The sequence below is a fragment of the Luteimonas campi genome (assembly GCF_051162505.1).
Taxonomy (GTDB): domain Bacteria; phylum Pseudomonadota; class Gammaproteobacteria; order Xanthomonadales; family Xanthomonadaceae; genus Luteimonas.
Genome location: NZ_JBNWEM010000001.1, coordinates 121605 through 176131, shown reverse-complemented (window position 1 = coordinate 176131; position 54527 = coordinate 121605). Strand labels below are relative to the sequence as shown.

Sequence of the window (54527 nt, the reverse complement as noted above, 5' to 3'; positions counted from 1 at the left end):
TTGCTCTTCAAGGCAAGACCGACAGTGGAACCCCGGCCAAGTCGGCATCGTCAATGGCTCGACCACGTGCGATAACGGTTGCCTCGGCGTCATCTTCAACAACAGCGGCTCGCCCGGCTTCACCGTCACGTATGCTGGCGGCTTGCAGTGCACCGCGCCCCCGTTCCCGAACGGCTGCGAAGCCGCGCAGACCTCGCTTGGCTGGCGCAATCATCCCCAAGTGGCTGGAGTCTGTTTGCCTCCGTCTTCGGCGTGTCCTGATGGATCTGCCAAAGACCCTGTGACCGGCGAATGCGGCAACGACACATGCCCGCAGGGCATGGTTTTGAATGCGCAAGGCCAGTGCGAAACGCAGGGCGATAATTGCCCTGCGGGGCAGACCCGCGCGCCGGACGGCAGCTGTCAGGGCGGCAACGACAACTGTCCGGCTGGTCAGGTGAAGGGGCCGGACGGCACCTGCAAGCCCGATGGTGATGGCGACGGTGAACCCGATGAAGGGTCTGCCGACAGCTTCTCGGGCGGTGAGTCCTGCGACGTGCCGCCCACTTGCTCCGGCGACGTGATCATGTGCGGTATGGCGCGCATTCAGTGGCGTATCGACTGCAACACGCGGAATGAGGCAAAGATCAACGGCGGGTCGTGCAACGCGATTCCTGTGTGCACCGGCAAGAACTGCAACGCGCTGGAATACGCACAGCTGATCCAGCAGTGGAAAGCGTCATGTGCGTTGGAGCGGCTCGCCGAGAACGGCATTCAGAACGGCGGCGGTGATGACGGCACGACGGCCAGTTACGATCCCACGGAGGACGCAGTTGCAGTGACCGACAGCACCGCAGGGCAAGGTGATCCAGACGACGCCTTCACCGACGGCAGTGGAAACAACGGCGGCGCGGGCGGCAACCCTGGCGGCGATGGTCAGCTTGACTCATCCGGCCTCGGCTACGGGACCAGCTGCCCGAACTTGCCATCGGTCAACGTGTTCGGTGCAACGGTCGATTTCCAAGCCGCCATCGGCGCTGACATGTGCGATTGGTTCCGCCTGGGTGGGCATATTCTGCTCGTCCTCGCGGCACTGCTTTCACTTCGAATTCTTGCTTCGGGGATGTCCGTCTAATGGCCTGGCCTCTGGTTCTCGTCGGTGGTGCGACGGCTGCTGCAAAGCGCTTGACCGCAAGTGCGGTGGTTGCCGGCGTGGTCAGCGGCATCACCTACATGTTCAAGACCAAGCTCGGCCTGTTCATCATGGGTGCGATGGTCTGGCTCGGGATCAACTTCGCGACCATCAAGATCATCATCGAACCCGCGATTGATCTGCTGCTCGGCTACGCCGAGGGCGGCATGGGCGGCGGCCAGTTCGCCGGTCCAGCCATCGCGTGGATGGGTGTCCTCAACTTCGATAAAGCGATCACGATGGTCATCTCGGCCATCGTGTCCAAGCACGCCGTCATGCAAGGGCGGCTGTTCCTGTTCAAGCGCGGATTCGGAGCGACGCCCTAATGCCCATCGAGTTGCTGACCGGTCTGCCCGGAACCTCGAAGACGACGCGCCTGGTCGCGCGCATGATCGAGGAAAGCCAGAAGAAGAACCCGCGCCCGCTGGTCGCCATGGGCGTCAACGGTCTCAAACCCGGACTCGCTACGATCCTGGACGATCCTCGAAAGTGGTCGGAGGTCATCGACCGCACGCAGGGACCGTGCACGTGCCCGCTGATCGGCGGCGATATCGACCCGGAAACCGGCAAGTACCCGCCGCACACTCACCGGATCCCGGCGGGCGCCCTGGTCTTTATCGATGAGGCATGGAAGTGGTTTGGCCACTTGCAGGATGCGTCCCGGCAGGCCACGCCCAAGCATGTCCTCGACTTGGCCGAGCATCGGCATATGGGTATCGATTTCGTCTGGACCACGCAGGCGCCGCAGCAGATTTACCCTTTCGCGCGCGCGATGGTGAACACGCACACGCACATCGTGCGCAAGTTCGGCACGCAGCTGTGCGATACCTACAGCTGGGGCGAGTTGCAGGAGGACTACAAGTCCGAAGGCCGACGCGCCGCCGCGCTCAAGGGCACCAGCGCGATGCCAAAGCATGCGTGGGAGTGGTTCACCTCCACGCAGGAAAACACGATCAAGGCCAAAATCCCGTTTCGCGTGGTCGCGCTCCCGCTGCTGCTGATCGGCGCTGCTCTCGCCGCCTGGACCGCCTATGTGAACCTTCGCCCGGCCACCGCCACGGAAGCCGCAGCCGTAGGGCCGGATTCCGGCTTGCCGGAACCGGCCCCTCGCGAGGACCGTGCCGCTGCCCGCGAGCGGACCTCCCGACCGGCCACAGCCGCCGAGTACGCCGCCCTCCACCTGCCTCGCTTCGCGACCATGCCGCACACCGCTCCGGTGTTCGATGATCGAGAGCCGCTTTCTGATCCGCTGCTCATGTGCATGTCCGGAGAGGCGGGCATTGACGCTCAGGGCGAGTTCAAGGAAGGGGCCTGCACCTGCCTTTCCGAGCAGGGCACCAGGTACGATATCGGCGAGGGCGAATGTCGCCGTGTGGCGCGCTGGGGCCAGCCGTACAACCCGTACCGCCGTACCGGCGGCCAGCAGCCGCAGGATCGCCGCAGTGAGCCGCAGGAGGCGCGTCCGATGGCGCGCGGACCCGTGGACGGCGTGGCAGGCGAGGGCGGGGCAGGGGGCCGCCCTGCAAGCTATGGCGGCATGAGGGCATCGTCATGGTGACCCGTGCGGAGAATTTCGGCGGGGTCAGTGATGCAGGCCTGCTGTTGGTCAAGCTGGCCGCGTTCGCGGTGATGATCCTCGACCATGTGGACTGGTTTCTCTACGGCGGCGCCCTGGGCATCAATGCCACCATCGGCCGCGCCGTGTTCCCGGCCTTCGCCGCGGTGCTGGGGATCAACCTCGCACGCATGAACGTTCCGGGCATGTATCGCTTGACCTCGCGCTTGCTGCTGGCCGGTGCGGTCGCCTCGGTGCCGTACACGCTGCTTCAGGGCGAACTGCTGCCGCTCAACGTCCTGTGGTCGCTCGCGGCCGCCGTCGTGATGGTGACTTTCCTGCGCCACGGCTCGCGCCTGGGCGCGCTGCTGGTCTGGATTCCTGCCGGTCTGTTCCTCGACTACCAGTGGTGCGGGTTGGCCGCAGTCGTCGGTGCATGGTGGCTCGCGTCCCGTGGCTTCCGCGGTGCGTTCTTGCTCGCCGCGCTGCTGGTGGTGCCGTTCAACGGGTCGTGGTGGTCGCTGGCCGTGCTGCCGCTCGCGCTCGCGGCGGGCACGCTCCCGGCCGGTCCCGCGCCTCGCTGGAAGTGGCTGTTTTACGTCGGCTACCCTGCGCACCTGGTCGTGCTGGCGCTGCTCGAGCATGTTCTTTAGATGGAACGATCACATTCTGACGAACGGTACTTGACAGCCTGTAAGTTGCTGAATTCAAACTGTTTCCAGTTTGTCAATAGGCCATTAGTCACGGCCTGAAATAGAACGATGAGATCTAGCAGCGGCCCGCGCTGGTGTAGCTGCTGCCTTCCACGTGGAACAAGGTTCCGTCGATGCATCGCGTGTTGCGCTGCATGCTCTCGTACTGCCTGCGGCGTGCCTCGGCTTCCGCTTTCAGTCGCCAGTACTCGGCATCGTCTGCCGCCGTCCAGGTGCGGGTTGGCGGAGGAGGGCGCGTCGCTTGCGCGTTGCGTGTCGGCGCTGGCGCTGGCTTGCTGCCGTATCGCGCCGCCCACGCGTCGTGGGTACTGCCCAGCAGGCGCAGCCCGCCGTACATGAGCGCGGCCATGACCGCGCCGATCAGCAGAATGTCAACGAATATCGGCCGATCCCGCTTCGGCCGCGACGAGCCTTGAACGTCCATGGTCACCCCCGGCCGCATCATACCGGGGTGTAGGGGCAGCGCCCCTACGGTGACGCCTTTCAGCCGGCAACCGTCCCGAAGCGTTCCCGGTGCCAATCGCCCTGGTCGATCCGGACCACCGTCACCATCCTGCTGACCCGCTTTTCACGCGCAGCGCGGGCAGCGTCGCGGCGTTCCTCGGCCTGCTGTCGCCACAGCAGCCCGCGCATGCGCTCCGGGCTGATCCGGTCGCCATCGGGCGACACCAGTTCTCGACCGGCCATGCGCCAGCCAGACCACGGCCCGCCCAGGTGCTGGCGGTTGTAGACGGTGCGATCGTGCAGCGCCGCGGCGCATGCGTTCGGGCAGGGTTGGCCGGCTGGCCAACAGGGCGGTCGGCTCATACGGTCCGGGCCTCGATGCTGGGGCCGGCAGGGCGTGCAAAGCGCGTGCCGAGCCAGAGCCACAGCAGCCGGACCCACACCGGCCATTTCGCATAATGCATCTTATGTAATTTGTAAGGCCTGAAAGTTACGTCTGCGGCGTCAAAGCACGGACCGCTCCAGCAAGAGGATGGCGCGTTGGCTATGCCGCGCCGGGGGTCGAGACACGGCATCACAGCGGGTTGGCTCAGCAGCCCTCGTCGCCGAGAGCAACAACCGACCCGCCGACCACCCTCCAACCAGCGCCTGTTTCTACCCAGAAGCGGCAGTACCGGAATGTGCCCGTGAACTCGCTTCCATCGATACTTCCAGCGAGATCCGCTGTCACCAGCGACACAGCCGAATGCCCTTGGTCGGCCAGCTCCGCACATCGCCACTCAGCCTTGGTCAACTCCAGTCGCCCAGACCGGTGAAGCTCCAGGTCGTCCTCCTTGCGCAGCACCTCGCCTTGGGCGCCCACGAAGATCAATCCATCCGCAAGCAGTGTATCCAGCGCGTCGATATCGCTCCTGAGCATCGCGCTGCGCAACGATTCCTCCAGACTCCTGATCGTCGACTCCATGCGAACTCCTGGCGAGTTATCTGCGTCCATGAGGTATCCCGATGGCTCCTTGCCGTGATTCGGCACGGCATTCTCCGAAGTCCCTACTTCAGCGGCTTCGAGATGAACTGCCGCCGGATCCACGCCGCCACTGCGTCGACAGCTGCGTTCTTCTGCCCGGGCCGAGCCAGCAGATAGTATCCGTGCGCGTCCATTCGCGGCCCGAAGCTTTCCACCAGCGAGCCGGATGACAGTTCGGGTTCAACCAGCAGCGTGCTGATCAGGCCGATCCCCTGCCCTGCGGCCACCGCCTGTATCGCATGGGTCTCATCGCTGAAATGCAGGAAACGGGTGTCGGCGGAGATGCGAACCCCAGCCTTCCTGCTCCATCGCTCCCACGTCGGGTTCTGTGGGGATGGCCGCTTCCAGGAGAAGGTGACCAGGGGTGCCTGTTCAAGGCCCGCCATGTCGCGGATACCCAACAACGGATTGCACACGGGCGCGAAGGTGTCACGCCAGAGGAGTTCAACAACGTGACCGGGGTAAGATCCACCGCCGTAGCGAATGGCGATGTCCACTTCACCATGCGCCACGGAAGCCACATCGTTGGAAGCAGCAAGTTGCAAATCGATGGACGGCTCCGCCTCCCGAAAAATGTTCAATCGCGGCACCAGCCATCTGGCCATGAAGGCACTCGTTGCACCAATGGTCACCACCGCCCGGTGCTTCCTCGGGCGCGCCGCCGACCTCAACGCCTCTTCGAACGCGTCGAAGCCCTGGCACAGCACCGGAAGCAGTCTGCTCCCGGCTTCCGTCAGGACGACGCGCCGAACCTGGCGCGTGAACAACGGTGTCTCGATCAATGATTCGAGTCCACGAACCTGATGGCTGATCGCCGTAGGCGTCACGCCCAGTTCTTCTGCGGCCTGTCGAAAGCTGCCAAGCCGGGCTGCGGACTCGAACGCGCGCAGGGCCAACAGCGGAAGCTTCCTGCGTGATCTCAGCATAGGTGATTGAAAATCATCTATCGGAAGAAAAATCGTCGTTTGTCGGCCGCATTGAACGAGGCTGACACTAGATCAATCCCTACGGGTGAGGTTGCCTCATCCACACAGCTGACCTGATGGAGATTAGCATGCGTGCCAAAGTCACCACGAAGCCCGACCCCTACGCTCCGTACCTGCTGTCTCAGGCCATCCGGGTCGACCGGCTGCTTTTCGTCAGCGGCCAGGCCGGCTACGACGCCACCGGCAAAATCGTGCCGGGCAACTTTCTCGCCCAGGGCCGGAAAGCGTTCGAGAATCTGCGGCGTGCTCTTGAAGCCGGGGGTTCTGACCTTGAACAGGTGGTCAAGGTGACGATCTTTGTGACCGACATGGCCGATTTTGGCGACGTCGTAACCCTGAGGCGCGAGTTCTTTTCGGAGCCCTACCCCGCCGACACGATCGCGCAGGTATCGGCGCTCTACGACCCGGCAGTCAAGATCGAGATCGAAGCGATCGCCATTGTCGGTGAGGGCTGACATGGACCGCAACTTCACTGGAAGCTGTGGCCACGCGCCATTGTTCGAACCGACCCGCATCGGGCACCTGGATCTGCGCAATCGCCTGGCCGTCGCGCCGATGACGCGCGTCAGCGCATCGGCAGAAGGCGTAGCCACCCGTCAGATGGGACGCTACTACAGCTCCTTCGCTGAAGGTGGATTCGCCCTGCTGATCTCCGAGGGCATCTATACCGATCGCGCGTTCTCGCAGGGTTACCTGTTCCAGCCCGGACTGACGGACCACGCACAGCAGGCGGCTTGGGCGGGGATCGTCAGCCAGGTCCACGCGCATGGCGCGAAGATCATCGCCCAGCTCATGCACGCCGGCGCGCTCTCGCAGGGTAACCGGTTCCGCGACCACAGCCGCGGCCCGTCGCCCATCAAGCCCAAGGGACAACAGCTTCAGGTTTACCGGGGTCGAGGCGAGTTCGCTAGGCCCCTGCCGCTGGATGATGCAATGATCGACGAGATCGTGGAAGGTTTCGCCGACTCCGCCGCACGGGCCATCGCCGCCGGTTTCGACGGAGTCGAGATCCACGGCGCCAATGGCTACCTGATTGACCAGTTCCTCACCCGCTATACGAACCGACGCGAGGATGCCTACGGCGGCAGCACCGCCAATCGCATCCGGCTGCTGGAGCGGATCGTCGAAACGGCCCGCCGGCGCATCGGCGCCGCACCGGTGCTTGGAGTCCGCATTTCCCAAGGCAAGGTCAACGATTTCGCGCATCGATGGGAAGCAGGCCTGCAGGACGCGCGTGAACTGTTCGACCGCCTGGGCGCGCTTCCGCTCGACTACATCCACACGACGGAATTCGAGGCTTGGCAGCCCGCATTCGGTCAGGGCGCCAGCCTGGCGGCACTCGCAGCCGGGATCACCGGCTCCCCCGTCATCGCAAACGGATCGCTGCATGTCCCCGACCGGGCGCTGGAGATGGTGGCGTCGCAAGGCGCCAGCGTCGTGTCGCTCGGCCGCGGAGCGCTCGCCAATGCCGACTGGCCGCGTCGCGTCGCCGCGGACCGCGCCCTGTCGGAGTTCGATCCCTCGATCCTCTCGCCGATCGCGGACCTGGCCAATGCAGAGACTAGCGCTGCCGCACGAGTTCCGGGCCAAGCGCTATCGAATTCACGCACCCAGTCAGCCCAACGCTAGGGCCGACGCCTCATCCTGGAGCCATGTGCAGAATGCTGCCCTGCGCGGATCAGGTTCCGAGCCGCGCTGGACGAGCCAGAAACCGTAGGCGTTGTCCAAGGTCTGCGTGAACGGCCTGACCAGGCGACCCTGGCGCAGGTCCTCTTCCACCAGCGGTGCGAGGCCCAGCGCGATGCCATGGCCCGCGATGGCGGCTTCCTGGGCAAGATAGTTGCTGGCGAACGTGGGGCCATTCCGCGGTTCCACGCCCTGTGCGCCGACGGCCTGCAGCCACTCAGGCCATGCGGGCACCCCCGTTCGACCCGATGAGCTCTCGTCGTGCAGCAGCGTATGAAACCGGAGATCGTCAGGACACGCCAGAGGGCGTGAGACATCGGTCAGCAGCGACGGTGCGCACACGGGGAACACCGGAACTTCCAGCAACGGCTCCGCCTGCACGCCGACGTAGTCGCCTGGCCCGTAGCGGATGCCGACGTCGAAGCCGCCACGCGCGAAATCGGCATGCGCGTCGCCAGTAACCACGCGCACGCTGATGTCAGGCCAGGCCCGATGGAACCGATGCAGCCGCGGCGCCAGCCATTTCGCGGCAAAAGACTCGATCGTCGTTACACGCAGCTCTTCCGATGTGCGTGACATCGCACGATCCACCGCTTGTTCCAGCTGCGTGAACAACTCGCCCACCGTCGCGGCCAGAGTGCGCCCTGCCGGCGTCAGGGCAACCGAACGGTGGGAACGCTGGAACAGGGCGACACCAAGGTATGCCTCCAGATTCCTGACCTGGTGACTCACCGCTGCAGGCGACACGAAGAGCTCCCTCGCCGCCACATTGAAGCTGAGGTGGCGAGCCGCAGCCTCGAAAGTGCGCAGCGCATTGAGCGGAGCGGGATGGCGCGGCTTCACGGACTTCAGGGCGGCCTGGGTCGCGGCATCGTATCGCATTACTTTTTCTAATGCGACGCCAAGAACAACTCGTTTGTCAGCGCATTTCCGGCTGGAGACGATGCCCTCGATCCGAACCGGGGCGCCCGACGTGCGAGTAGAAGAGCTGAATTCCGATGTGATGATGTTTGTAGGCGAGTCCATTCAATCCGTCGCCACGGCGTTCATCGACCGCGACAACGTACTGCTGGTCGATTCGCTCGGCAGCGCGGGAGACGCAGAGGCTTTGCGCCGCGTGCTCTGCCACCAAATGGGCAAGACGGTACGCATGATCCTGTCGACGCATTTCATGAGCGATCACATCGCGGGATTGTCGCTGTTCCCCGAAGCGCTGGTCGTCGCGCACCGGCACTTCCGCCATGCGTTCCTGTCACAGAACCGGTTATCCCCGGAGTTCTACCGGGAACCGGATCTCATTGTCGACAACATGGCCCTACGCTGGGGGCGACATCAGTTGCGCCTCCTGTACAACCCAGGCAAGACCATGGACCATTTCAGCGTGGATGTGCCGACCGCCGACCTGGTCTGCGTTGGAGACAATATCGTCGGCAACATCGTCTATCTCTCCAAGGCCGATTCCGCGTTGCAGCGCGCTGCCATCGGCCGCATCCGCCAGTTTGGACGGAGCAGGGTTGTCGGCGGACACATGGGAGTCTTCGACGCGTCCGTGCTCGCCAACGCCTTGCACTACCTCGCGCGGATCCAGGACAACGTGGTGCGGATCCGCATGCATGCACCGGCAACGGATGTGGAGGCCCTCATCGCTGCCATCCGCATCGAGGACTGCCTGTCGCCCCAGGTGGTGCCCAGCGCGTTCGAGCGCGAATGGCACCAGAACAACCTCGATGCCGTCATCGCTCAATCCATCTTCGCGCTGGACGCTTCCCTGGCGTCGCTGGGGAGGGCCGCATGAACTGCAGGCATGACGGGCAGCTGCCCAGAGGCGGCCGGCGGCGATTCCTCAGATGTTGCGCTGGCGCTACCGCGGCCGCGCTGATGCCGGCTGCCGCGTCGCTGGCGTCCTCCCGGCCCCCGTCTCTGCGCATCCAGCGGCTGGCTTGGGCGGGCGTCCGCCTGGACTTCAACGGCTCGACCCTCTTCATCGATCCATTGGTGAACCCGGACGCGTGGGGCGCCGCGCTGGACGACGCGCTGGTGCCGGTGGACGACGCCATGGGCGAAACCAGTGTGTTGATCACCCATGCACACCCGGACCACTTCGACACCATGGCCACAGCTGCCGCGCTGCGCCGCGGCGGCGTGCTGGCCCACCCGGTGGGTGTGCCGCCAATGCCGATTCCAGGCGGAGTACGCGCAAGGCCGAGCCCGACATGGGAGCCACAACTGCTGGGAGATTTCACCGCTACACCGGTGCCGGCGGCGGACGGCTACGGCGATGCCCAGGTCTCCTGGGTGGTCTCAGCGGGCCGTCGGCGCATCTTCCATGGCGGCGACACGCTCTGGCATGGACACTGGTGGCGCATAGGTCGTCAATTCGGGCCATTCGACGCTGCCTTCCTGCCCGTCAACGGTGCGCGCTTCGGCTGGAGGAAGCCTGTCAGCGACCAGCCCGGCGTACTCACGCCCGATCAGGCGGTGTCCGCCGCGGCCGTCATCGGAGCGCGGCTGCTCGTACCGATCCACTACGGCGTGTTAGGAATGAAGGAGTACGTCGAGGTCGACGACCCGATTGGCGAACTGCGCCGCGTTGCACGCGAACGATCCATCAAGGTACAGGTGCTGGCACCCGGCGAATGGGTGGATTGGCGGGCATGAGAGGCGAACGCAGGCCAAGCCAGTGTCCCGCATTGAAACTTGCCGTCAGCCCATCCATCACCTCACAGTATGGCCAGAGGCATCGCCACCTTCGGGGCAGCCCTCATTCTCGTCGCATGTAGCCACGGTATGCACCCAGCCCATGGCACAACCGTTGATTCGTTTCGTTTCACCGGACCAGGCGTTGCTTGTGAGCTTGCTGACGGTCGCACGTCGTATCTTCACGGAGACCTTCGCGCATCTGTACGACACAAACGCGTTCGAGGCCTACTGCGACCGGACGTATGCCACCGATGGCCCCATGGCAGAGGACTTCTTCGATCCTCTGGTGCATTGGCGCGTGGCAGTCGCCAACGACGACCCGATCGGCTATGCGAAGCTGACTCCGCTCAGGGCGCCGGCCCTCGATGCTGCGCCGGGAGCCGTCGAGCTGCAGCAGATCTACGTGCTGTCCGAATGGCATGGAACGGGCGTCGCGCAGACATTGATGGACTGGGCAGTCAGGACCGCTGGCGATCTCGGCGCTGACGAACTCTACCTCACGGTCTTCGACCACAACCATCGGGCGAAGCGGTTCTATGCCAGGCACGGTTTCGAAGAGATCGGCCGCTGCACGTTCACGCTAGGTCAGCGTTTGGATGACGATCGGATCTGGCGCCGGCGCCTGCGATAATTTGGTCCCGCATCATCCGCGCGCGGGGACGTCGTGCAGATGCGAGAGCAGGCCTGCCCGCAGGACGCGCGCCGCTGGCCCCAGGGGCTGGTCGCGACGATGCGCGAGATAGGCCTCCAGCGCCACGCTCCCGTGCCGGCCCAGCGCCGAAACGTCGAGCCGGCTGAGTAGCCCCCGCGCCAGGTCGTCCTCCACCGCCCACAGCGGCAATCGACCCCAGCCCAAGCCCTCGCGGATCATGACGTGCTTGATGTCCTGGCCCGCGACGCGCCATGTCCCTGGCGAAAGGACGCCGAAATCCTTGTTCGCTGTCTGCGCCGTCGTGTCCTCCTGCACGATCTGCAGATGCTCGGCCAACTCGGCGGGGTCCACCGGGCCCGGCTGCTCCCTGTGCGACAGCGGGTGGGTCGCGGCAGCGACCGCTACGAAGGGAACCGGCGACAGCGCTTCCAGCTGGATCTGCGGTTCGCGGAATTCTTCGCCAACGGTGATGGCCAGGGTGCACCTGCCTTCCCGCAGCGCGGCCAGCGGTTCCCCCAGGGGCGCAGTGCGCAAGTGGACGGCCACCGAGGGATAGGCATCGCGCAGGCCCCGCAGTGCGTGCGCCAAGGTCGGCAGCGGGAACAGCGTATCCACCACCAGTGAAACTCCGAGTTCGACGCCCTCCCCCAGGCCGCGTGCGCGGGCACGCATGGCATCGACCCTGAGCAGGATCGCCTTCGCATCGGCCAACAGCGCTCGGCCTTCCGGCGTCATTTCCGGGCGGCGTGCGGAGCGGTCGAACAGCGTGACCCCGAGCTGGGCTTCCAGGGTGGCGATGGCGTGACTGACTGCGGACTGGACCCTGCGGATCCGCGTCGCTGCGGAGCGGAAGCTGCCGGTCTCGGCAACCGCGACAAGCACGCGCAGCTGGTCCAGCGTCAGGGCATCCAGCATGATCTATTCCATAGATCGGATTTTGCTAAATATTAGCACTTCCGCAGATCACTCCCGGCTGCGAACGTGTCCGTACCCCTACGGAGACGCCGTCGTGCCCAAGATCCTCGTGCTGTACTACTCCGCCTACGGCCATGTCGAAACGATGGCGCAGGCCGTGGCTGAAGGCGCCCGCCAAGCCGGCGCCGAGGTGGCGATCAAGCGGGTCCCCGAACTGGTCCCGGACAACGTCGCCAGCAAGTCGGGCTACAAGACCAGCCAGGCAGCGCCGATCGCGAGCGTTTCGGAACTGCCCGGGTATGACGCGATCATCCTCGGCACGCCGACGCGCTACGGCAACATGGCGGCGCAGATGAAGAACTTCCTCGACCAGACGGGAGGTCTCTGGTTCCGGGACGCGCTGGTGGGCAAGGTCGGCAGCGCGTTCACGTCCACCGGCAGCCAGCACGGGGGACAGGAAACGACACTGCAATCCACGCACACGGTGCTGCTGCACCTGGGCATGGTGGTTGTCGGGCTCCCCTACTCGTTCAAGGGGCAGCTCCGGATGGACGAAATCACCGGCGGCACGCCGTACGGCGCGTCCACGCTGGCCAGCGGCGACGGCGACAGCGATCGCCAACCGTCCGACAACGAACTCGAAGGTGCCAGGTTCCAGGGTCGCCACGTCGCACGGATCGCGGCGGCGCTGGCGAACCTGGACCGGAGTCCCGGCGAGTCGACGGCATGACCGCCTTCGTTGCCGGCAGTCCCGCGCTTGCCCGTCCCGCCACCGACCGGGCGGCTTTGGCCCTGGTGATCGGCGCAGGCGTCGTGTCGGCCTTCCAGGTAGGCAAAGTGCCCGTTGCGCTGCAGTCACTGCAATCGGATCTGGGCTTGGAACTGGGCGCCACATCGTGGGTGTTGTCCGCGTTTGCGCTGGTGGGAGCACTGCTGAGCCTGCCGATTGGCGCGGTGTCGGATCGCATGCAGGCGCGCCGCACGGTTATCGCGGGCCTGGCGGTGCAGGCAGCAGGATCCATGCTGGGCGCGCTGGCGACGGGCCTGCCTTCATTGCTGGCCACGCGCGCGCTCGAGGGACTCGGGTTCCTGGCTGTCACCGTGGCCGCACCGGCCATGGTGGTGGCCTCCACCCCGCCAGCGTCCAGGAAGCTGGCGTTCGCGGCGTGGGCGACGTTCATGCCAATGGGCATGGCAATGGTCATGCTGGCCGCGCCGCTGCTGGACGAGCTTGGCTGGCGGGGCCTGTGGTGGGCCAATGCAGGCTTGCTTGCCGGCTATGCGGTGCTGCTGGCGTCAGGCACCCGCCGACTGCGCAGCGAAGCCGCTGGCGGAATGCGACGCCACGGATTGATGCGCAGCCTGCGGGACACGCTCGGATCAGGCGACGCATGGTTCCTGGCGGGGCAGTTCGGTGCCTACACGGCTGTGTTCTTCGCGCTGTTCGGGTTCCTGCCCACCCTCCTCAGCGCCCGCCTGGATGTGGGGGAGGCGGCTGCGGGTATGCTGAGCGCCATCGCGGTCGCCGCAGGCGCCGCTGGCTGCGTCATCTGCGGCGCCCTGCTTGAACGCGGCTGGCGCGCATCGCACCTGCTCGTGATCGGCTTCTCGACGATCGCGCTCTGCAGCATCGGAATCCTGGTTGCCCCCCTGCCCGGCACGCTGGCGTACGGGCTGTGCGTGCTGTTCTCATTCACAGGCGCCTTCATTCCGGTGGTGGTTTTCGACGCCGCGCCCCGGCTGGCCGCGCAACCCTCGTTGCTTGGATCGGTGGTGGGTCTGGCCACCCAGGGCAACAACATCGGCATCGTGATTGGCCCAGCGGCCGCAGGCGCCATCGCCGGCACCGCCGGCTGGCCATGGGTGGCAGCGCCCGTCATCGTGTTCGCGCTGGCGGCAGCCTTTGGCGCGCACGTGTACCGTCACCGGCTGGAGGTGGCGCGGTGAGCACCCTCTTACGCAACCTGGCACCCCTGGCCGTCGCGGTCGCCGCGGCGGCGGCGGCAGGCCCGACCTGCGCGGGTGTTGCGCTGCCGCCATTGAACCTGGGCGACAGCACCTTCCAGGACGGCGTCGCGGGGCCGGGTTGGCTGATCCAGCAGACGCTGTCGGCGTACCGTGCAGACACCTTCCGCGACGCCGACGGTCATCGTATCGATGCGGCGCCAGAAGTCGCCTCGATCGCACTGCTGATGCAGGCCAGCTATCTGTCGGAACGTCGCGTACTCGGCGCCTGGTGGGGTGCGGAAGCGATCGTTCCGCTCGTCCATGCGCGGGTGAGGCCGGTGACCGGGCCCGGATTACAGGCGACGGGTGCGGGCGACATTCTCATCAGCCCGGTGATCCTGCAATGGCCGGAAATGTCGCTGGCCGGGCGCCCCTTCTGGCAGAGAGTCAATCTCAACGTGACGCTGCCGACCGGACGCCATGGGCGACCCGAGCGCCTCGACCTGGGAAGCAGCGCGTGGCTGTTCAATCCACACTATGCTTTCACGTGGGAGGCATCGCCCCAGTGGGAGATCAGCGGACGCATCCACTACTTCCGGGCCGGCATGAGTCGAACGCCAGGCTCCCAATCGGAAGCCTCGACAAGCCGACCCGGCGATGCCGTCCACCTGAATACGGCGATCTCCCGCGCTCTGGGCAGGAATCTGCGCCTCGGCGCGTCGATGTATGCCCTCGCCCAGATCACGGAAGACCGTGTCGATGGCCAACGCCTGGCGGGCCGTGAGCGCGTGCTGGGATTCGGCCCTTCGATCTCGTGGAGGCGTGGAAATTCCTCGATCCATGCTACTGCCTATGTGGAGAGGTTGGCGAAGGATCGCGCTGAAGGGAACAGGCTCAGCCTGAGATATGCCGCCACCTTCTAGTCAAGACCGCAGGTGACGATCATCTGCCTGTCGCGACGAAACCACGTACCCCTTACCAAGGATCACACCCATGAGCCAACGCATCGATTTCATGAAGCAGTCCCCTGGGCTTGCCCAGAAACTCATCGAACTCGACCGGCTGTTTCATCAATCCTCGATCGAGGAGCCGATCAGACACCTGGTGATGATCCGCGCATCGCAGATCAACAACTGCGCCTTCTGCATCGACATGCACATCAAACAGGCGACCATGCATGGAGAAAGGCCACTTAGAGTCCATCATCTTCCGGTCTGGCGCGAGTCCACGGTGTTCAGTCAGCGCGAACGCGCCTCACTGGCGTGGACCGAGGTACTCACCCGGCTTCCGGAGCAGGGCGTTCCAGACGAGCTTTACGAACTCGTCCGTACCGAACTGTCGGAACCGGAAATCTCAGATCTTTCCTTCATTGTCGGCGCGATCAACGCGTGGAACCGGATCAATATCGGCTTCAGGTCTGTTCCGGGCAGCCGGGACAAGGCCTTCGGCTCGACCGCGTCAGGTCTTGAATGATGCTCCTGGTGGCGGCGCACTGCCCGGCCAGGTGAATCCTTAGCCGCCCCGGTGCACTCGTTACTGCCGCGCTTCTGAAGCGCTCCGACCTCTGGCTCCGTCGCGGCGCGCTACCGCATCTCCCGCCGCAACGTCAGCTGGAACGGAGCGACCCAGCAGCGAACAGGCCGTCGCTCAACCGTCACCTCCTTGCCCCACCCCACTCCCGTCCCTTGCCTTGACCTCCGTTGCGCCTAACTGCGGGCGCGCCACTATCAACCATAGAGAAAACCGAGATGGATCCACATGCAACCCAGACCCTGCCGACGTTCCTCAACCCACCGGGGATCTACGATCCAGCACCAAACGGCTACTCGCATATCGGAATTCCACCCGCCGGCGCACGCCTGGCCTACATCGCCGGTCAAGGCGGCGAGGACGCAGACGGGACGCTTGCCGATGGCTTCCGGGCACAAGTACGCCGGGCAATCGAAAACCTGCGCATCGCCATTCGCGCCATTGGCGGTGACTTTGACCACGTGGTCAAGCAGACCGTCCTGATCGTCGATCACACCGAGGCGCATCTGCAGATCCTCGGCGAGGAGTTTGGGCGCGCGTATGGCCCTGGCCCGAAGCCCGCTTGCACCTTGATCCCGGTACCGCGGCTTGCGCTCGATGGCATGCTGTTCGAGATCGAGGCCGTCGTTTGCATTCGCAACTGATCCCGCGTCGGGCCTGGCAGGGCTCGAGGACGCGTATCGGCAATGAGTAGCCGCCTCGCATAGGCAGCCGCTACCAAGGCTCGTCCATGAGTGATCAGCGCTGTTTGCTGATGAAGCGACCTCTGCATCACTGATCATGGTGTGCGACATCCACTGCTGATCAGGTCTTCCCGTCGAATCGCGTATCGCAAGCGCTGCTCCCCGAAAAACCAGGCCGCTGAAGCGAGCTTGAGAAGGCGCCGCCCCGACTTGTGGGGGGGAGTGCCAAGCCTCATCCATGTGAAGAAGTTGTGTACACGCCAGCATCTGGCCGATGCGTCAGTGCACAAACATTGGCCGGAAACTCCGAGTCAACCATGCAGGCCACCCACCCCAACGTAAGCTGAAGCCTTCTCGTGACTTGGGCGACGAGGGGGTTATATTCCGGTTCCCCCAAGACGAAGGAGGATGAAGATGTCCCCGATGAAGCAACATCTTTCAAAGGCCCGCATGCTCGGTGTGGCGGTCGTGGCTCTCGGCCTTGCGAGCTGCGCGACCTACGATGACGAGTTTGCAACGATCAATTCGCGACTCGACCGCCTGGATACGCAGGTGCAGAGTGCGGCCCAGAGCGCGGAATCGGCCAATCAGTCGGCGCAGCAGGCCAACCAGCGGCTGGATCAGATGGAGAGCCGCGTCCGTCAGCTGGAATCGGCACCGGCCCGCACCCCCCGCGGTTGATGCCCGTACCCCGCTTGTAAGGATGTCTTGAATGGACCCGGTGGCCTTCACCGGCACCGGCGTCCTTTGCTTCATGCAGGTCTCGGCCTGGAGGATCGTCTCATTCGCATGTGCATGTCTCTCGCGTCCCGGGTAGCTCGTGGTGCCCTCGTATCGATCCTGGCGTTTGCCGGGGCAGGCGCGGTCCACGCGCAGGATGCCACCAGGTCGATGCTCGCGTCGGCGGACCAGCTTCCACGCGACCAGGAAGTGTCCGAAACGGTGGTCGAACTGGCCGGTTGGGTCGTCGCGACCGAGGACAGTCAGGGTTATCCGTTCGCGATCATGGACAAGGCGGCCGCCCAGATTCTTGTATTCGGTGGCGACGGCCGCCTTCGCGGCGCGGCGCCTGGGCTCTTCGGCTCGGCGGTCGGGGATCACACGGCGCCGGGCATCGCTGGCCTGGCACTCCGTGAGATCCCGGGTCGCGACCGCACCACGCCCGCGGGGCGATTCGTCGGCGGTTACGGGCCTTCGATCGATGCCGGGCGCGTGCTGTGGGTGGACTACGATTCCGGGGTTTCCATCCACCCGACTGCAGCGGGTGTTCCTGCGGAGAAGCGCGCCGAACGGCTGGCGTCGCCCACCCCCGACGACAACCGCGTCACGCATGGCTGCATCAATGTCGCCCCCGACTTCTACGAGCGGGTAGTCCGCCCGACGTTCGAGCGAGGCGGGGTGTTCTATATCCTCCCGGATACGCAATCGTTGGCGGAAGCCATTCCCGAGTTCGCGAAAAGCCGCGCGAACGCGAAACGCAGCGATTGAGGACTACCGCTCGGGGTTGAACGTAGTCATCCCCCGGGCGTCCCGGATAAGCCGGGTCTGATGCAGCTCCCGCCGCTGATTGCTGGCCAGCCGGCCGGCTCTTGGTTTGTGATCGACCCAAGACGCCCTCAGGGCGTCCCTCCGGCGTCGATGCACCAGTCGGCTGCCCTCCCCCATCCTCGTGCGGACCGCGCCCGCTTCGACGGCAATATCTCCCGTACGGCAGTCGATCTCACCTGCCGCGACTTGATGGTCAGCAGCGCCTGCCTCCGGACCGACGCCATGGTCATCGCGTGCGGTTGCATCGACCTGCAGCGGGCGCGAGTTGCGTGGTTCCCGAACCCGACCCGCGCAGAGGCCGCTTGCTCCATCGCCTCGGACTCGCCGTGCCGCAGCGGCAGACGCGCGTTGCGGACGTGTGACCCAGGTCGAGCCAGCGTGGCGGGACACCGTCCGCTGCCATGCAGGCCTGGGCCGTGGTTGCCACGCCAAGGTGGTGCGCGCTGCACTGGCCAGCCTGATCGGGGGCGACCGAGGAACGGGCATGGCAGAGCACCGCTTCGCTGGCGCCCTTAGGTTCGACGCCTGAGCGATGTCATTGCACGGCCCTCGCGCATCGCAGCGCATCGCGGCGCCTCACGGCGCCCGCGTGGCACCCCCTCTCGCTGTCGGTCCGGCGAGGCGACACGCAGCGTCGATTGGCGCGCGCGTGCCTTCGCATTGATGCTCCGGTGGCGCGCGAGGCGCGCGCTTCCGACCCGCCCCCCCGTCGCGCATCCCCCATCGTCATCGGATTGCACGACACCTGTTGACGGACCCCGCAGGCGCCCCTACAATTTCGCGCTTTCCAGCCCGTGGGGCCATAGCTCAGCTGGGAGAGCGCCTGCATGGCATGCAGGAGGTCGGCGGTTCGATCCCGCCTGGCTCCACCACAATTCGCTGCACGTTCCGCTGCACAGGCCGCGCGGTAACGGACAACAAGGTTTACCGCGTCCCCATCGTCTAGAGGCCTAGGACATTACCCTTTCACGGTAGCGACCGGGGTTCGAATCCCCGTGGGGACGCCAGTTTCGATGGGTCCGGAGCAATCCGGGCCCATTTTTTTGTGCTTCTCCGATGGCGGGAGTCCGCTGGAACTGAAAGCCGGCGATCGGGCCTGCGAAGCGAGTCGTTTCAGGCCAGGCTTGCGGCACCGTTCGGCGAGTCCGCTGCTCAACCTACCCCGCTGCAGTGTTCCCGACCGCAGAGAGCGCCCCGGCCGAAAGGCGCGGCGGCATTGCTAGGCGAGAACGGCAGGCTGTCCCCTGCGCCCAGCCCCGCGGAGGAAACCGTTTGGGCCTGTTGCCGACCGCCTGTGCATGCACCGGCGCCGACACGCGGGAAGCCTCAGTTCGCGGTCGCCCCCGCCGCGCTGTCCGCGGGCACCTGCCGCAGCGTCGCCACGCCATGGCCGTTCTCGGCCAGGTACTGCAGCCACTTGCCCAGGAAGGTGTTCATCCGCATGCGGTGGTCGAGCACCTCGGCCGGAGGCGGATACATGCCGATCACATCCTGCCAGCGTCGCCCGACGTAGCAATGCGTGGCCTCGGCCTGGCGCGCGTCGCGATACAGGCGCAGGAAGGCCGACGGGTCGGGCTCGCCAGTGACGGGATCGCGCACCGTGTAGGTCAAGCGCAGTTCGGTGGTGTAGGCATGCTGCTCCAGGACATCCAGCTGCACGTCCAGGCCGTTGCCGATGCTGGAGACGTAGCGGCCCACCGCCAGATCGGCCGGTTCGAACAGGCGCGTCGCGCGCAGGTAGTTCTCCGCGTACAGCCCCATCAGCCAGCCGAAACGGCCCAGGCGGGGAATCTGCGAACTGCGCGCGGCGATCTGATGCATGCATCGATCCTACACGCTGCCGCGGCGCGCCGGCAGGATTGAAGATTCAGGCCGGAGCCCCTACGTTAAGGAGGTTGGGCGAGGCGTCGGGCGCATGCCTCGCCGCCAAGGCGCACCGCCCGCGGCAACAGGCGCACACCCCATGTCGGCACGCCTCAGTACATCACCCGCTGCAGACCCAGGGTCGACATCACCTTGCTCGAGATTTCCTCGATGGACACGTGGGTGGTACTGAGCACCGGAATGCGTTCGGCCCGGAACAGCTTTTCCGCGGCCAGCACCTCGCGCCTGCAGGTTTCAGGATCGGCGTAGGTCGAACCGGGCCGTCGCTCCTGGCGGATCTGCTGCAGGCGCACCGGATCGATCGTGAGACCGAACAGCTTGGAACGGTGCGCGCGCAGGCGCGGCGGCAGGCGATCGTGCTCCAGGTCCTCGTCGGTCAGAGGATAGTTCGCCGCCGCCACGCCATGGTGCAGGGCCAGGTAGATGCACGTGGGCGTCTTGCCTGCGCGCGAGACCGCCACCAGGATCACGTCGGCCAGGTCGTAGTTGATCGACATCCCGTCATCGTGCGCGAGTGCGAAGTTCATGGCGTTGATGCGGCGGTGGTAGGTCTCGAAGTCCACCATGCCATGCGCCTGCCCTACCTTCGCCTGGCGCTTCTCGCCCAGTTCGGCCTCGAGCCGCTCGATGAAAGGTTCGAACACATCGAGCATCAGCGCCCCGCTGTGCGCCAGTGCGGCGGAAATCTCCGGATTGACCGAGGAGTTGATCACGATGGGCCGCTGGCCCTGCGCCTGGCCTGCCTGCCGGATGCGTTCGGCGACCTCCAGAGCCCGCTCGACGCTGTCCACAAACGGGATGCGGCTGGTCTCGAAGCGCATGTCGCCGAACTGGGTGAGCAGGCTGTGACCGATGGTTTCGGCGGTGATGCCGGTTCCATCCGAAACATAGAACACGAGTCGAGTCGTTGACAACGCTGTCTCCTTGATGACGAACGCCTGCCGTGGCCGGCCTGGGGGCTAAAATAGCGTCCTTTTCGACCGGGCGCCGCCCAGTTGTTTTTCGTTTTTCGCCACGTTTCGGGAGTTCCGCCTTGAACCAGCCTGCACCGCACCCCTCCGGCTCGACGGCCGACATCCTCTGGCTGCACGACCTGCGGCTGACCGATCTGGCCCAGGTGGGCGGCAAGAACTCCTCGCTCGGCGAGATGATCGGCCAGCTCTCCGGCCTCGGCGTCTCGGTGCCGGGCGGATTCGCGACCACGGCCGATGCATTCAAGGCCTTCATCGCCCACAACGACCTGCACCAGCGGATCTTCGACCGGCTGGCCCCGCTCGATGTGGAGGACGTCGCGGCGTTGACCGCGGCCGGCGGCGAGATCCGCGGCTGGGTGATCGAGGCCCCGCTGCAGCCGCAGCTCGACGCGGGGATCCGCGAAGCTTACGCAAAGCTGTGCGCCGAGAATGGCGGTGGCGATGTCGCCGTGGCGGTGCGTTCCTCGGCCACCGCCGAGGACCTGCCCGATGCTTCGTTCGCCGGCCAGCAGGAAACCTTCCTCAACGTCACCGGTGCCGACGATGTGGTGCGCAAGGTCAAGGAAGTCTTCGCCAGCCTCTACAACGACCGCGCCATCGCCTATCGCGTGCACCACGGCTTCAAGCACGAGGATGTGTTCCTGTCCGCCGGCGTGCAGCTGATGGTGCGCTCGGACGTGGGCGCCTCGGGCGTGCTGTTCACCCTCGACACCGAATCGGGCTTCCGCGACGTGGTGTTCGTGACCTCCAGCTTCGGCCTCGGCGAGATGGTGGTCCAGGGCGCGGTGAACCCCGACGAGTTCTATGTCTACAAGCCCACCCTCAAGGCCGGCAAGCCTGCGATCCTGCGCCGCTCGCTGGGCGCCAAGCAGCTGCGCATGGTTTATTCCGACCAGCCCGGGGAGCGCGTACGCACCGAGAACACCCCGGCCGAGCTTCGCCGCACCTTCTCCATCAGCGATGCCGACGTGCAGGAACTGTCGAAGCAGGCGCTGGTGATCGAACAGCACTATGGCCGGCCGATGGACATCGAGTGGGCGAAGGACGGCGTCAGCGGCAAGCTGTTCATCGTGCAGGCTCGCCCGGAAACCGTGAAGTCGCGCGCCAAGGCCACGCAGATCGAGCGCTATTCGCTCGAGCAACGCGGCAACGTGATCGCCGAGGGCCGTGCCATCGGCCAGAAGATCGGCAAGGGCGTGGCGCGCGTGGTCCGCAGCCTCGACGACATGGCCCGCGTGCAGCCCGGGGACGTGCTGGTGGCCGACATGACCGATCCCGACTGGGAGCCGGTGATGAAGCGTTCGGCGGCGATCGTCACCAACCGCGGTGGCCGCACCTGCCACGCCGCGATCATCGCGCGCGAGCTGGGCGTGCCCGCCGTGGTCGGCACCGGCAACGCGCTGGACGCGATCGAGGACGGAAAGGAAGTGACCGTCAGCTGCGCCGAAGGCGACACCGGCTTCATCTACGACGGCGCCCTGCCCTTCGAACGCACCACCACCGACCTGACCTCGATGCCCGAGGCGCCGCTCAAGATCATGATGAACGTCGCCAACCCCGAGCGCGCGTTCGACTTCGGCCAGCTGCCCAACGCCGGTATCGGCCTCGCGCGCCTGGAGATGATCATCGCCGCGCATATCGGCGTGCACCCCAATGCGCTGCTGGAGTACGAGCGCCAGGATGCGGCGACGAAGAAGAAGATCGACGAGAAGATCGCAGGCTATGCCTCGCCGGTCGATTTCTACGTCGACCGCCTGGCCGAGGGCATCGCCACGCTCACCGCGTCGGTCGCGCCGAACCCGGTGATCGTGCGCCTGTCGGACTTCAAGTCCAACGAGTACGCCAACCTGATCGGCGGCCCGAACTACGAGCCGCACGAAGAGAACCCGATGATCGGCTTCCGCGGCGCCAGCCGCTACGTCGATCCGTCCTTCGCCAAGGCCTTCGCGCTGGAATGCCGCGCGGTGCTGCGCGTGCGCAACGAGATGGGCCTGGAGAACCTCTGGGTGATGATCCCGTTCGTGCGCACGCTGGAGGAAGGCCGCAAGGTGGTCGAGGTACTGGCCGAGAACGGCCTGCGCCAAGGCGAGAACGGCCTGAAGATCATCATGATGTGCGAGGTGCCGTCCAATGCGCTGCTGGCGGACGAGTTCCTCGACATCTTCGACGGGTTCTCGATCGGCTCCAACGACCTCACCCAGCTCACCCTCGGCCTGGACCGCGATTCCTCGATCGTCGCCCACCTGTTCGACGAGCGGAACCCGGCCGTGAAGAAGCTGCTGTCGATGGCGATCAAGGCCGCGCGCGCCAAGGGCAAGTACGTCGGCATCTGCGGCCAGGGCCCGAGCGACCATCCCGACCTCGCGCAGTGGCTGATGGAGGAAGGCATCGAGTCGGTGTCGCTCAATCCCGACACCGTGGTCGATACCTGGCTGAAGCTGGCGCGCTCCAAGGCGAAAGCCGGCGGCTGACCCGGCGGCTATGGCCCGCGACGATACGCCGCGGGCCTGTCGTCGTCGGCTCGGCGGGTGCTGCCCGGGATGGTCCGCCTTGGCCCTTATCCGCGGCGGGAAGAGACCTCGATCGGACGGGCCGGACGCGCCCTGCCCTCGCGCGCGAGCCGGTCGTAGGCTTCGTGCACCGCAGCCTCCCCGTAGCGGCGCTCCAGTCGCCGCACGATGAAGTGGCCGCGCGCCATGTCCTGGTAGTAGTCGGTGAACATGGTATTGAGCGTCGCGCCGGTGGCCGCGCCCACGATCGGGACCGCCTGGGCGGCGAACTTCTCGGTCACGACCACGCCGAAGCGCGTGGCCACTTTCTCGACCAGCTTGGCCAGCCATTTCCCGGCCTCCTTCGATCCCACGCCGCCGGTCAGCCCCTGGCCCGCAAGGCTGCGTCCGGCAAGCTCGGCCGAGAGGTGGCGCATCACGTCGGCGGTGAAGCCGCGGGCGAGGTAGTAGCCCGTCTCGCTGGCATCGTCCCGGTCGGACTTGCCGCCCAGCGCGAACACTTCCAGGCAGGCCTGCTGGGTGGCCGGATCGGACAGGTCGAAGCCCTCGCTGCGCGCGACGTCGGCCACCGCGCGCATCATGATCGTGGTCGAGACCGGCAGCTCGACGAACAGCGCGGCGAAGCCGAACGCCCCGCCCACCGCGCCCGTCGTCGCGGCGGCGAGCTTGTGCCAGCGGGTCGACGCGCCGCGGCCAGGTGCGTTGTCCATGCTCCACAGCGCGACCTGCGTGGACTTGTGGAGCGCCGCCTCCACTGCGCCATGGATGCGATCGGATACGGAGGCGGGCAGCGCCCGCACGGCGAACTCCAGCGGCGTGCCCACCAGGCTGGCCATGCGCGCGGTGATCGTGGGCGCTTCCAGCAGCGCCACGGCGCGGCGCAGGTCGGCGCCATCCAGGGTGTCGGCGATCAGGCCTTCGGCCGGTTCGAGCATCTGTGCCATGCCGGGATGCTAGCGCTCCGCGCGGGCATGGGGCAGCCCCGGCCCGCGGCGCGGTTCAGTCGCGCGCAGGCTGCCCCGACAACGGGCCCATGAAGCTCCGGTAATGGCGCAATTCGGCGATCGAATCGTGCACGTCGCTCAGCGCGGTGTGGGCGGAGGCCTTGCGCACGCCCGACAGCACCTGCGGCGCCCAGCGCCGCGCAAGCTCCTTGAGCGTGCTCACGTCGAGGTTGCGGTAGTGGAAGAAGCGCTCCAGCATCGGCATCTGCCGGTGCAGGAAACGCCGGTCCTGGCAGATCGAGTTGCCGCACATCGGAGACTGGCGCGGGCCAAGCCACTGCTGCAGGAAAGCCAAGGTGCGCTGCTCGGCCTCGGCCATCGACACGCCTTCCTCCAGCACCCGGCGCCAGAGTCCGGACTTGGCGTGCTGGTTGCGGTTCCATTCGTCCATCGCCTCGAGCGTGGCCAGCGGATGCGCGATGGCCAACGACGGGCCTTCGGCCAGCACCTCGAGGGCGGCATCGGTGACGACGGTGCCGATCTCGAGGATCGAGTCGCGGTCGGTGTCCAGGCCGGTCATCTCCAGGTCGATCCAGACCAGGCGGCCATTGCCCTGTGCGGTGTCGTGCGGTGCCATGCGCTCGCGGCGGTTGTCGGGACGCGGCATGATAACCCGGTCGCCCAACGCAACCTCCGCCATGCCGTCCAACGCTCCGCTGGCCCATTACGCGATCCTGACCGCCATGCTCGCGCCTGCGTTCTTCCTGACCGCGACCGCGGCACTGCTGGCCTCGGCCAACGCGCGCCTGGCGCGGATCATCGATCGCGCCCGGCAACTTCTCAAGGACCTGGCCGAGATCGAGGACCCGGCCGAACGCAAGGTGCTGGAGGCACGGATCGTGGTCCAGCGCCGCCGCAGCCAGATCATCCTGCGCGCCAGCCAGTTGCTGTACGTGGCGATCAGCTGCTTCGTGGGCACCAGCCTGCTGGTCGCCGGCGATTCCTTCTTCAACCATGTGTTCGGCCCCGGCCCGACCATCATGGCCGTGCTCGGGGTGCTGGCGATGTTCGGCTCGAGCCTGTTGCTGGCCAGCGAGGCCTCGATGGCGGTACGCGCGATCAACGACGAGATGGACGACCGCCACCGCTTCGCCAACCGGCTCGGCACGCCTCCGCAGGCCTGAGCCCACGCCCCCGCGCGCGTACGCCGCGAACCCGCGGCACGCGGCCCTACAGCGGCGGCTTGCCGCGCTTGGCGCGGAAGTAATTGGACAGCCGCCGCCCCGCCTCCTCGCCCAGCACCCCACCCTGCACCGCCACGCGGTGGTTGTGCCGGGGATCGGCGACCAGGTCGAAGACGCTGCCGCAGGCCCCGGTCTTCGGATCCGTGGCGCCATAGACCAGTCTCGCCACCCGTGCATGCACCAGCGCCATGGCGCACATCGCGCAGGGCTCCAGGGTCACGTACAAGGTGCTGCCGAGCAGGCGATGGTTGCCGAGCCTGCGCCCCGCCTCGCGCATGGCCATGATCTCGGCGTGGGCGCTGGGGTCGTGGTCGGAAATGTTGCGGTTCCAGCCCTCGCCGAGGATCTCCCCCTCCGCCGACACCAGCACGGCGCCCACGGGTATCTCGTCGTCTTCGCGCTGCGCGCGCTCGCCGAGGGCCAGCGAGTGGCGCATCCAGCGCTCGTCCCCTGCGGCATCGGCTGCCGTCGGTGCGGGCGCTTCCCTGGCATCCAGCAGCTTCCACAGCACGCGGGTCGCGGCGAGCGGGCCCAGCGGCTTGTAGGCGTACTCGGGGATGTCGCCGGCGACGTGGTAGCCCAGCCGGCGATAGAACGCGCCTGGCCCGTCGACGAGGGAGGCATCGAGCGTGATCAGCCGACGGCCCTGCGCGCGCGCGGCCTGCTCCAGCGCCTGCACGATCGCAGCGCCGATGCCGCTGCCGCGCGCCTGCGCCGTGGTCATCACCTTGGTCAGCTCCGCCCGGTGCGGCTGGCTGGGCGCAGCCACCAGCAGCAGCGAACCCGTGGCCAGCAAGCGCTCGCCGCGCCAGGCGCACAGCACGATGCGCTCGCCGCGTGCCGCCGAGCGCAGGGCTCCATCCCAGAAATCCCTGGCCTCGGCGGGATCCAGCGGATGCATGAAACCCACCGACCCGTTCGCGGCCACCGTCTCGACCAGCAGGGCAGCCAGCGCCTCCCGATCTTGCTCGCGCGCCGGACCGATGCGGAGCGGGCCTGCTGCCTCGTCCATCACCAGCGCTGGTGCACGTGCGGCTGGATGTCCTGGTCGTAGATGCGCGCCACCGCGTCCATGGTCGACGCCGGCAGAGCCGCCAGATCGGCGGCGGCGATGTTCGCCAGCGCCTGCTGCCGGTTGCGCGCGCCGGGAATCACCACCGAGACCGCCTCGTCCATCAGGATCCAGCGCAGCGCCAGCTGGGCCAGGGTCGCACCTTCCGGCACCAGCGGCCTCAGCTTCTCCACCGCGGCCAGGCCCACCTCGTAGGGCACCCCCGAAAACGTCTCGCCCACGTCGAAGGCGTCGCCATGGCGGTTGAACTGGCGGTGGTCGTCGGATTCGAAGCGCGTGTCGGCGCGGAACTTGCCGCTGAGCAGACCGCTGGCCAGCGGCACACGCACGATCACGGCGATCCCCCGCCGCTGCGCCTCGCGGAAGAACAACGCGGCCGGGCGCAGCCGGAACATGTTGTAGATGATCTGCACGCTGGCGACGTGCGGGTACTCGATCGCCTTGAGCGCCTCTTCCACGCGTTCGACGCTGACGCCGTAACGCGCGATCTTGCCGCGCTCGACCAGCCGGTCCATGCGCTCGAAGATCTCAGGACGGTAGTAGGCATCCGTCGGCGGGCAATGCAGCTGCACCAGGTCGAGCGTGTCGACCTCGAGATTGCGCAGGCTGCGATCGATCCAGCCCTCCAGGTTCTCCGCGCTGTAGCCCTCGACCGTCTGCGCCGACAGGCGCCGGCCGGCCTTGGTGGCCACGAACGGGCGCTCGCCGCCGCGCTCCTTCAGCACGCGCGCGATCAGGCGCTCGGAATGGCCGTCGCCATAGACGTCGGCGGTGTCGATGAAATCGAGGCCGGCATCGAGCGCGGCGTGAAGCGCCGCGACCGACTCGGCGTCGTCCACCTTGCCCCAGGCCGCGCCGATGGCCCAGGCGCCAAAGCCGATCTCGCCCACGTTGCGGCCGGTACGGCCGAAGGGTCTGGATTGCATCTCGTTCTCCACATGGGGGCGACGCCGCGCGCATGATGGCGCCGGCCAGGTATCGAGCGGAATTCTATCGCCAACGGCACCCGCCGCCTGTCGCGACGCCGGGCCTGCAGGTACGATCAGCCGCCGTACGACCAGACCCGCACCTCGCCGCCGTGGCTGCGAACGCGCCAGAACGACCGCGACAACTGTTCACGCCCGCGCACCCGGCTGACCAGGGTGTCGCCCACTTTGGCGGTACTGGTAACCTCGACTACCGCGCTACGGCCATCCGGAGCGATCCGGATTGACTTGAGGTCGTAGTCGGCCTCGATCGTCAGCAGGCCGCCCGTCTGGCTGGACAGCTGCTGCGCGAACCTCAGCGACTTCCGGCTCAGCTCGCAGGACTGCGCACCGTCGAGGGTCCTGCTCGCCGCGCCCGACGCGCCGCGTTCGACCCAGCGAAGGCTGTAGTCGTCGGCGATGCCCGCGCAGATGCGCTCTTCGTCGAAACTGCGCAATGCCTCCAACTGTTGCCGATAGTGCTCCCGCACATGCGACTCATCGATCGTTCGACCGTTCTCGTAGACGAACAGCGCGACGACGCCCATTACCGCCACCAGCAGCAGTTTCCCCCAGCATCGGCTTTCTTCCCCTGGATTGGATGTCCAGGCCCGCCCCAACGGGCCTGGGACCATGCTACTCCCACTCGATCGTCGCAGGCGGCTTGCCGGAGATGTCGTAGACCACGCGCGAGACGCCGCGCAGCTCGTTGATGATGCGGTTGGAGACGCTGCCGAGGAAGTCGTACGGCAGGTGCGCCCAGTGCGCGGTCATGAAGTCGATGGTCTCGACCGCGCGCAGGGCAATCACCCATTCGTAGGCGCGGGCATCGCCCACCACGCCCACCGACTTCACCGGCAGGAACACGGCGAAGGCCTGCGAGGTTCTGTCGTACAGGTCCGCCTTGCGCAGTTCCTCGATGAAGATCGCATCGGCGCGCGCCAGCAGCTCGGCGTACTCGCGCTTCACCTCGCCCAGGATCCGCACGCCCAGGCCGGGGCCCGGGAACGGATGGCGGTAGACCATGGTGCGCGGCAGGCCGAGCTCCACGCCCAGGCGCCGCACCTCGTCCTTGAACAGCTCGCGCAGCGGCTCGACCAGACCGAGCTTCATGTGCTCGGGCAGGCCGCCGACGTTGTGATGGCTCTTGATGACGTGGGCCTTGCCGGTCTTGCTGCCGGCCGATTCGATCACGTCCGGATAGATCGTGCCCTGCGCCAGCCAGCGCGCGTTCTTCAGCTTGCCCGACTCTTCCTCGAAGATCTCGACGAACAGGTTGCCGATGATCTTGCGCTTGGCTTCCGGGTCGGCCACGCCTTCCAGTGCCTTGAAGTAGCGGTCTGCGGCGTCGACGCGGATCACCTTGACGCCCATGTGCTCAGCGAACATCGCCATCACCTGGTCGCCTTCCTGCCAGCGCAGCAGGCCGGTGTCGACGAACACGCAGGTCAGCTGCTCGCCGATGGCCTTGTGCAGCAGCGCGGCGACGACGGACGAATCCACGCCACCCGACAGGCCGAGGATGACCTCGTCCGAACCGACCTGCTCGCGAACGCGCGCGATCTGGTCGTCGATGATGTTGGCCGCGGTCCACAGCGTCTGGCAGCCGCACACATCCACCACGAACCGGCGCAGCAGGGTCTGGCCCTGCAGGGTATGGGTAACTTCCGGGTGGAACTGCACGCCGTACCAGCGCCTGTCCTCGTTGGCCATCGCCGCGACCGGGATGCGGTCGGTGGTGGCGGTGATGGTGAATCCCGGCGGCACCTGCGAGACATGGTCGCCGTGGCTCATCCACACGTCCAGCCGCGACGCGCCGGCATGGTCGGTCAGCCCCGAGAACAGCGCGTCCGGCGCGATCACATCCACTTCGGCATGGCCGAACTCGCGCTGGTCGGCCGCTTCGGTGGCCCCGCCCAGCTGCGCGGCCAGGGTCTGCATGCCGTAGCAGATGCCGAGGATCGGCAGACCGCTGTCGAACACCTGCTGCGGCGCGGCGGGCGCGCCCGGCAGCGTGGTCGACTCCGGGCCGCCCGACAGGATGATGCCCCTGGCCCCGAACGCGGCGATCTCGGCCGGGTCGTGGTCCCAGGCCCAGATCTCGCAGTACACGCCGATCTCGCGGATGCGGCGGGCGATCAGCTGCGTGTACTGCGCGCCGAAGTCGAGGATCAGGATCTTGTCGGTATGGATGTTGGTCATGGACGCAGGACGGGTGCGGAGTCGAAATGCAGCCGGCGCGGCTGCAGATGTGGAAAGGGGAACGGGTGGACCCCGTTCCCCTCGTATCGGCCTCAGCCGATCTGGTAGTTCGGCGGCTGCTTGGTGATGGTCACGTCGTGGACGTGGCTCTCGCGCTGGCCGGCGCCGGTGATGCGCACGAACTTCGGCTCGCTGCGCATCTGCTCGATCGTGGCGCAGCCCACGTAGCCCATGGTGGCGCGCAGGCCGCCGGCGAGCTGGTGGATGATGCTGCTGAGCGGTCCGCGGTACGGCACCCGCCCCTCGATGCCTTCGGGCACCAGCTTGTCGGCGTCGCTGGCGTCCTGGAAGTAGCGGTCCTTCGACCCCTTCTCCATCGCGCCCAGCGAACCCATGCCGCGGTAGCTCTTGTAGCTGCGGCCCTGGAACAGCTCGACCTCGCCCGGCGACTCCTCGGTGCCGGCGAACAGGCCGCCGATCATCACCGTCGAGGCGCCGGCGACCAGCGCCTTGCCGATGTCGCCCGAGTAGCGGATGCCGCCGTCGGCGATCAGCGGGATGCGGTCCTGCAGCGCCTCGGCCACCAGGTCGATGGCGGTGATCTGCGGCACGCCCACGCCCGCGACCACGCGCGTGGTGCAGATCGAACCGGGGCCGACGCCGACCTTGACCGCGTCGGCACCGGCGTCCATCAGCGCCAGCGCGGCATCGCCGGTGACGATATTGCCGCCGATGACCTGCAGCTGCGGGAAAGTCTTCTTGACCCAGGCCACGCGGTCGATCACGCCCTGGGAATGGCCGTGCGCGGTATCGACGATCACCACGTCCACGCCGGCGGCGGCGAGCGCGGCCACGCGTTCCTCGGTGTCGCCACCCACGCCTACCGCGGCGCCGACCAGCAGCTGCTCGTCGGGATCGTAGGCGGCATTGGGGTTGTCGCTCTTCTTCTGGATGTCCTTGACCGTGATCAGGCCGCGCAGCTCGAAAGCGTCGTTGACGACCAGCACCTTCTCGATACGGTGCCGGTGCAGCAGGCCGATCACCTCATCGTCCGAGGCGCCCTCCTTCACCGTGACCAGGCGGTCCTTCTTGGTCATGATGTTGCGCACCGGGTCGTCGAGCTTCTTCTCGAAGCGCATGTCGCGCCCGGTTACGATGCCGACCAGCTGGCCGCCGTCGACCACAGGCACGCCGGAGATGTTGCGCGCGCGGGTGAGCTTGAGCACCTCGCCGATGGTCGTCATCGGGCCGACGGTGAAGGGCTCGCGGATCACGCCGGCCTCGAAGTTCTTGACCTTCGCGACCTCGGCGGCCTGCAGCTCAGCCGACAGGTTCTTGTGGATGATGCCGATGCCGCCGAGCTGGGCCATGGCGATGGCCAGGCGGGCCTCGGTCACCGTGTCCATGGCGGCCGAGACGATCGGCAGCTTCAGGCGCAGGGATTTCGTGAGCTGGGTGGCGAGCGAGACGTCCTTGGGCAGGACGGTGGAGTGCGCGGGGACGAGCGAAACGTCGTCGTACGTCAGTGCTTCAGCCTGGATGCGGAGCATCGGCAGTCCCGGGAGAGGTGGGGAAGCGCGTCATTATACCGCGCTGCGCCATCGCCGCGCAGGCAGTTCCGATCACCGCCCCTCGACCGCGCCTGGCACAGACTGGCCGTGCCCGCCTTACCGGGGCTGGCGCAGTCGACCGAACTCCCGCGCCAGCAGCCAGATCGCGCCGGCCAGGTACGGCAGGCAGGACGGCACCCACATCACCAGGCCCGCCAGTTGCTGGTCCGCCAGGACGTCCAGGCCCAGTTGCGGCGTCCGGGCCTCGTAGAACGGGTACAGCGCGCGCCGCGAGAACGTCAGCAAGGCCCCGAGGAAGCCCATCTGCATCATGACCACCACGATGGCCACCGTCCCCGCAAGCGCGCCTCCGGCCACATCGTCGCGCAGGCGCTGCCACAACAGGGTCCACAGCCACAGGCCCGCGGCCAGGAAGCTGCCGTGCATCAGCCAGTGCAGCGCCTCGCTGGCCAGGGCCAGTTCCAGCGCGGCCGGCGCATGCCAGCCCCACATCACCGCGACATTGGCCAGGGTCGCAGCCGACAGCGAGCGCAGCGGTGCGACGGCGCAGGTCTGCGCGCACCGGTGCAGCGCGCGCGACCAGTCGGGCGGCAGTGCCGCGGCCAGCGCGGCACGCGGGCGGGCGGCAAGCAGCAGCGGCGGCGCGACTGCCAGCAGCAGCATGTGCTGGGCCATGTGCGCGGCGAGCGACCACTCCCCCAGTGCGTCGAACGGCCAGACCGTGGCCAGCAGCAGCGCCAGCAGGCCGGTGGCGAAGGCGGCGGCCTCCGCGCGCGAGACGCCGCGTCCAGGGTGGCCGCCGCGCCAGAGCCTGCGCAGGCCGAGCAGGTACAGCCCGGCGAACAGCGCGAGCGGGACCAGCAGCAGCGGCGAGAAGGTCCAGGCCGTGGCGAGGGTCGGCACGCCGTGCCCGCCGTCATGCGCTGTCGCGAATCCCGGCAGGGCCAGCACGGCCACAACCACGGTTGTCGCGAGCCGGAGCGCGGCCGCCCTGCTCCGCCCCACCCCGCCGCACAGCGCCGCGCGCGGCCCATCCCGTCCCGGAGCCGGCCCATGCTGTTCTGGCTGAAGATCGCGCACATCGCCTCCATGTCGGTCTGGTTCACCGGGCTGTTCCTGCTGGTCCGCCTGTTCGCCGCGCGCCTGCGCGGCGAGCGCGATGCCCGCCCGGATTTCTTCAACCCGGTGGCCAACCGGCTGTTCTTCCGTATCGCCACACCGGCGGGCGTCCTGACCATCGCCTTGGGCATGATGTTGATCCCCTGGGTGGAACCGGGCGCCTGGCTGATCGGCAAACTGGTGCTGGTGGCGCTTGTGGTGCTGGTGCATCTGTGGATGGGCGCGCACCTGCATGCCCTGGGCAAGGGCCGCGAACGGCGCCCGGGGATCGTGCCGCGGCTGCTGGGCTGGAGTCCGCTGCTGCTCCTGCTCGGCATCGCCGCACTCACCGGGGCCAAGCCCCGCAGCGTCGGCGATCTCCCGCCTCCGGGCGAACACGCTCACTCTTCCAGCGCCCGGTCCGAAGCGTCGTCTTCCTCGCGCTCCCGGTGACCGTAGACGCCGATGCCATGGCCGAAGCTGAGCGTGCCGCCCAGCCAGCCCACCACCAGCACCATGCCCGCGGTGGGCGCCGAATGCGCCAGCGCCCACCAGCCGGCGGCGGAAGGATCGGGCCAGCGCAGCCACACGCCGGCCGCCGCCAGAGCCAGCAACATCACCCCGGCGATGAAGTGGCTCCAGACCGACACATGGCGACGCGCCACGCGGATCAGGAACATGTCGGCGATGCCCAGCAGGGCCGCCATCAGGCCTGCCCCGAGGCCGACCACGTTCAACCACCAGGCTGCTTCCGCCCAGAACGGCCTGCCGCTCATCAGGTGGATGACGTCCGCCGGCAGCAGCAGGGTCAGGCAGGCGATCGGATACACCACCGCCACCGGGTGAAGTGGATGGCGATGGATCGCCACGCGGCTCTCCACCGTGGGGCTGCGCTGTTCGGGAACGGGCTGTCGAAGCGTTTCGCGCATGGGTTCACTCGCAGGGCTGCAGCAGCAGTACGGGCAGGCAGGTGAACAGCATGGCCACGATCGCCAGCAACGACAGCATGGCGACCAGGCGCGCCGTGAATCGCCTCTCGTCAGTCGTGCCGGCCGCGACCATCTGGCGGCGCGCGTGCAGGCCGATCCCGATCACCGCGGCGAACGCCGCCAGCGTCGCCAGGCCGATGCCGGTCCAGGCGGCGACCGGCGGCCAGCCGCGCCCGCAGGCCAGCCCCTGCAGCACGTAGACCGCGAAGAAGTGCAGCCCCCAGACCAGGAAGGGGCTGGCGATCCAGCTGAGGCGGCGCGAGCGTCTCACTGCAGCACCGGGAACAGGTGGATCACGGCCCAGCCGATGGCCGCCTGCAGCAACGCATAGCGCAGGAAGGCGTGGGCGACGCGCCATTCCAGCGGCCGCGAGGCGTCCACCAGGCGCTGGCCCACCCGGGCGCTCACGTGCAGGCACAGCACGGCCGCGACCAGCAGGTGCAGCGCGCAGAAACCGGCCAGGGTCCAGACCACGGAGGCATAGGCATGGGCCTGGGGCGGACCGAGCACATCCGACAGCATCCCGAGATGGACCAGGGCGAAACCGGCCGCCGCCACCGCCGCCACGATGGCCGGCGCCGCGACCCGGCGGCGGCGGAGGAACCCCGCCCGCAGCGCGGCGGCGGCCACCGCCCCGGCCAGCCAGGACAGCGCCAGCAGGCCCGGCGCGAACCAGTGAAGCCCGCGCGGAGCGGCCTCGCCCATGCCGCGCGGCGGCCAGCCGTCGCTGCCGAGCCACAGGTAGAAGTAGGCGAACACCAGCGAGGCGAACAACGAGCCGACGATCAGCATCGTCACCACCACCGCCCACCACCCCGGCGCATTGCGGCAGGCGTACTGCGACGGCAGCGCCTTTCCTCCGCCGGCATCCACGAGCACCGGCGCGCCCCGCCAGCCGGTGCTCCAGGCCCAGCTGCAGAACAGGGCCAGCAGCGGCGCCACCCAGGCGGCGGCCAGCCAGTACCAGCCGGCGATGAAGCAGGCCAGCAGCGCGGTGATCGCCATCGCCGAGAGCAGCGGCAGCCAGGAGGAGCCGGACAGGAATACGACCTGCTCCGGCCGCGCCGATACGATGCCGGTGCCGAGCAGTTCGCGCCTGCCGCGTGCGGGATCTCCCAGCAGCCCATCGGTCCGCGCCACCTGCCCGGGCAACCCACGGTCGCGCCACAGCGGCCAGGCATCGTCCACCTGCGGCGCGGACGCGAAGTTGTAGTTGGGCACCGGCCGCGGCAGCGCCCACTCGAGGGTACCCGCACGCCAGGGATTGGCGCGCGCGCGACGGCCGTGGACGAAGCACAGCCCGGCGTCGACCAGGATGGCCACGATGCCCACCGCCAATACGAAGCCCGCAGCGGTCGACAGCAGGTTGAGCCATTCCACGCCGAGTTCGGGCGAGTAGGTGTACACCCGGCGCGGCATGCCCAGCAGGCCGGTGAGGTGCATCGGCACGAAAGTGAGATGGAAGCCGATGATCACCAGCCAGAACGCCATGCGGCCGAGGCTTTCGGACGGCATGCGCCCGCTGGCCAGCGGCAGCCAGTAGTAGAGCCCGGCGAACAGCGGGAACATCAGCCCGCCGATCAGCACGTAGTGCAGGTGCGCGACCACGAAATGCGTGTCGTGGGCCTGCCAGTCGAACGGCACGAAGGCCAGCATCACCCCGGTCAACCCGCCCAGCACGAACACCACGAAGAACCCCAGGATGTGCAGCATCGGCAGCCGCAGCCATGGGCGCCCGGCCCACAGCGTGGCGATCCAGGCGAACACCTGCACCGAGGTCGGGACCGCGACCGCCATGCTCGCGGCGCTGAAGAAGGCCAGCGCCAGCAGCGGGATGCCGACCGCGAACATGTGGTGTACCCATAGCCCGAAGCTGAGGAAGCCGGTGGACACCAGCGCCAACACGATCCACGCATAGCCGACGATCGGCCGCCGGGCGAAGGTCGGCACGATCATCGACACCACGCCCGCCGCCGGCAGGAAGATGATGTAGACCTCCGGATGGCCGAACAGCCAGAACAGGTGCTGCCACAGCAGCGGATCGCCACCCAGGGCCGGGTCGAAGAACACGAAGCTGAAGGCGCGCTGCAGTTCCAGCAGGATGCTGGCCAGGATCAGGGGCGGGAAGCCGAGCGCGATCATGAAGGCCATCACCAGGATCGCCCAGGCGAACAGCGGCATGCGGCGGATGTCCATGCCCGGCGCGCGGGTGACCAGGATCGCCACGATCAGTTCCACCGCCGCCGTCACCGCCGCGATCTCGGAGAAGGTAACGCCGATCAGCCAGAAGTCCGGCCCCTTGCCCGGCGAGAAGGTGGCATCGGTGAGCGGCACATACATGAACCAGCCGCCGTCGGGCGCCGCATCGAACAGCAGGCTCGAGTACAGGAACAGGCCGCCGAACAGGTAGCACCACCAGCCGAAGGCGCTGAGCCGCGGGAACGGCAGGTCGCGCGCACCCAGCATCTTGGGCAGCAGGTACATCGCGAAGCCTTCCATGATCGGCACCGCGAACAGGAACATCATCGTCGTGCCGTGCAGGGTCACGAACTGCGCATAGCGTTCCGGGTCGAGCACCTCGGCATCGAACCAGGCCAGCTGCAGGCGGATGAACATCGACAGCAGGCCGCCGACCAGCATGAAGGCGAAGCCTGTGACGATGAAGCGCATCGCGATGGTGCCGTGGTTGACCGCGGTCAGCTGGCCGCGCCAACCGGCCCCGTTGGCCCAGATGCGCGCCAGCGCGTCGAGCCGCCGTGCGTGCTCGTCGCCCATCCTGTCCGAGGCTGCACTCACCGGCTCGCTCCCTCGCCGCCATCCAAGGCGTTCTCGTCGAGCCAGCCGGCGAAGGCGGCCGGCTCCAGCACCGTGACATCGAACGCCATCAATGCATGCTCCAGGCCGCAGAATTCCGCGCACTGTCCGCGGATCGGACCCGCCTGGTCGGCGCGCAGACGCAGCACGTTGGTCCGGCCCGGAATGGCGTCGATCTTCCCGCCGAGCCGCGGGATCCAGAAGCTGTGGATCACGTCCTCGCTGTCGACGCGGAACTCGACCGTCGTACCCAGCGGCATCGCCAACGCATCGGTGGAGGTGGCCAGCACCTGGCCGCCGCGGTCCAGATAGGCGAAGTCCCACTGCCACTGCCGGGCGGTGACCTGCACGACCTGCCCCACCTGGTCCCGTTCACCGGTGATGCGGTCGCTGGCCAAGGTGCCGTACACCAGCAGTGCGACCAGCAGCGTGGTCGGCAACGCCACGCCACCTGCAAGGATCATCCGCCGACCCGCGGCGGGCGCCAGCCTGCGCCGGCGGCGCATCGCCAGCGCGGCGAGCAGCAGCACCAGGCTCCACGCGGCCAGCGCCCCCGCAGCCATCAGCCACCATCCGGTCGCGATCGCCCCGGCCGCCGGCCCGGCCGGATCCAGCGCCGACTGCGGCCCAGCGCAGGCGCAGGCGAACACTGCGATGACTGCCGCGCAGGCCGTCCGGCCGATTGCACGCTGATGACGCTCGATGGTCCCTACCCTCCAGGCGCCGCGCGATCCGCGCGGCCCATGCACAGGAGGACGCAGTCTGCCGAGCGGGCCGTGAAGCCCCCGCGAGCCGCCATCGCGGATCCGTCGACCTTGCGCGGTGCGCTCGACGGCAGGTCGCGGGGTCGAGCCGCGATCGATCGCGCGAAATCGGTCGCAGCCGGAACGACTACGGACGACCAAGGCACGGGCTTCGGAGGTTCCGCCAGCAGCGATGGCTCACCGCCCGTGCGGTTGCCACGTCCCGCATAGGGCCGCGGCCAGCGCGCTGTCATGCTTCGGCAGATCACCTCTCGTGCGGGCGGCGCTTCCCGTTCGCGGGAATGCGGCACGGCGGCGCAGCTCTCGACGGATGCGGTCGCCCGCCGCCACCCGCAACCGGCGCTTCCGGCCTGGTGCGGCAGCCAGCGTCGATCTTTCCCGCAGACGCCTCAGCCCAGCCGCGCGTTCTCCAGCGCCTCGGCCGCTTCCAGCGTGTTCTGCATCAGCGTGGCGACGGTCATCGGCCCGACGCCGCCGGGGACCGGCGTGATCCAGCTCGCACGCTGCGCGGCGCCGTCGAATTCCACGTCGCCCGTCAGGCGCCCGTCGTCGAGCCGGTTGATGCCGACGTCGATCACCACTGCACCGGGCTTCACCCACTCGCCGGGAATCAGGCCCGGCCGGCCCACCGCCACCACCAGGATGTCGGCCTCGCCCACATGCCGCTGCAGTTCGGCCTTGGGGGTGAACTTGTGGCAGCTGGTCACCGTGCAGCCGGCGATCAGCAGCTCCAGCGCCATCGGCCGGCCGACGTGGTTGCTGACTCCCACGATGGTCGCGCTGCAGCCTCGCACCGGACGGTCGGTGTAGGCCAGCAGCGTGGTGATGCCGCGCGGGGTGCACGGCCGCAGGCCGAACTGGCGCAGGGCCAGGTGGCCGACGTTCTCCGGATGGAAGCCGTCGACATCCTTGCGCGGATCGATGCGGTGGATCAGCCGGGTCGCGTCGGGGATGCCCGGCAGCGGCAGCTGCACGAGGATGCCGTGCACGGCCGGATCGGCGTTGAGCCGGTCGATCAGCGAAAGCAGCTCGGCCTCGCCGGTGCCCGCGGGCAGGTCGTGGTCGAAGGCCTGGATGCCGACCTTCTCCGCCGCGCGACGCTTGTTGCGTACGTAGGACTGGGAGGCCGGATCGCTGCCCACCAGCACCACGGCCAGGCCGGGCCGCGCCAGGCCGGCGGCAACGCGCGCGTCCACGCGCCGGCGCAGTTCGTCGAGCAGGGAATCGGCGATGCGCTTGCCGTCGAGGATGCGTGCGGTCATGCCGTCGTGGAGGGCGGAAACGGGAACGCGTATTGTCACACGTGATCCCCGCACGCCGCCAAGGAGCGCCCATGTCCACCCGCGACGACGACATCGTCCAGATCGAAGCCGCCGTGTTCCGGCGGCTGCGCGAGCACCTGATCGAGCACAGGCCGGATGTGCAGAACATCGACCTGATGATCCTCGCCGGTTTCTGCCGCAACTGCCTGGCCGACTGGTACCGCGAGGCGGCACAGGCGCGCGGCCTGGAGATGGACCGCGAGCAGGCGCGCCAAACCGTGTACGGCACGCCGTTCGCGCAGTGGAAGGCCAGCCACCAGCGCGAGGCCACGCCTGAGCAGCTGGCCGCCTTCGAAGCGGCCCGCCAGCGCCACGGCTGAGCGCCCGCCCGCAGCGCATCAGCCCATCGCGGCGTTCAGTCCTGTCCCGGCGCCGGCGACGGCATCGGCGTGGGCGCCGGTGCGGGCGGAGCGCGCAGGCTGGCCAGCTCTTCCGCCGGCCGCAACTGCAACAGCACCGACCAGTCCTGACGGTTGAAATTGCAGACGTAGCGGCTCTCGGGCGTGCACTCGGGATCGCCGGCACTACGCATCGCCAGTTCCGCGAAGCGCCCGCCCGGGCTCAGCGGCAGTTCGCGCATGGTGACGCTGTCGAGCACGTTGCCACCGACCAGGTGGGCGAACTGCTGGCGCTCGCGGATGGAGGTGCCGACCACGATGTCGCAGTGCATGCCCAGGCCCGGCTCATCGCTGCTGAGCACGCTCGCCAGCTCGCCGAAGCCGTAGATCCGGCTGCCGCCGCGCACGCTGCACAGCATGTCGCCCACCGCGACCTTGCCGGTCTCCGGGCTGGACACGCGGTAGGGGCTGAGGAAGGGTTCGCGATAGGCCCGGCGGACGTAGCCGAGATGGCTGGCCGAACCGCCGAAGCCCGGCAGCCCGGCGCGCTGCATGACCCAGGATACGAACGCGGCCGACCACGGCGTATCGACCACGAAGGCCCGGCACGAGGGCGCAGGCATGTCGCCGTAGGCGCACTCTCCCGCGCCCGCCTGCCACAGCAGTCCGCTGCCGCGCCAGTACTCGATCACCCGTTGCCAGGCCGGCTGTCCGTTCGCCAGGCGCTCGCGCTGGGCCTCCTGCACCGCAATCGAGCCGGTCCGTCCATCCGCCTCGATGAAAGGCCGGTACCAGATCCGATGCTCCTCGCAGGCCGCTGCGGCGATGCGGCCGGGCACGTCGTCCACGGCCGGCGCAGGCAGGCGCATGCAGGGATCGGAGGCTTGCGCCGACGGCGCCGGCAGCAGCCAGCACGACAGCAACATCGACAGCACGACGGCGATACGCAGCAAGGGCTCACCCGCACAGGTGGAAGGACGTCGACTGGATCGGACAGAACGCTCCGTCGATCGCGACGCGGCCGACGCTAGCACAGCGCTGTGGAGACAGCGTCGCCGCGCGTGGCTCAGCCGGCGCAGAACGCGGCGTAATCGATATAGCCCGGGAACGCCACGCCCGGCGCGCAGACCGGGCAATCCGGGTCCGCCGCCAGCCGGGTCTCGCGAAAGCGCATCGACAACGCGTCGAACTGCAGCAGCCGCCCGGCCAGCGGCTGGCCCACGTGCAGCAGCAGCTTGAGCGCCTCGGTGGCCTGCAGCATGCCGACCACGCCGGGCAGCACGCCGAGCACGCCGACCTCGCTGCAGTTGGGCGCCGCCTCGGGCGGCGGCGGCTCGGGAAACAGGCAGCGATAGCAGGGCACCCGGCCCCGCGCGCGCCCCGCGTCGAACACGCTGACCTGGCCTTCGAAGCGGTGCACGGCGCCGTAGACCAGCGGCTTGCCCAGGTGTACGCAGGCATCGTTGAGCAGGTAGCGCACGGGAAAGTTGTCGCCGCCGTCGATCACCACGTCGGCATCGCCGATCAGGCGCTCGACGTTGCCCGCGTCCAGCCGTTCGGCGACCGGCTCGATCGCCACCCGGGGATTGAGCGCCGACAGCCGCGTGTGCGCCGACTCGACCTTGGGCACGCCGATGTCGGCGTCGGTGTGCAGGATCTGCCGCTGCAGGTTGCTGCGGTCGACCACATCGTCGTCGATCAGCCGCAGTTGCCCGACCCCGGCGGCCGCGAGGTAGAACGCCACCGGCGAACCCAGGCCGCCGGCCCCGACCACCGCCACGCTGGCCGCCTCGAGCCTGCGCTGTCCCTGCGCGCCGATCTCCGGCAGACGCAGGTGTCGCGAGTAGCGCTCATGGAAATCCTCGTCGACCTCCCCGGCGGGCCGGCTCAGCGGCAGGCCCTCGGCCTGCCACATCAGCGTGCCGCCGCGCACCGAGTGCACGCGCCGGTACCCCAGCCGCAGCAATTGCTCGGCGGCAAGCAGCGAACGTCCGCCGCTCTGGCAGATCAGGACGATTTCATGGTCTGGCCCCGGCAAGTACCGGTGCGGCGCGGCCTCCAGCTCGGAGCGGGCCACGCCCAGTGCGCCCTGCGCCATGCCCAGCTCGCGCTCGTGGTCTTCGCGCACGTCCACCAGGACCGCGCCCTGGGCAAGACGGTAGCTGGCGTCGCGCGGAGTGATTTCCCTGGCCATGGCGAGGATTATCGCGCCGCGGGATCGGCGGGGATACCCGGGGTGGCACGAGGTGCGGCCGCGTCCCTGCCTGCGACCTCAGTAGGGCAACACGTCCACGACCTCGCCCGCCACGTAAGCCCGCTCGCCTTCGTCCAGCACGATCAAGGCGTCGGCCGCGGCCGCGGCGCGCATGCGGTGCGACCCGTCGGCCGGGTCGGGTTCGGCCATCAGGCTCCCGTCGACGTCGCTGGCGAGCCGTCCGCGCAGGAACTCGAGCCGCTCGTGCCGCTTGTTCCAGGGCGATGCCAGTCGCGCCCGCCAGCGGGCGCGCGGCGCCCTGCCCTGCAGCGCGTCGAGCAGCGGGCGCGCCAGGGCGAGGCAGGTGGCGAGCACCGAGACCGGATTGCCCGGCAGGCACAGGAACAGCGCCGGACCCAGCGTGCCGCCGTCAGCGAACAGCACCGGCATGCCCGGGCGCATCCGGACCTTCCAGAAATGCACGCGGCCACGCCGCTGCAGCAGCGCCGGCAGGTGGTCCTTCTCCCCGGCCGACACGCCGCCACAGGTCAGGACTAGGTCGAAGGCCTCGCCGGCATGGCGCAGGGCCGATTCGATGGCCGGCGGATCATCGGGCGGCGTGGGCCACGCCACCGGCTCCAGGCCTTCGGCGCGCAACAGGCCCATCAACAGTTCGCGATTGGAGTTGTAGACCTGGCCGTGCGCCAGCGGCATGCCGGGCTCGACCAGTTCGTCGCCGGTGGAGAACACCGCCACCGTCGGGCGCCGCGCCACCTCGACCGTGGCGATGCCCAGAGCGGCCACCAGGGCGACGCGGGCGGGCGTGAGCACGTCGCCGGCCGAGGCCAGCAGGTCGCCCTCGCGCACGTCCTCGCCGCGGCGGCGCACGTTGCGTCCTGCCGGCACCGGTGCCAGCACGTGCACGCGCCCGCCTTCCACCCTCGTGTGTTCCTTCATCACCACCGTGTCCGCGCCCGGCGGCAGCGGCGCGCCGGTGGTGATGCGCGCGCACTGGCCAGCGCCGACCGAATCCACGCTGGCCGGCCCGGCGAACTGCTCCCCGCACAGCGCCAGCACGGTGGCGCCCTCGCCTGCCAGGTCGGCGTGGCGCAGCGCGAACCCGTCCATCGCCGAGTTGTCGAAGGCGGGCATCGCCATCGGTGCCAGCACCTCGCGCGCCAGCACCCGGCCGTGCGCGCGGGCAATGGACACCCGCTCGGCCGGCAGGCGTCGCCCGGACGCGACACCCGCGATGATCGCCAGCGCGTCGTCATAGGAGATCCGCAGGGGAAACGCGTCTTCGGCCATCGTGTCAGTGCGCATCGATACCGGCGGCCCGCAAGTCGTCCGGCGTGTTGAGGTTGCCGAAGCGTACCCCCGCAAAGCGGACGACGGGCATGTCCAGCCGCAGCTGCAGCGCCTGCACCGCCAGATTGCCCTCGCGCAGCGCCGCGGCGGCGGCATCGCGCAGCGCATCGACGCGCCAGAGCGCGACCAGCGGCTGCAGGCCCGCATCGTCCTGGGCACGGGCGCCATGCGCACCCCTGGCGGACGCCAGGCTGGGCAGCAGGCAGTCGTTGGCATCGACCAGGTCGACCGGCAAGGTGTGCAGCCAGGGCGTGCGGCAGGCGGCGGCCAGTGCATCCAGGCCGCCCAGCGGGCCCGCGTCTTCGACGCGGTCCGTCACGGCCACGATCCCGGCCTGCGCATAGCGCGGCAGCGCGCGGTTGGCGCTCACGAGCACCGCCCCGGTCCCGGCGCCGAACCGCTGTATCAGACGCAGCACCTGTGCGACTCCGTCGCGCTCGAGCCAGGCCTTGTCGCGGCCCCCGAGCCGGGTCGCGCGCCCCCCGGCCAGGATGCCGAAGGTGATGTCCCCGCGCGCGATGCCGCCGGCCCGACCCGTCACGCCCGGGCTACCTGCCGCGCTTGACGTGGCGGATCAGCCGCTTCTTCTTCGCCACCTGCCGCTCGCTGAGCACGTTCTTCTTGTCCTTGTAGGGGTTGTCCCCTTCCTTGAACACGAAGCGCACCGGCGTGCCCACCAGCTTGAAGCGCTTGCGGAAGAAGTTTTCCAGGTAGCGCGAATACGTCGCCGGCAGCGACTTCAGCCGCGAGCCGTGGACGATGAAGGTCGGCGGGTTCTCGCCGCCCGGGTGCGCGAAGCGCAGCTTGGGGGCGTGGCCACGGATCACCGGCGGCGGGCTGGTCTCGTAGGCGATCTCGAGCGCGCGCGTGACATCGGAGGTGCTGAACTGGCGCGTGGCCGAAGCGTGGGCACGATGGATGGCGCGGAACAGTTCGCGCAGGCCCGAGCCATGCTTGGCGCTGATCCGGACCGACTCGGCCCAGGACACGAAGGCGAGCTTGCGCGACAGCAGCGACTCGGTCTGCTCGCGCTGGTAGGTGCTCAGGCCGTCCCACTTGTTGACCGCGACCACCAGCGCGCGGCCGGCGTCGAGGACCGCGCCGAGGACCGCCGCGTCCTGGTCGGTCACGCCTTCGCTCGCGTCGATCATGATCACCGCGACCTGGCATTCCTCGATCGCCTGCAGGGTCTTGATGATCGAGAACTTCTCGACCACTTCCTCGACCCGGCCCTTGCGACGCAGCCCGGCGGTGTCGATCAGCCGGTAGCTGCGGCCATCGCGCTCCAGGTCCACCGAGATCGAATCGCGGGTGGTGCCCGGAACGTCGGAGGCGATCATGCGCTCCTCGCCGAGGATGCGGTTGACCAGGGTCGATTTGCCCACGTTGGGGCGCCCGACGAAGGCCACGCGCACACGGCCCGGCTCTTCATCGGGTTCTTCGGCATTTTCGGTCGGCAGCCGCTCGAGCACCGTGTCGAGCAGGTCGTCGATGCCCTGGCGATGCGCGGACGACACGGCGAAGCTGTCGGCGAATCCGAAGCGCGAGAACTCGGCCAGCGCGGCGCGCGCGTCGATGCCATCGGTCTTGTTGACCACCAGCAGCACGGGACGCGCGGCCTTGCGCAGCCACTGCAGGATCTCGTCGTCCAGCGCCGACGCGCCTTCGCGTCCGTCGACCACGAACAGCACCAGGTCGGCCTCGGCGGCCGCGGCACGCGCCTGTCGCGCGGTGGCGCCCGCCAGGCCTTCCTCGTCGCCGGCGATGCCGCCGGTATCGATGACCACGAAGGGCCGCGCCTCCTCCAGGCGGCACACGCCGTAGTGGCGGTCGCGGGTCACCCCGGGCTGGTCATGCACCAGCGCGTCGCGGGTGCGCGTCAACGCATTGAACAGCGTCGATTTGCCGACGTTCGGGCGGCCCACGAGGGCGACGGAGGGGAGCATGCTGGACCGTTGAGGAAGATCGGAATGGATGGATCGCGGGGCGCAGGCAGCGGCGCAACGCCGGCGGCCACGCGTCGCCAGACACGCGACGGAGCGGCCAAGCCTACCCTGCCGGCGCCATCGCTGCAGCCGCGGCCTGCTGCGCCGGATGCTGCTGAGGGGTTCGCGGCGCCGAGCCAGGCTTCGCCGGAGCGAAACGACTGGCCAGGCGACCGCTTGCGGCGACCTGCGTCCGCTGGAGCCCGGCACGGGCGCCCTGCCGGTCGATCGCGCCACGCCTGCCGGCGCACGGGTGCAGTCTTCTGCCGAGCGGGAACGGGGACGCGTCCCCGCTCCAGCTCAGTCGATACGCCAGGCGGTCAGGTCGCCGTCGACGTTCTGGACCAGCAGGATGCCGTCGGCAACCACCGGCGCACCCTTGATGGCGGCGCGACCGGCCCGTTCGCGGGCCGCGAACTCGCCGTTGTCCAGGCGCAGCCAGTGCAGGTAGCCGTCCAGGTCGCCGACCACGGCGTAATCGCCCTGCACCGCCACCCCGCCCAGGTTGCGCCTGGCCAGGGCCGGCTGCTCCCAGGCCGGGCTGCCCGAACTCCGGTCCAGACCCCAGACCGTACCGTTGCGGTCGGAGACCAGCACCTTGTCGATCGACAGCCCCGGGCGCGAGGAACCGCCGCGGTCGCTGCCCCAGATCGGCCGGCCGCTGGGCGCGTCGATGGCCAGGGTGGCCTGCTTGTAGCTGCTTGCATACAGCACCGTGCCATCGAGCACCGGGCTGCCGTCGATGTCGGCCATGCGGTCGAGCTCGGTGCGGCCGTCCGGCTGGGCGATGGGCAGGTCCCAGACCTGGCGGCCGTCGGCCACCGACAGCGCCGCGAGCGTGCCGTCGTCGTTGCCGACGAAGACGAAGCCGGGGCCGAGCACCGGGCTGTCGTTGCCGCGCACGGTGAGGGTGGGCAGCTCGCGGTTCCAGAACCAGCGCCGCTCGCCGCTGGCCGCGTCGAACGCAGTCACCCGGCCATCGTTGGAGCGCACGAACACCAGGCCCTGCCCGATCACCGGCGCCGCGATCACTTCATTGGGAACCTTGGCCTGCCAGCGCTCGGCACCGGTGGCCGCGTCCAGCGCGAGCACCTCGCCGTCCAGGCTGCCGACCACCACCAGGCCATCGCCCGCCCCCGGCCCGCCGCTCAGGCGCAGATCGGAGTCGTGATGCCACACCGAGGCGCCGCTCTGCAGGTCGAATGCCCGCACGCCGCCGCGAACCGCCGCCGCGTAGACCCGCCCGTCGGCGACGACCGGCCCCTGGCGGGCACCGACCTCGCCCTCGCCCTTGCCGGCGCTGGCCGACCACAACTTGGAAACTGTGGCCGACGGGGTGAACTCGACCAGTTCGGCCGGCTCGACCGCGCGCTTGGCGCGCGCCTTCTCGCCATCGCCGCCAAACCAGCCCTTGATGGTGCTGCAGCCGGCGAGCATGGCCACGCAGGCGATCACGGCGACCGCGCGGCCACCGTGGGACCACGCACGCGTCTGCGCGCGCGCTGGCGAATTGCATTCCGGCTTCATCAGGATTCGGTCCCCGTGGTTTCCGGCGAGCCGCCGGCCTGGGTCAGTTTGAGTTCGAGCAAGCGACGCTGGGGTGCGGCCGGGTCCAGCTTGCGCAGCGCCTGTTCATAATCCTGGCGGGCCTGGTCGACTTCGCCCTTCGCATGCCGCGCATCGCCACGCGTCTCCAGCGCGGCCGGATCCTGCGCATCCGCAAGCAGTGCGAGGGCCTCGTCGCCCTTGCCCGCATCGATCAGCAGGCGCGCAAGGCGATGCTGGATGACCGCGGTCAGGGCCGGCTCTTCGCTGGTGGCGCCGCGCAAGGTGGCGATCGCCTCGTCGCGCTGCCCCGCCTCGAGCTGCGCCTTGGCCAGGTCGAGCGCGGCCAGCGGCGCATAGGCGGTGCCGGCCAGGGAGGCCGTCTGCTCGCCGGCCTTCTCGCGATCGCCCGCCTCGAGGCTGGCGGAAAACGCGCTGTAGGACTCGCCCAGCGCAACGCGCTTGTCGTGCGCCTCCTGCAGCCACCAGCGGCCACCCCATATCAGGGCCAGGCCGAGCGCAAGGCCACCGATCAATCCGAAGCTGTTCTGTTTGAGCCAGTTGCGGACTCGTTCGCCTTGTTCGTGCTCGTCGAGCAGTTCATCCAACGCCATCGTGTGCTGCCATGAGGTCCTGTCCGCGACCGGAGGCGGACAAGCAAGCGATCGGGAACGCCCGGCAACCTGGGCCGGGCGCGCATGCCACCAGCAACGGCGCGGCGCTAGTTGCCGGCAGGCTGGATGGAGCCGTCAGAGGATACCGTAAAGCGCGCGACGTTCGCGCGCTGGAACTCGGCCAGATCCTGAATGTTGCCGTTGCCGCGCACTTCCACCGCACCGGCATTGCCGAGCACGACGCGGCCGACTTCACCCTTGTCGTAATCGCGCCGTTCGCCCGCCTTCAGCAGGCCGCGCTCGAGCGCGCTGCCGTCGGCTCCGAAGATCTCCACCCAGCTGTCGGCGGTGAAGCGCAGCGACAGCGCGGGCACCGGTTCGGCCTGCCTGGCGGTGCGCGGCGGCAGCGAGGCGATCGAGGCCACGAGCGGGCGCGGACCCTCGTCGGTGCGCGTGGTCGGGGCCACCGGATCGGCGCTCGTGCCGGCCGGCCGTTCGAGCGACGCCTCCACCCGGACCTGCGAATCCAGGTGCGAACGGGTGGCCATCCAGGCGGGGACGGCGATCAGGGCGGTGATGACTATGTAGACCATCCGCCCCATCATCCGGTCCAGGCTGCGGCGCAGCGGAGGCGTGTAGGTCCGCGGCTGCAGTCGGGCCGGCTCGATCGGCATCGATGGCGACGCGGTGGGCAGCTCCTCGTCGATCCGCACGCCCAGCAGGCGCGCGTAGCTGCGCAGCTGTCCACGCACGAACACCGGCGCGTCCAGGCGGTCCCAGTCGCCGGACTCCAGCGACTCCACCACCCGCACCGGCATTTTCAGGCGTTGCGCCACATCGGCCACGGCAAGACCGGCGGCCTCCCGCGCCTGGCGCAGGCGTTCCCCTTGGCCGCGGTCGATCTGGCCAGGCATCTGGTCGGACGACGTCATGGTTGCGTACTGTCCCCTGGGATCGCGTTCCGTGCCTGCGGAAACTCCGTCCTCAGGCGCTGAACATAGCGAGTGGCGGCGACGGTGTCGCCGAGTTGTTCTTCAATCCGTGATGCAAGTTCGAGTGTAGCGGGTGTTGCGGGGGCGGCTGCAAGCCTGCGCTCGGAAAAAGCGCGGGCCTCGAGGTGTCGCCCCTGCCCGAATGCATGGGCGGCCATCGCCTCGAGCGCCACCGCATTGACCGGATCGAGTTCAAGCGCGGCGCGCAGATCGCGCTCCACGCGCTCGTGCATGCCGGCCCGCGCAGCGCAGGAGCCGGCATTGGCCAGCACCCCGGCGCGGTCGCCATAGGCGGGATCGCCCATGGCGTCGTCGAACCATCGCAGCGACTCCGCGGCGCGCCCGTTGCCGCACAGCCACGCGCCGTAATTGTTGTAGGTGGAACCCGAAGGACCCAGACGCGCCGCCTCGGCGTAGTGGCGGCCCGCCACCTCCGGCTTGCCCTGCCGCATGGCGACCAGGCCCAGCATGGTGTGCGGCTCGGGCAGCGAGGCGTCGGCCTTGACCGCCGCCGCGGCCGCCGCGGCAGCGGCGTCGACCTCCCCGCTGCGCAGGTGCCGGTCCGCCAACGACACCTGGCGCCTGGCCTCGAGACGCGCCCTGCTTTCCCGCGTCTCCTTGAAGCTGTACTCGGGTGCCACCCGGTCCATGCCGCGACGCTCGGCGCTGGGCTTGACGAAGGTCAGCCGCGAACAGCCGCTGGCGACCAGCGCCAGAACGACCGCCAGCAGCCAACCGTCACGCAACCGCATCGCTGCCCCCGACCTCCCCGATCCTCTTGCGGAACTCCGCCTGGCGCCGGGTGCGATCCATCACCTGGCCCTTGAGCTGGCCGCACGCGGCATCGATGTCGTCGCCGCGGGTCCGGCGCACCGGGGCGATGCGACCAGCTTCGTTGAGCAGCTTCTGGAAACGGCGGATCACCACGTCGTCCGGGCGCGCGTAGCGGGTCCCGGGGAACGGGTTGAACGGGATCAGGTTGACCTTGGCCGCGTCCTTCATCTGCAGCCGGTTGTCGAAGTCGCGCATCAGCCGGACCAGCTGGCGCGCATGCTCGGGCTGGTCGTTGACGTCCTTCATCAGGGTGTATTCGAACGTCACCGACTCTCCGCGTTTGCGCTGCGCATAGCGCACGCAGGCGTCCATCAGCTCGGCGATCGGGTACTTCTTGTTCAGCGGCACCAGGGTGGTGCGCAGCTCGTCGGTGGGCGCATGCAGCGACACCGCCAGCGAGACGTCGCTGACCTCGGCCAGCTGGTCGATCTGCGGGACCAGGCCGGAGGTCGACAGGGTCACGCGCTTGTTGGCCAGGCCGTAGCCGAGATCGTCGCGCATCACGCTCATCGCGCGCACGACGTTGTCGAAGTTCATCAGCGGCTCGCCCATGCCCATCATCACCACGTTGGTGAGGCGGCGCTGCTTGTGCGGGACATTGCCGAGGTGGCGCGCGGCCACCCACACCTGACCAATGATCTCGGCGGTGCTGAGGTTGCGGTTGAAACCCTGGGTGGCGGTGGAGCAGAAGGTGCAGTTGAGCCCGCAACCGACCTGCGAGGACACGCACAGCGTGCCCCGGCCCTTGTCGGGGATGTAGACGGTCTCGATGGCGTTGTTGCCGTCCATGCCCAGCAGCCACTTGTGGGTGCCGTCGGCGGAAGGCTTGTCGAACTGGACCTGCGGCACGCGCACCTGCGCATGCGCGTGCAGCTTGGCGCGCAGCGCCTTGCCCAGGTCGGTCATCTCGTCGAAGTCGGTGACGTGGCGGTGATGGATCCACTTCATCACCTGGTGCGCGCGAAAACGCTTCTCGCCGAGCGTGTCGGCGAAAAAGTCCTCCAGACCGGTGCGGTCGAGGTCCAGCAGATTCTGCTTGGCGGCGGTTTCGGTCACTTGCACTTCAGGTTTCGGTATCGGGACGCTTGCCACGGACCGGCGCATGGGCGCGATCCGTGGCAGGCGCGACGGTCAACGCGCGTAGACGTCGGTCGCCGGGAAGAAGTACGCGATCTCCACCGCAGCGGTTTCCGCCGCGTCCGACCCGTGCACCGCATTGGCGTCGATGCTGTCGGCGAAGTCGGCGCGGATCGTGCCCGCGGCGGCTTCCTTGGGATTGGTCGCGCCCATCAGTTCGCGGTTCCTGGCGATGGCGTTCTCGCCCTCGAGGACCTGGATCATCACCGGGCCGCTGATCATGAACTCGACCAGCGCGTTGAAGAACGGACGCTCGCGGTGCACGGCGTAGAAGCCTTCGGCTTCCTTGCGCGAGAGCTGCTTCATCTTCGAAGCCACGACCTTCAGGCCGCCCTTCTCGAAGCGGGTATAGATTTCGCCGATGACGTTCTTGGCAACGGCATCGGGCTTGATGATCGACAGGGTGCGCTCCAGCGCCATGGATCCTCTCCGGGCAGGGGGCCGCTCGCTGTGGAGCGACCAGATTAACATGGAAAAACCCGCGTGTGGACGCGGGTTTAGCCGACAAGGCTACGGTAATTCTATCGGATTGCACGGCAATGCAGCAGCCCCCGTTTGCACACGGCCCGGCCCGGCCTTAAGATCAAACAAGCGTTTGAATAAACGAGGTGGCGGGTGACGGGGCAACAGTTCTCGACCAAGGAGCGGATCCTGGGGGCAGCCGAGGAGCTGTTTGCCCAGCACGGCTTCTCCGGCACCTCGCTGCGCCAGGTGACCAGCCGCGCCGACGTCAACATCGCAGCGGTCAATTACCACTTCGGCAGCAAGGAGAACCTGGTCAACGAGGTCTTTCGCAGGCGGATGGACGTGATGAGCAGCCAGCGCCTGGAGCGCCTGCGCCTCGCCCTGGCCGACTGCCCGGGCGAACTCGAGCCGGTCCTGGCCGCCTTCGTGGAACCCGCCCTGGACATGGCCCAGGACCGCCACGGCGGCGCCTTCATCCGGGTCATCGCGCGCGCCTACGCCGAGAAGAACGAGGGCCTGCGCAAGTTCCTGTCCGACCAGTACGGGCATGTGCAGCGCGAGTTCGCCCGCGCCCTGGCCACCTGCCTGCCCCACCTGGACAAGGAGCAACTGTACTGGCGCCTGGACTTCCTGGGCGGGGCGCTGACCTACGCCATGGCCGACTTCGGCCTCATCAAGCGACCGCAGGGGGTCAGCGAGGCCGCCCATCGCCAGCACGCGGCCCAGGAGCTGATCCGCTTTTCCGCAGCAGGCTTCAAGGCCTGATTTTTTCTTTTACGAACAGATGGATACCGAACATGTCTGAGAAACTGCTTGTACGCCGGGCCGCGGTGCTGGGTGCTGGCGTGATGGGCGCGCAGATCGCCGCGCACCTCACCAACGCCGGCGTCGACACGGTGCTGTTCGACCTGCCTGCCAAGGACGGGGATCCAAACGGCGTCGTCAGCAAGGCGCTGGCCAACCTGGCCAAGCTCAGCCCCGCCCCCCTGGCCAGCCGCTCGCTGGCCGAAGCCATCACCCCGGCCAACTACGAGACCGGGCTGGAGCTGCTGCAGGGCTGCGACCTCATCATCGAGGCGATCGCCGAGCGGATGGACTGGAAGCAGGACCTGTACCGCAAGATCGCCCCCTTCGTGGCCCCGCACGCGGTGCTCGCCAGCAATACGTCTGGCCTTGGAATCAACAAGTTGGCGGAAGTTCTTCCCGAACAACTTCGCCCGCGGTTCTGCGGCGTCCACTTCTTCAACCCGCCCCGCTACATGCACCTGGCCGAGCTGATCCCCGCCCGGGGCACCGACAAGGCGGTGCTGCAGGGGCTGGAGGGCTTTCTGACCAGCACCCTGGGCAAGGGCGTGGTCTATGCGAAGGACACCCCCAACTTCATCGGCAACCGCATCGGCGTGTTCTCGATCCTGGCCACGGCCCACCACACGGCCGAGTCGGGCCTGGGCTTCGACGAGGTGGACGCCATCACCGGCCCGCTGATCGGCCGTCCCAAGTCGGCGACCTACCGCACCTCCGATGTCGTCGGCCTGGACACCATGGCCCATGTCATCAAGACCATGGCCGACACCCTGCCCGACGACCCCTGGCACCAGTACTTCGAGTCGCCCAAGTGGCTGGAGGCCCTGATCGCCAAGAGCGCGCTGGGCCAGAAGACCGGTGCCGGCGTGTTCCGCAAGGTCGGCAAGGACATCGTGGTGCTCGATCTGGAGAAGCAGGACTACCGTCCCGCCGACCGCCAGGCCGCGCCCGAGGTGGTCGAGATCCTCAAGACGAAGAACCCGGCCGAGAAGTTCCGGAAGCTGCGCGAGAGCCAGCACCCGCAGGCGCAGTTCCTGTGGGCGGTGTTCCGCGACCTGTTCCACTACAGCGCCTACCACCTGGCCGACATCGCCGAGACCGCGCGCGACGTGGACCTCGCCATCCGCTGGGGCTATGGCTGGTCGCTGGGCCCGTTCGAGACCTGGCAGGCCGCCGGCTGGAAGCAGGTGGCGGGCTGGATCGCCGAGGACATCACCAGCGGCAAGGCGATGAGCAGCGCGCCCCTGCCCGACTGGGTGTTCGACGGCCGCGAAGGCGTGCATGCCGCCGAGGGCAGCTACAGCCCGGTGCAGGACGCCAAGCTGCCGCGCTCGGCGCTGCCGGTCTACAAGCGCCAGCGCTTCCCCGATCCGCTGCTGGGCGAGACCTTCGCCCAGGGCGAGACCGTGTTCGAGAACGACGGCGTGCGCCTGTGGACCGACGGCGACGATGTCGGCGTGGTCTCGTTCAAGACCAAGCTGCACACCGTCTCCGACCAGGTGCTCGACGGCCTGCAGGAAGCGATCGGCATCGCCGAGAAGAAGTTCGCCGGCCTCGTGATCTGGCAGCCGAAGGAGCCCTTCTCCGCCGGTGCCGACCTGGCCGGCGCGCTCGGCCTGCTGCAGGCCGGCAAGGTCGATGCCTTCGAGGCGATGGTGGCCAACTTCCAGGCCACCAGCCAGCGCATCAAGTACTCGCTGGTGCCCGTGGTGGCCGCGGTGCGCGGCCTGGCGCTGGGTGGCGGCTGCGAGTTCCAGATGCACAGCGCCCGCACGGTTGCCCACCTGGAAAGCTATATCGGCCTGGTCGAGGCGGGCGTGGGCCTGCTGCCGGCCGGCGGCGGCCTCAAGGAGCTGGCGGCGCGCGCCTCGCAGGCGGCAGGTCCGGGCGGCGACGTGTTCGCCGAGCTGAAGAAGACCTTCGAGACCATTGCGATGGGCAAGGTTTCGACTTCGGCGGTCGAGGCGAAGGAACTGGGCCTGATGCGCACCGGCGACAAGGTCGCGTTCAATGCCTACGAACTGCTGCATATCGCAAAGCAAGAGGCCCGCGGCCTGGCGGAGACCGGCTACCGCCCGCCCCTGCCCGCGCGCCGCATCCGCGTCGCCGGCGACGTCGGCATCGCCACCTTCAAGATGCTGCTGGTGAACATGCTCGAGGGCCGCTTCATCAGCGAGTACGACTACGAGATCGCCAGCCGCATCGCCACCGTGCTGTGCGGCGGCGAGGTCGACCGCGGCGCGGTGGTGGACGAGGAGTGGCTGCTCAGGCTCGAGCGCCAGCACTTCGTCGAGCTCGCCCAGCAGGAGAAAACGCAGGCGCGCATCGCCCACATGCTCAAGACCGGCAAGCCGCTGCGCAACTGACCGACGACGACACAGGACACAGAATCATGAGCAAGCAAGTACAAGAGGCCTACATCGTCGCCGCCACCCGCACCCCGGTGGGCAAGGCGCCCAAGGGCGTGTTCCGCAACACCCGACCCGACGACATGCTCGCGCACGTGCTGCGCAGCGTGGTGGCGCAGGCGCCGGGGATCGATCTCTCGCGCATCGACGACGCCATCATCGGCTGCGCCATGCCCGAGGGCGAGCAAGGCATGAACGTGGCGCGCATCGGCCTGCTGCTGGCCGGCCTGCCCAACACCATTGCCGCGCAGACGATCAACCGCTTCTGTTCCTCCGGCCTGCAGGCCGTGGCGCTGGCGGCCGACCAGATCCGCCTGGGCAACGCCGACCTGATGCTGGCCGGCGGCACCGAGTCGATGTCGATGGTGCCGATGATGGGCAACAAGGTCGCCCTCTCCCCGTCGGTGTTCAAGGACGACCATGTCGCCATCGCCTACGGCATGGGCATCACCGCCGAGAAGGTGGCCGAGGAGTGGAAGGTCTCGCGCGAGGCGCAGGACGCGTTCGCTGTCGAGTCGCACCGCAAGGCGCTGGCCGCGCAGGCCGCCGGTGAGTTCAAGGACGAGATCACCCCCTACGAGGTCGTTTCCCACCTGCCGGACCTCGCCGGCAACACGGTGCGCCTGAAGAAGACGATGGTCGAGCACGATGAAGGCCCGCGCGTGGACACCTCCGCCGAAGGCCTGGCGAAGCTGCGTCCTGTGTTCCGCAACGGCCAGTTCGGCGGTTCGGTCACGGCCGGCAACTCCTCGCAGATGAGCGACGGCGCTGGCGCGGTGCTGCTGGCCTCCGAGCAGGCGATCAAGGACCACGGCCTGACGCCCCTCGCCCGCTTCGTCAGCTTCTCGGTCGCGGGCGTGCGTCCCGAAGTCATGGGCATCGGCCCGATCGCGGCGATCCCCAAGGCCCTCAAACAGGCCGGCCTGAGCAAGGACCAACTCGACTGGATCGAGCTCAACGAAGCTTTCGCCGCGCAGGCACTCGCGGTGATCCAGGATTCGCAGCTCGACGCGTCCAAGGTCAATCCGCTTGGGGGTGCGATCGCCCTGGGCCATCCGCTTGGTGCCACCGGCGCCGTGCGTACGGCGACCATCGTGCATGGCATGCGCCGCCGCCAGCACAAGTACGGCATGGTGACGATGTGCATCGGCACGGGCATGGGTGCGGCCGGAGTCTTCGAAGCGCTCTGATTGCGCTTGCGAACTAGGAAACGGCCCCTTCAGGGCCGTCTCCTTGTCTGCCGCGGCAAGCGGCCGGCGTCCCGCATCGGCACGGGCCAGACACCTGCAGACGGCGGACGCTCCTGCCGCCTGCGGCCGCGCCGCTACGTCAGTTGAGTTCGGTCACGCCGAGTTCGCGCAGGGCGTTCGCCATCGCATCGCGGGCCGCGTCGCTGATCTTCTCGTGGTCCAGCGCGAAACGGATGGTCGCCTCGACCAGGCCGATATGCGTGCCGCAATCGAAGCGCGTACCGCGGAAGCGGTAGGCATCGATCTGCTGCTCGGCCAGCAGGCTGGCGATCGCGTCGGTGAGCTGGATCTCGCCGCCGGCGCCACGGCCGGTCTTTTCCAGATGTTCGAAGATGCCGCCGGGCAGGATGTAGCGGCCGACCACGGCCAGCGTACTGGGCGCCGCCTCGGGACTGGGCTTCTCCACCATGCGGCGGATGGCGCCATGGCGGTCGTGGAAGCCCTCGGTCTGCACGATGCCGTAGCTGCCGGTCTGCTCGCGCGGCACGTCCTGCACCGCGATCGCACCGACCCCGTGGGCCTCGGCATGGTCGGCCATCTGCTTGAGCGCTCCGTCGCCGCTGCGATTCCAGATCAGGTCGTCCGGCAGCAGGACGGCGAACGGTTCGTTGCCGACCACCGGCTTGGCGCACAGCACCGCGTGGCCCAGACCGAGCGCTTCGGCCTGGGTGACGAACACCGCCTGC

General features: G+C 68.2%; 56 protein-coding genes, 2 tRNA genes and 1 pseudogene (2 of these 59 cut by a window edge). 25 read left to right on the top strand and 34 right to left on the bottom strand.

Features of this window, described 5'->3' with window-relative positions:
* The 4 genes in view from ACQYVW_RS00840 to ACQYVW_RS00825 are tightly spaced (each overlapping or abutting the next) and all read left to right on the top strand, a layout consistent with a single transcriptional unit that may run on beyond the window.
* On the top strand, positions 1 to 1114 hold the 3' portion of the coding sequence (locus ACQYVW_RS00840) for a hypothetical protein (protein WP_434945730.1). Its footprint begins 167 nt before the window's first position; 1114 of the gene's 1281 nt are visible here — the last part of the coding sequence; the start codon falls outside the window, past its left edge; the stop codon is at positions 1112 to 1114.
* On the top strand, positions 1114 to 1497 hold the full coding sequence (locus tag ACQYVW_RS00835) for a DUF2523 family protein (protein WP_434945729.1): 384 nt from the start codon (positions 1114 to 1116) through the stop codon (positions 1495 to 1497). The genes ACQYVW_RS00840 and ACQYVW_RS00835 overlap by 1 nt, the downstream gene beginning before the upstream one ends.
* Entirely contained in the window at positions 1497 to 2729 is a 1233-nt protein-coding gene (locus ACQYVW_RS00830; RefSeq protein WP_434945728.1) for a zonular occludens toxin domain-containing protein, read from the top strand. The genes ACQYVW_RS00835 and ACQYVW_RS00830 overlap by 1 nt, the downstream gene beginning before the upstream one ends.
* Positions 2723 to 3379, top strand: a complete 657-nt coding sequence (locus tag ACQYVW_RS00825; protein WP_434945727.1) for a TraX family protein — start codon at positions 2723 to 2725, stop codon at positions 3377 to 3379. Before ACQYVW_RS00830 ends, ACQYVW_RS00825 begins: the two co-directional genes overlap by 7 nt.
* A gap of 115 nt (positions 3380 to 3494) precedes the next feature.
* Here the strand turns inward: ACQYVW_RS00825 and ACQYVW_RS00820 are convergent, their stop codons facing one another.
* The 4 genes from ACQYVW_RS00820 to ACQYVW_RS00805 all read right to left on the bottom strand — a co-directional run bounded on the left by ACQYVW_RS00820 (position 3495) and on the right by ACQYVW_RS00805 (position 5803).
* Positions 3495 to 3863: a hypothetical protein gene (locus ACQYVW_RS00820; protein WP_434945726.1), complete on the bottom strand. Its 369-nt coding sequence runs from the start codon at positions 3861 to 3863 to the stop codon at positions 3495 to 3497.
* A gap of 59 nt (positions 3864 to 3922) precedes the next feature.
* Positions 3923 to 4246, bottom strand: a complete 324-nt coding sequence (locus tag ACQYVW_RS00815; protein WP_434945725.1) for a DUF3653 domain-containing protein — start codon at positions 4244 to 4246, stop codon at positions 3923 to 3925.
* 226 nt (positions 4247 to 4472) lie between these two features.
* Positions 4473 to 4847: a nuclear transport factor 2 family protein gene (locus tag ACQYVW_RS00810; protein ID WP_434945724.1), complete on the bottom strand. Its 375-nt coding sequence runs from the start codon at positions 4845 to 4847 to the stop codon at positions 4473 to 4475.
* 83 nt (positions 4848 to 4930) lie between these two features.
* Entirely contained in the window at positions 4931 to 5803 is an 873-nt protein-coding gene (locus tag ACQYVW_RS00805) for a LysR substrate-binding domain-containing protein (RefSeq protein ID WP_434945723.1), read from the bottom strand.
* Positions 5804 to 5961: 158 nt separating this feature from the next.
* Here ACQYVW_RS00805 and ACQYVW_RS00800 point away from each other — a divergent pair, with 158 nt between their 5' ends.
* Positions 5962 to 6348, top strand: coding sequence for a RidA family protein (locus tag ACQYVW_RS00800; protein ID WP_434945722.1), 387 nt, complete (start codon positions 5962 to 5964; stop codon positions 6346 to 6348).
* A gap of 1 nt (position 6349) precedes the next feature.
* Complete coding sequence (locus ACQYVW_RS00795) at positions 6350 to 7522, top strand: oxidoreductase (protein WP_434945721.1); 1173 nt, start codon at positions 6350 to 6352, stop codon at positions 7520 to 7522.
* Here the strand turns inward: ACQYVW_RS00795 and gcvA are convergent.
* Positions 7508 to 8461 carry a transcriptional regulator GcvA gene (gcvA, locus tag ACQYVW_RS00790; RefSeq protein ID WP_434934140.1) on the bottom strand — a complete coding sequence of 318 codons (954 nt, stop codon included), beginning with the start codon at positions 8459 to 8461 and terminating at the stop codon, positions 7508 to 7510. The genes ACQYVW_RS00795 and gcvA overlap by 15 nt on opposite strands.
* A gap of 61 nt (positions 8462 to 8522) precedes the next feature.
* Here gcvA and ACQYVW_RS00785 point away from each other — a divergent pair, with 61 nt between their 5' ends.
* From ACQYVW_RS00785 to ACQYVW_RS00775, 3 genes are all read left to right on the top strand, one after another.
* Entirely contained in the window at positions 8523 to 9374 is an 852-nt protein-coding gene (locus ACQYVW_RS00785) for an MBL fold metallo-hydrolase (RefSeq protein ID WP_434945720.1), read from the top strand.
* Entirely contained in the window at positions 9371 to 10237 is an 867-nt protein-coding gene (locus tag ACQYVW_RS00780) for an MBL fold metallo-hydrolase (RefSeq protein ID WP_434945719.1), read from the top strand. Before ACQYVW_RS00785 ends, ACQYVW_RS00780 begins: the two co-directional genes overlap by 4 nt.
* A gap of 142 nt (positions 10238 to 10379) precedes the next feature.
* Positions 10380 to 10910, top strand: a complete 531-nt coding sequence (locus tag ACQYVW_RS00775; RefSeq protein WP_434934137.1) for a GNAT family N-acetyltransferase — start codon at positions 10380 to 10382, stop codon at positions 10908 to 10910.
* 12 nt (positions 10911 to 10922) lie between these two features.
* Here ACQYVW_RS00775 and ACQYVW_RS00770 read toward each other — a convergent pair whose 3' ends face one another.
* A complete protein-coding gene (locus tag ACQYVW_RS00770; RefSeq protein ID WP_434934136.1) occupies positions 10923 to 11846 on the bottom strand; it encodes a LysR family transcriptional regulator in 924 nt (307 codons plus the stop codon).
* 94 nt (positions 11847 to 11940) lie between these two features.
* Between ACQYVW_RS00770 and wrbA the strand changes: the two genes are divergently transcribed.
* From wrbA to ACQYVW_RS00725, 9 genes are all read left to right on the top strand, one after another.
* Positions 11941 to 12576: an NAD(P)H:quinone oxidoreductase gene (gene wrbA, locus ACQYVW_RS00765; protein WP_434934135.1), complete on the top strand. Its 636-nt coding sequence runs from the start codon at positions 11941 to 11943 to the stop codon at positions 12574 to 12576.
* Positions 12573 to 13793: an MFS transporter gene (locus tag ACQYVW_RS00760; protein WP_434945718.1), complete on the top strand. Its 1221-nt coding sequence runs from the start codon at positions 12573 to 12575 to the stop codon at positions 13791 to 13793. The genes wrbA and ACQYVW_RS00760 overlap by 4 nt, the downstream gene beginning before the upstream one ends.
* Positions 13790 to 14716, top strand: a complete 927-nt coding sequence (locus tag ACQYVW_RS00755) for a SphA family protein (RefSeq protein WP_434945717.1) — start codon at positions 13790 to 13792, stop codon at positions 14714 to 14716. The genes ACQYVW_RS00760 and ACQYVW_RS00755 overlap by 4 nt, the downstream gene beginning before the upstream one ends.
* Before the next feature lie 70 nt (positions 14717 to 14786).
* Positions 14787 to 15266, top strand: coding sequence for a carboxymuconolactone decarboxylase family protein (locus ACQYVW_RS00750; RefSeq protein WP_434945716.1), 480 nt, complete (start codon positions 14787 to 14789; stop codon positions 15264 to 15266).
* Positions 15267 to 15541: 275 nt separating this feature from the next.
* Positions 15542 to 15967, top strand: coding sequence for a RidA family protein (locus ACQYVW_RS00745; RefSeq protein WP_434945715.1), 426 nt, complete (start codon positions 15542 to 15544; stop codon positions 15965 to 15967).
* 453 nt (positions 15968 to 16420) lie between these two features.
* On the top strand, positions 16421 to 16687 hold the full coding sequence (locus tag ACQYVW_RS00740; RefSeq protein ID WP_434934130.1) for a hypothetical protein: 267 nt from the start codon (positions 16421 to 16423) through the stop codon (positions 16685 to 16687).
* 210 nt (positions 16688 to 16897) lie between these two features.
* Positions 16898 to 17494 carry a hypothetical protein gene (locus tag ACQYVW_RS00735; protein WP_434946244.1) on the top strand — a complete coding sequence of 199 codons (597 nt, stop codon included), beginning with the start codon at positions 16898 to 16900 and terminating at the stop codon, positions 17492 to 17494.
* Between the two features lie 856 nt (positions 17495 to 18350).
* Positions 18351 to 18426: transfer RNA gene (locus ACQYVW_RS00730), tRNA-Ala, on the top strand.
* Positions 18427 to 18485: 59 nt separating this feature from the next.
* Positions 18486 to 18561, top strand: a tRNA-Glu gene (locus ACQYVW_RS00725).
* Between the two features lie 319 nt (positions 18562 to 18880).
* Here the strand turns inward: ACQYVW_RS00725 and ACQYVW_RS00720 are convergent.
* Complete coding sequence (locus tag ACQYVW_RS00720; RefSeq protein ID WP_434934128.1) at positions 18881 to 19375, bottom strand: DUF1249 domain-containing protein; 495 nt, start codon at positions 19373 to 19375, stop codon at positions 18881 to 18883.
* Positions 19376 to 19530: 155 nt separating this feature from the next.
* On the bottom strand, positions 19531 to 20352 hold the full coding sequence (ppsR, locus tag ACQYVW_RS00715) for a posphoenolpyruvate synthetase regulatory kinase/phosphorylase PpsR (RefSeq protein WP_434934127.1): 822 nt from the start codon (positions 20350 to 20352) through the stop codon (positions 19531 to 19533).
* 119 nt (positions 20353 to 20471) lie between these two features.
* Here ppsR and ppsA point away from each other — a divergent pair, with 119 nt between their 5' ends.
* Positions 20472 to 22883 carry a phosphoenolpyruvate synthase gene (ppsA, locus tag ACQYVW_RS00710; protein WP_434945714.1) on the top strand — a complete coding sequence of 804 codons (2412 nt, stop codon included), beginning with the start codon at positions 20472 to 20474 and terminating at the stop codon, positions 22881 to 22883.
* Positions 22884 to 22969: 86 nt separating this feature from the next.
* Here the strand turns inward: ppsA and ACQYVW_RS00705 are convergent, their stop codons facing one another.
* On the bottom strand, positions 22970 to 23866 hold the full coding sequence (locus ACQYVW_RS00705) for an EcsC family protein (protein WP_434945713.1): 897 nt from the start codon (positions 23864 to 23866) through the stop codon (positions 22970 to 22972).
* 55 nt (positions 23867 to 23921) lie between these two features.
* Positions 23922 to 24503: an oligoribonuclease gene (orn, locus tag ACQYVW_RS00700; protein ID WP_434946243.1), complete on the bottom strand. Its 582-nt coding sequence runs from the start codon at positions 24501 to 24503 to the stop codon at positions 23922 to 23924.
* 61 nt (positions 24504 to 24564) lie between these two features.
* On the opposite strand from orn, the gene ACQYVW_RS00695 reads away from it, so the two are divergent.
* Entirely contained in the window at positions 24565 to 25050 is a 486-nt protein-coding gene (locus ACQYVW_RS00695) for a DUF2721 domain-containing protein (RefSeq protein WP_434945712.1), read from the top strand.
* A gap of 46 nt (positions 25051 to 25096) precedes the next feature.
* Here ACQYVW_RS00695 and tadA read toward each other — a convergent pair whose 3' ends face one another.
* The 7 genes and pseudogenes from tadA to ACQYVW_RS00660 form a co-directional block, all read right to left on the bottom strand.
* Positions 25097 to 25606: a tRNA adenosine(34) deaminase TadA gene (gene tadA / locus ACQYVW_RS00690; protein ID WP_434946242.1), complete on the bottom strand. Its 510-nt coding sequence runs from the start codon at positions 25604 to 25606 to the stop codon at positions 25097 to 25099.
* A gap of 87 nt (positions 25607 to 25693) precedes the next feature.
* Positions 25694 to 26011 (bottom strand): annotated as a pseudogene (locus ACQYVW_RS00685) (GNAT family N-acetyltransferase); the annotation flags it as partial.
* Positions 26012 to 26121: 110 nt separating this feature from the next.
* A complete protein-coding gene (locus ACQYVW_RS00680) occupies positions 26122 to 27108 on the bottom strand; it encodes an aldo/keto reductase (protein WP_434945711.1) in 987 nt (328 codons plus the stop codon).
* 116 nt (positions 27109 to 27224) lie between these two features.
* On the bottom strand, positions 27225 to 27695 hold the full coding sequence (locus ACQYVW_RS00675; RefSeq protein WP_434945710.1) for a hypothetical protein: 471 nt from the start codon (positions 27693 to 27695) through the stop codon (positions 27225 to 27227).
* An 88-nt stretch (positions 27696 to 27783) separates the two neighbouring features.
* On the bottom strand, positions 27784 to 29349 hold the full coding sequence (guaA, locus tag ACQYVW_RS00670; protein ID WP_434945709.1) for a glutamine-hydrolyzing GMP synthase: 1566 nt from the start codon (positions 29347 to 29349) through the stop codon (positions 27784 to 27786).
* A gap of 92 nt (positions 29350 to 29441) precedes the next feature.
* Positions 29442 to 30899 (bottom strand): IMP dehydrogenase, encoded by a 1458-nt coding sequence (guaB, locus tag ACQYVW_RS00665; RefSeq protein ID WP_434945708.1) that lies wholly within the window; start codon positions 30897 to 30899, stop codon positions 29442 to 29444.
* A gap of 117 nt (positions 30900 to 31016) precedes the next feature.
* Positions 31017 to 31883: a cytochrome c oxidase assembly protein gene (locus ACQYVW_RS00660; protein WP_434945707.1), complete on the bottom strand. Its 867-nt coding sequence runs from the start codon at positions 31881 to 31883 to the stop codon at positions 31017 to 31019.
* Positions 31884 to 31973: 90 nt separating this feature from the next.
* On the opposite strand from ACQYVW_RS00660, the gene ACQYVW_RS00655 reads away from it, so the two are divergent.
* Entirely contained in the window at positions 31974 to 32471 is a 498-nt protein-coding gene (locus tag ACQYVW_RS00655) for a HemJ family protein (protein ID WP_434945706.1), read from the top strand.
* Here the strand turns inward: ACQYVW_RS00655 and ACQYVW_RS00650 are convergent.
* The 5 genes from ACQYVW_RS00650 to folD form a co-directional block, all read right to left on the bottom strand.
* Positions 32420 to 32947 carry a DUF2231 domain-containing protein gene (locus ACQYVW_RS00650; protein ID WP_434945705.1) on the bottom strand — a complete coding sequence of 176 codons (528 nt, stop codon included), beginning with the start codon at positions 32945 to 32947 and terminating at the stop codon, positions 32420 to 32422. The genes ACQYVW_RS00655 and ACQYVW_RS00650 overlap by 52 nt on opposite strands.
* A gap of 4 nt (positions 32948 to 32951) precedes the next feature.
* A complete protein-coding gene (locus ACQYVW_RS00645; RefSeq protein ID WP_434945704.1) occupies positions 32952 to 33278 on the bottom strand; it encodes a hypothetical protein in 327 nt (108 codons plus the stop codon).
* Entirely contained in the window at positions 33275 to 35803 is a 2529-nt protein-coding gene (gene ctaD / locus ACQYVW_RS00640) for a cytochrome c oxidase subunit I (protein WP_434945703.1), read from the bottom strand. The genes ACQYVW_RS00645 and ctaD overlap by 4 nt, the downstream gene beginning before the upstream one ends.
* On the bottom strand, positions 35800 to 36384 hold the full coding sequence (locus ACQYVW_RS00635; protein ID WP_434945702.1) for a cytochrome c oxidase subunit II: 585 nt from the start codon (positions 36382 to 36384) through the stop codon (positions 35800 to 35802). The genes ctaD and ACQYVW_RS00635 overlap by 4 nt, the downstream gene beginning before the upstream one ends.
* Positions 36385 to 36974: 590 nt before the next feature.
* Positions 36975 to 37847 carry a bifunctional methylenetetrahydrofolate dehydrogenase/methenyltetrahydrofolate cyclohydrolase FolD gene (gene folD, locus ACQYVW_RS00630; protein ID WP_434945701.1) on the bottom strand — a complete coding sequence of 291 codons (873 nt, stop codon included), beginning with the start codon at positions 37845 to 37847 and terminating at the stop codon, positions 36975 to 36977.
* A 71-nt stretch (positions 37848 to 37918) separates the two neighbouring features.
* On the opposite strand from folD, the gene ACQYVW_RS00625 reads away from it, so the two are divergent.
* Complete coding sequence (locus tag ACQYVW_RS00625; RefSeq protein WP_434945700.1) at positions 37919 to 38227, top strand: DUF1244 domain-containing protein; 309 nt, start codon at positions 37919 to 37921, stop codon at positions 38225 to 38227.
* 35 nt (positions 38228 to 38262) lie between these two features.
* Here ACQYVW_RS00625 and ACQYVW_RS00620 read toward each other — a convergent pair whose 3' ends face one another.
* From ACQYVW_RS00620 to ndk, 11 genes are all read right to left on the bottom strand, one after another.
* Entirely contained in the window at positions 38263 to 39198 is a 936-nt protein-coding gene (locus ACQYVW_RS00620) for a DUF2272 domain-containing protein (RefSeq protein WP_434945699.1), read from the bottom strand.
* A 113-nt stretch (positions 39199 to 39311) separates the two neighbouring features.
* A complete protein-coding gene (moeB, locus tag ACQYVW_RS00615) occupies positions 39312 to 40439 on the bottom strand; it encodes a molybdopterin-synthase adenylyltransferase MoeB (protein ID WP_434945698.1) in 1128 nt (375 codons plus the stop codon).
* A 78-nt stretch (positions 40440 to 40517) separates the two neighbouring features.
* Complete coding sequence (locus ACQYVW_RS00610; RefSeq protein WP_434945697.1) at positions 40518 to 41762, bottom strand: molybdopterin molybdotransferase MoeA; 1245 nt, start codon at positions 41760 to 41762, stop codon at positions 40518 to 40520.
* Entirely contained in the window at positions 41752 to 42348 is a 597-nt protein-coding gene (mobA, locus tag ACQYVW_RS00605; RefSeq protein ID WP_434945696.1) for a molybdenum cofactor guanylyltransferase, read from the bottom strand. The genes ACQYVW_RS00610 and mobA overlap by 11 nt, the downstream gene beginning before the upstream one ends.
* A 7-nt stretch (positions 42349 to 42355) precedes the next feature.
* Entirely contained in the window at positions 42356 to 43753 is a 1398-nt protein-coding gene (der, locus tag ACQYVW_RS00600; RefSeq protein WP_434945695.1) for a ribosome biogenesis GTPase Der, read from the bottom strand.
* A 339-nt stretch (positions 43754 to 44092) separates the two neighbouring features.
* The gene (bamB, locus tag ACQYVW_RS00595; RefSeq protein WP_434945694.1) at positions 44093 to 45319 is read right to left on the bottom strand and encodes an outer membrane protein assembly factor BamB; all 1227 of its coding nucleotides are present in this window, start codon (positions 45317 to 45319) and stop codon (positions 44093 to 44095) included.
* The gene (locus ACQYVW_RS00590) at positions 45319 to 45951 is read right to left on the bottom strand and encodes a YfgM family protein (protein ID WP_434945693.1); all 633 of its coding nucleotides are present in this window, start codon (positions 45949 to 45951) and stop codon (positions 45319 to 45321) included. The genes bamB and ACQYVW_RS00590 overlap by 1 nt, the downstream gene beginning before the upstream one ends.
* Positions 45952 to 46058: 107 nt before the next feature.
* The gene (locus tag ACQYVW_RS00585; protein WP_434945692.1) at positions 46059 to 46883 is read right to left on the bottom strand and encodes a RodZ domain-containing protein; all 825 of its coding nucleotides are present in this window, start codon (positions 46881 to 46883) and stop codon (positions 46059 to 46061) included.
* Entirely contained in the window at positions 46880 to 47593 is a 714-nt protein-coding gene (locus ACQYVW_RS00580) for a tetratricopeptide repeat protein (RefSeq protein WP_434945691.1), read from the bottom strand. Before ACQYVW_RS00580 ends, ACQYVW_RS00585 begins: the two co-directional genes overlap by 4 nt.
* 88 nt (positions 47594 to 47681) lie before the next feature.
* Complete coding sequence (rlmN, locus tag ACQYVW_RS00575; protein ID WP_434945690.1) at positions 47682 to 48881, bottom strand: dual-specificity RNA methyltransferase RlmN; 1200 nt, start codon at positions 48879 to 48881, stop codon at positions 47682 to 47684.
* 27 nt (positions 48882 to 48908) lie between these two features.
* Positions 48909 to 49334 carry a nucleoside-diphosphate kinase gene (ndk, locus tag ACQYVW_RS00570; protein ID WP_434945689.1) on the bottom strand — a complete coding sequence of 142 codons (426 nt, stop codon included), beginning with the start codon at positions 49332 to 49334 and terminating at the stop codon, positions 48909 to 48911.
* Positions 49335 to 49529: 195 nt separating this feature from the next.
* Between ndk and ACQYVW_RS00565 the strand changes: the two genes are divergently transcribed.
* Genes ACQYVW_RS00565 through ACQYVW_RS00555 form a run of 3 tightly spaced genes read left to right on the top strand, consistent with a single transcriptional unit; the run spans position 49530 to position 53781 of the window.
* Positions 49530 to 50144 (top strand): TetR/AcrR family transcriptional regulator, encoded by a 615-nt coding sequence (locus ACQYVW_RS00565; protein WP_434945688.1) that lies wholly within the window; start codon positions 49530 to 49532, stop codon positions 50142 to 50144.
* Positions 50145 to 50176: 32 nt separating this feature from the next.
* A complete protein-coding gene (locus ACQYVW_RS00560) occupies positions 50177 to 52549 on the top strand; it encodes a 3-hydroxyacyl-CoA dehydrogenase/enoyl-CoA hydratase family protein (protein ID WP_434945687.1) in 2373 nt (790 codons plus the stop codon).
* A 26-nt stretch (positions 52550 to 52575) separates the two neighbouring features.
* Positions 52576 to 53781, top strand: a complete 1206-nt coding sequence (locus ACQYVW_RS00555) for an acetyl-CoA C-acyltransferase (RefSeq protein WP_434945686.1) — start codon at positions 52576 to 52578, stop codon at positions 53779 to 53781.
* Positions 53782 to 53920: 139 nt separating this feature from the next.
* Here ACQYVW_RS00555 and galU read toward each other — a convergent pair whose 3' ends face one another.
* On the bottom strand, positions 53921 to 54527 hold the 3' portion of the coding sequence (gene galU, locus ACQYVW_RS00550) for a UTP--glucose-1-phosphate uridylyltransferase GalU (protein WP_434945685.1). The gene runs 296 nt beyond the window's last position; 607 of the gene's 903 nt are visible here — the last part of the coding sequence; its start codon lies off the right edge, out of view — the gene reads right to left on this strand; the stop codon is at positions 53921 to 53923.

What these genes read in the sequence shown, in the direction of transcription:
- ACQYVW_RS00835 (WP_434945729.1), top strand. Translation starts at nt 1,114, where the DNA reads ATGGCCTGGCCTCTGGTTCTCGTCGGTGGTGCGACGGCTGCTGCAAAG.
- ACQYVW_RS00830 (WP_434945728.1), top strand. Translation starts at nt 1,497, where the DNA reads ATGCCCATCGAGTTGCTGACCGGTCTGCCCGGAACCTCGAAGACGACG.
- ACQYVW_RS00825 (WP_434945727.1), top strand. Translation starts at nt 2,723, where the DNA reads ATGGTGACCCGTGCGGAGAATTTCGGCGGGGTCAGTGATGCAGGCCTG.
- ACQYVW_RS00820 (WP_434945726.1), bottom strand. Translation starts at nt 3,863, where the DNA reads ATGGACGTTCAAGGCTCGTCGCGGCCGAAGCGGGATCGGCCGATATTC.
- ACQYVW_RS00815 (WP_434945725.1), bottom strand. Translation starts at nt 4,246, where the DNA reads ATGAGCCGACCGCCCTGTTGGCCAGCCGGCCAACCCTGCCCGAACGCA.
- ACQYVW_RS00810 (WP_434945724.1), bottom strand. Translation starts at nt 4,847, where the DNA reads ATGGAGTCGACGATCAGGAGTCTGGAGGAATCGTTGCGCAGCGCGATG.
- ACQYVW_RS00800 (WP_434945722.1), top strand. Translation starts at nt 5,962, where the DNA reads ATGCGTGCCAAAGTCACCACGAAGCCCGACCCCTACGCTCCGTACCTG.
- ACQYVW_RS00795 (WP_434945721.1), top strand. Translation starts at nt 6,350, where the DNA reads ATGGACCGCAACTTCACTGGAAGCTGTGGCCACGCGCCATTGTTCGAA.
- gcvA (WP_434934140.1), bottom strand. Translation starts at nt 8,461, where the DNA reads ATGCGATACGATGCCGCGACCCAGGCCGCCCTGAAGTCCGTGAAGCCG.
- ACQYVW_RS00785 (WP_434945720.1), top strand. Translation starts at nt 8,523, where the DNA reads ATGCCCTCGATCCGAACCGGGGCGCCCGACGTGCGAGTAGAAGAGCTG.
- ACQYVW_RS00780 (WP_434945719.1), top strand. Translation starts at nt 9,371, where the DNA reads ATGAACTGCAGGCATGACGGGCAGCTGCCCAGAGGCGGCCGGCGGCGA.
- ACQYVW_RS00775 (WP_434934137.1), top strand. Translation starts at nt 10,380, where the DNA reads ATGGCACAACCGTTGATTCGTTTCGTTTCACCGGACCAGGCGTTGCTT.
- ACQYVW_RS00770 (WP_434934136.1), bottom strand. Translation starts at nt 11,846, where the DNA reads ATGCTGGATGCCCTGACGCTGGACCAGCTGCGCGTGCTTGTCGCGGTT.
- ACQYVW_RS00760 (WP_434945718.1), top strand. Translation starts at nt 12,573, where the DNA reads ATGACCGCCTTCGTTGCCGGCAGTCCCGCGCTTGCCCGTCCCGCCACC.
- ACQYVW_RS00750 (WP_434945716.1), top strand. Translation starts at nt 14,787, where the DNA reads ATGAGCCAACGCATCGATTTCATGAAGCAGTCCCCTGGGCTTGCCCAG.
- ACQYVW_RS00745 (WP_434945715.1), top strand. Translation starts at nt 15,542, where the DNA reads ATGGATCCACATGCAACCCAGACCCTGCCGACGTTCCTCAACCCACCG.
- ACQYVW_RS00740 (WP_434934130.1), top strand. Translation starts at nt 16,421, where the DNA reads ATGTCCCCGATGAAGCAACATCTTTCAAAGGCCCGCATGCTCGGTGTG.
- ACQYVW_RS00735 (WP_434946244.1), top strand. Translation starts at nt 16,898, where the DNA reads ATGCTCGCGTCGGCGGACCAGCTTCCACGCGACCAGGAAGTGTCCGAA.
- ACQYVW_RS00720 (WP_434934128.1), bottom strand. Translation starts at nt 19,375, where the DNA reads ATGCATCAGATCGCCGCGCGCAGTTCGCAGATTCCCCGCCTGGGCCGT.
- ACQYVW_RS00705 (WP_434945713.1), bottom strand. Translation starts at nt 23,866, where the DNA reads ATGGCACAGATGCTCGAACCGGCCGAAGGCCTGATCGCCGACACCCTG.
- orn (WP_434946243.1), bottom strand. Translation starts at nt 24,503, where the DNA reads ATGGCACCGCACGACACCGCACAGGGCAATGGCCGCCTGGTCTGGATC.
- ACQYVW_RS00695 (WP_434945712.1), top strand. Translation starts at nt 24,565, where the DNA reads ATGCCGTCCAACGCTCCGCTGGCCCATTACGCGATCCTGACCGCCATG.
- ACQYVW_RS00680 (WP_434945711.1), bottom strand. Translation starts at nt 27,108, where the DNA reads ATGCAATCCAGACCCTTCGGCCGTACCGGCCGCAACGTGGGCGAGATC.
- ACQYVW_RS00675 (WP_434945710.1), bottom strand. Translation starts at nt 27,695, where the DNA reads ATGGGCGTCGTCGCGCTGTTCGTCTACGAGAACGGTCGAACGATCGAT.
- guaA (WP_434945709.1), bottom strand. Translation starts at nt 29,349, where the DNA reads ATGACCAACATCCATACCGACAAGATCCTGATCCTCGACTTCGGCGCG.
- guaB (WP_434945708.1), bottom strand. Translation starts at nt 30,899, where the DNA reads ATGCTCCGCATCCAGGCTGAAGCACTGACGTACGACGACGTTTCGCTC.
- ACQYVW_RS00655 (WP_434945706.1), top strand. Translation starts at nt 31,974, where the DNA reads ATGCTGTTCTGGCTGAAGATCGCGCACATCGCCTCCATGTCGGTCTGG.
- ACQYVW_RS00650 (WP_434945705.1), bottom strand. Translation starts at nt 32,947, where the DNA reads ATGCGCGAAACGCTTCGACAGCCCGTTCCCGAACAGCGCAGCCCCACG.
- ACQYVW_RS00635 (WP_434945702.1), bottom strand. Translation starts at nt 36,384, where the DNA reads ATGGCTGCGGGGGCGCTGGCCGCGTGGAGCCTGGTGCTGCTGCTCGCC.
- folD (WP_434945701.1), bottom strand. Translation starts at nt 37,847, where the DNA reads ATGACCGCACGCATCCTCGACGGCAAGCGCATCGCCGATTCCCTGCTC.
- ACQYVW_RS00625 (WP_434945700.1), top strand. Translation starts at nt 37,919, where the DNA reads ATGTCCACCCGCGACGACGACATCGTCCAGATCGAAGCCGCCGTGTTC.
- moeB (WP_434945698.1), bottom strand. Translation starts at nt 40,439, where the DNA reads ATGGCCAGGGAAATCACTCCGCGCGACGCCAGCTACCGTCTTGCCCAG.
- ACQYVW_RS00610 (WP_434945697.1), bottom strand. Translation starts at nt 41,762, where the DNA reads ATGCGCACTGACACGATGGCCGAAGACGCGTTTCCCCTGCGGATCTCC.
- der (WP_434945695.1), bottom strand. Translation starts at nt 43,753, where the DNA reads ATGCTCCCCTCCGTCGCCCTCGTGGGCCGCCCGAACGTCGGCAAATCG.
- bamB (WP_434945694.1), bottom strand. Translation starts at nt 45,319, where the DNA reads ATGAAGCCGGAATGCAATTCGCCAGCGCGCGCGCAGACGCGTGCGTGG.
- ACQYVW_RS00590 (WP_434945693.1), bottom strand. Translation starts at nt 45,951, where the DNA reads ATGGCGTTGGATGAACTGCTCGACGAGCACGAACAAGGCGAACGAGTC.
- ACQYVW_RS00585 (WP_434945692.1), bottom strand. Translation starts at nt 46,883, where the DNA reads ATGACGTCGTCCGACCAGATGCCTGGCCAGATCGACCGCGGCCAAGGG.
- ACQYVW_RS00580 (WP_434945691.1), bottom strand. Translation starts at nt 47,593, where the DNA reads ATGGACCGGGTGGCACCCGAGTACAGCTTCAAGGAGACGCGGGAAAGC.
- rlmN (WP_434945690.1), bottom strand. Translation starts at nt 48,881, where the DNA reads ATGCGCCGGTCCGTGGCAAGCGTCCCGATACCGAAACCTGAAGTGCAA.
- ndk (WP_434945689.1), bottom strand. Translation starts at nt 49,334, where the DNA reads ATGGCGCTGGAGCGCACCCTGTCGATCATCAAGCCCGATGCCGTTGCC.
- ACQYVW_RS00560 (WP_434945687.1), top strand. Translation starts at nt 50,177, where the DNA reads ATGTCTGAGAAACTGCTTGTACGCCGGGCCGCGGTGCTGGGTGCTGGC.
- ACQYVW_RS00555 (WP_434945686.1), top strand. Translation starts at nt 52,576, where the DNA reads ATGAGCAAGCAAGTACAAGAGGCCTACATCGTCGCCGCCACCCGCACC.